Raw genomic sequence first — 52,721 nt, forward strand, 5'->3', positions numbered from 1 at the left:
AACCAGCGCAAGCTGGCCGCCGACTACCCGGTCATCCTCGGCGGCGCCGCCCTCACCCGCGCCTACGTCGAACAAGACCTCCACGAAATCTACGAGGGCGAAGTCCGCTACGCCCGCGACGCCTTCGAAGGCCTGCGCCTGATGGACGCCCTCATCGCCGTGAAGCGCGGCGTCCCCGGCGCCGCCCTCCCCGAGCTCAAGCAGCGCCGGGTCGCCAAGAGGGACACTCCCGTCCTGCAGGTCGAGGAGCAGGAGGAGCCGGGCGGCCGCTCGGACGTCTCCGTCGACAACCCGGTCCCCGCCCCGCCGTTCTGGGGCACCCGCGTGGTCAAGGGCATCCCGCTCAAGGACTACGCCTCCTGGCTGGACGAGGGCGCCCTGTTCAAGGGCCAGTGGGGCCTCAAGCAGGCCCGCGCCGGCGGGGCCACGTACGAGGAGCTCGTCGAGAGCGAGGGCCGCCCTCGCCTGCGCGGCCTCCTGGACAAGCTGCACACGGAGAACCTGCTGGAAGCGGCCGTCGTCTACGGCTACTTCCCCTGCGTCTCCAAGGGCGAGGACCTGATCATCCTCGACGAGGAGGGCAACGAGCGGACCCGCTTCACCTTCCCGCGCCAGCGTCGCGGCCGCCGCCTCTGCCTCGCCGACTTCTTCCGCCCCGAGGAATCCGGCGAGACCGACGTCGTCGGCCTCCAGGTCGTCACCGTCGGCAGCCGCATCGGCGAGGCCACCGCCAAGCTGTTCGAGTCCGACTCCTACCGCGAGTACCTGGAGCTGCACGGCCTGTCCGTCCAGCTCGCCGAGGCCATGGCCGAGTACTGGCACGCCCGCGTCCGCGCCGAACTCGGCTTCGGCGGCGAGGACCCGGACAAGGTCGAGGACATGTTCGACCTCAAGTACCGCGGGGCCCGCTTCTCCCTCGGCTACGGGGCCTGCCCCGACCTGGAGGACCGTGCCAAGATCGCCGACCTGCTCCAGCCGGAGCGGATCGGTGTCCACCTCTCGGAGGAGTTCCAGCTCCACCCCGAGCAGTCCACCGACGCCATCGTGATTCACCACCCCGAAGCGAAGTATTTCAACGCACGCTGAGGCGGACCGGCGTACACTGGTCGGTCCCATACAGGCCGGTCACCTGTTCCCGAGGGCACGTTCCCGCGGGCGGAGGTGACCGGCCTTCTCGTCCCCTGAGAAAGGCGTGCCCATGACCAGCACCGTTCCCGTCCCCGTGGTCCGTGCGGCCGACGGGCACGCCCTGCAGGCGGTGCTGCTGGACATGGACGGCACCCTCGTCGACACCGAAGGATTCTGGTGGGAGATCGAGGCCGAGATCTTCCGCGAGCTCGGGCACCGGCTGGAGGAGTCCTGGCGGGACGTGGTCGTCGGCGGCCCCATGAGCCGCAGCGCCGCCTTCCTGATCGAGGCGACCGGCGCCGCCATCGGCCTCGCCGAGCTCAGCGTGCTCCTCAACGAGCGCTTCGAGGCCCGCATCGCCGACCAGGTCCCGCTGATGCCCGGCGCCGAGCGGCTGCTGAGCGAGCTGGCCCGGCACAACGTGCCCACCGCCCTGGTCTCCGCCTCGCACCGCCGAGTCATCGACCAGGTGCTGCTCACCCTCGGCCGTGACCGCTTCACGATGACCGTCGCCGGGGACGAGGTCGTCCGCACCAAGCCGCACCCCGACCCGTACCTGCTCGCCGCCAGCACCCTCGGCGCGCACCCCGCCCGGTGTGCCGTCATCGAGGACACCGCCACCGGCGTCGCCGCCGCGGAGGCCGCCGGCTGCCGGGTCGTGGCCATTCCCTCCGTCGGGCGCATCGAGCCCGCCCCCGGCCGGACGATCGTGCGCTCGCTGGAGGACGTGGACCTGCCGTTCCTGCGGTCCCTCATCAGCCCCCTGAACTGAGCTCCTGCGCTCGGCAGCACGCACCGGTACGCCCCGCACACGCTCTGTACCGAACGGAACGGCCGCAAGACAAAGGTCCGGCGAGAGGATCTTCCGTCGGATGCCCCGGAGGCTGAAATTCCATCCCCTCCGGGGCAGTCGTCCCGGGTGACGTTGGTCACCCGTCAAGCGCCCGACGCACCTGTCCCGGCCCTCCTGCGCCTTCCCTTGTGTCCGGATTGATCAGCTCCTGACCGAATCCGGGGCGACCTCCGCATAGACAGCCAGTCCGCTCCCATCACGGTGCGAATACGCCCCAAGTCAGGCCAGTTCCAGCCATCCCGTCCCGGACCACTAGTGTCGAACCGGGCACCGCGCCGCACCTCAGCCGTCACCGACACACACCCCTGTGCCGGGACCGCGTGGACCGATCGTCACTACACCGGCCCGATCGTTCCGCCCTGAACGGGCGACCGTCGCGAAGTGCCCTTTTCGCCGCTTTGAGCAAGTGCCGGTTACAGGGAGTACTTCCAGCATGAACCGCAAGACCATGGTGCTGACGGCCGCGGCCGGACTGCTCACGCCCACGCTCGCCGCATGCGGCAGCGCCAGCGGCGGAGGAGCGGGATCCGGAGCGATCGTCGTCGGGACCACCGACCGGTTCGAAGCAGCCGAATACGCCCCCGCCCCGTTCGACCCGGCCTACGCGTACGACGCCGGAGCCTGGAACGTCCTGCGCCAGACCGTCCAGACCCTGATGCACACCCCGCGCGGGGGCGGCCAGCCCGTCCCCGAAGCAGCCTCCGACTGCCGCTTCACCGACACCGGCAACCAGAGCTACCGCTGCACCCTGCGCCCCGGGCTCAAGTTCGCGAGCGGCGACCCGCTCACCGCCAAGGACGTCAAGTTCTCCATCGACCGCGTCCGCGCCATCAAGGACGAGAACGGCCCGTCCGCGCTGCTCGCCAACCTCGACACCGTCGAGGCCAAGGGCGCCGACACCGTCGTCTTCCACCTGAAGTCCCCGGACGCGACGTTCCCGTACAAGCTCTCCACTCCCGCCACCGGCATCGTCAGCGAGAAGAACTACGGCGCCAAGAAGCTCCGCGACGGCTTCGACGTCGACGGCTCCGGCCCGTACACGATGAAGGCCGAGGTCAAGGACAACCAGCTCGTCCGGGCCGTGTTCAGCAAGAACCCGCACTACAAGGGCGACCTCAAGCTCCAGAACGACAAGGTCGAACTGCGCACGTTCCCCGACTCCGCGGCCATGGGCAAGGCGCTCACCGACGGGAAGATCCACATGGTCTCCCGCACCCTGTCGCCCGCCCAGATCACCGAGTTCGCCGCCAAGCCCCCCAAGGGCGTCAAGCTCGTCCCGATGCCCGGCCTGGAGATCCGCTACCTCGGCTTCAACACCGAGGCCCCGGTCGTCAAGGACAAGGCCGTCCGCCAGGCCCTCGCCGCCGCCGTCGACCGGGGTGCCCTCATCTCCAAGGTCTACGGCAAGTCCGCGCAGCCGCTCTACTCCCTGGTCCCCAGCGCCGTGACCGGCCACGTCAACTCCTTCTACAGCAAGTACGGCGAGGCCAACACCGCCAAGGCCGCCTCCCTGCTGAAGGACGCCGGCATCAAGACCCCGGTCAAGCTGACGCTGCACTACACCAACGACCACTACGGCGACGGCACGGCGGCCGAGTTCGAGGCCCTCAAGACCCAGCTGAACTCCACCCAGCTGTTCGACATCACCGTCCAGGGCACCGACTGGGCCGACTTCCGCCCCGCCCAGAAGCAGGGCGACCACGCCGCCTACGGGCTCGGCTGGTTCCCCGACTACCCGGACGCCGAAAACTTCCTCGCCCCGTTCCTGGAGCAGGACAACTTCCTGGGCACGCCGTACTCCAACAGCGCGGTGCGCACCAGGCTCCTCCCCGAATCACGGCGTGCCGTCGACCGCAACGTCGCCGTCCCCGCGATCACGGAGATGCAGGACATCGTCGCCGAGGACGTGCCCGTCCTGCCCCTGTGGCAGGGCAAGCAGTACGTCGCCGCACGCGACGGGATCACCGGAGTGGAGTGGTCGGTCAACGCCATCTCCGACCTCCAGCTGTGGGAGCTCGGCCGCGGCGTAAGCGGCTGAGAAAGGCAACGACCGGCAGCGGGTGTCGCGGGCCGGAGCAACGAAACAGTTCGACTGTGAAGGACGTTCGCGTGAATCGACGTAACCAGTGGCTGGCGGCCCCGCTCGGCGCAGCCACCGCCGCCGCGCTGCTCAGCGGTTGCGGATCGACCGATGGCAGCTCCGACGCCGGCAACGGCAAGGGCGTGGTCATGGGCATATCCGACAAGGTGAAGTCCACCGACCCCGCGTCGGGATACGACCCCGGCTCCTGGCTGCTCTTCAACAACGTCTTCCAGTCGCTGCTGAGCTTCCCCAAGGGCGGCACGACCCCGGAGCCCGACGCCGCCCAGGCCTGCAACTTCGAGGGCAGCGACAGCAAGGTGTACAAGTGCACCCTGCGCGCCGGCCTGAAGTTCAGCAACGGCCACAGCCTGACCTCGAAGGACGTCAAGTACTCCTTCGAGCGCACGCTGAAGATCAACGACGAGAACGGCCCGGCCGTGATGCTCGCGTCGATCGCCGGCATCGACGCGCCCGACGACAAGACCGTCGTCTTCCGCCTCAAGACGTCCGACGCGACCTTCCCGAGCAAGATCGCCTCGGGTGCCGGCGCCATCGTCGACCACGCCGAGTACCCGGCCGACAAGCTCCGCACCGACAACAAGGCCGTCGGCTCCGGCGTCTACAAGCTCGACGCCTTCAACGACAAGAGCGCCAGCTTCTCGGTCAACGACTCCTACACCGGCAAGGCCAAGGCCAAGAACACCGGCGTGACCCTGAAGTTCTTCAACGGCGACCAGACCGCCCTCAAGACCGTCCTCGAAAGCGGCGACGTCGACTTCGCCTTCCGCGGCCTGGCCGCCAAGGACATCGCCGCCCTCGCCGCCGTCAAGACCGGCGACAACAAGGTCGACGTCGTCCAGGGCACCGGCGCCGAGGTCGAGCACATGGTCTTCAACATGTCCGACCCCGTCGTCGGCAAGCTCCCCGTCCGCAAGGCCATCGCCTACCTCGTGGACCGCGAAGCCCTCGTCAAGGACGTGTACGCGGGCACCGCCACCCCGCTCTACTCGATCGTCCCCGCCGGCATCGCCGGACACACCACCCCCTTCTTCGACCGCTACGGCGGCAGCCCGCAGGTGGAGAAGGCCAAGGCCGTCCTCAAGGCCGCCGGCATCAACGGCAAGATCAAGCTCACCCTGTACTCCACGCCGTCCCGCTACGGCCCCTCCACCGACCAGCAGTTCCAGGTCATCGCCAAGCAGCTCAACGACAGCGGCCTCTTCGAGGCCGACATGAAGTCCGTCGAGTACGACCAGTACGAGAAGGACATCCAGGACGGCAAGTACGGCGTCTACGTGAAGGGCTGGGTGCCGGACTACCCGGACGCCGACAACTTCACCCAGCCGTTCTTCGGCCCGGAGAGCGTCCTGAACAACAACTACGACAACAAGGAGATCACCGGGACGATCATCCCGTCGACCTCCGCGAAGTCCGACCGCACCGCGGCCAACACGGACTACAACCGGCTCCAGGAGATCGTCGCCGAGGAGATCCCGATCCTCCCGCTCTGGCAGGGCAAGCAGTACGCCGTCTCCCGCACGAACGTGACCGGCCTGCAGTGGTCCCTCGACGCCTCGACCGTCTTCCGCTTCTGGGAGATCAGCAAGGGCTGACCCACCCCGCACAACAACGGGCCGGCAACCGCGTCACGCGGCTGCCGGCCCGTTCCCGTACGCCCCCTCGGGCCGCCCTACTGGGCGCCCGGCCGCACCAGCCCGCTCTCGTACGCGTACACCGCCGCCTGCACCCGGTCACGCAGACCCAGCTTCGTCAGCACGTGCCCCACATGCGTCTTCACCGTCGTCTCGCTCACGAACAGGTCCGCCGCGATCTCCGCGTTCGACAGACCCCGGGCCACCAGCTTCAACACCTCGACCTCACGCTCCGTCAGCGTCCCCAGCGTGTCCGGCACACTGTCCTCACCCGACGGCAGATGCCCCGCGTACTTGTCCAGCAGCCGCCGCGTGATGCTCGGCGCGAGCATCGCCTCACCCGCCGCCACCACCCGGATCGCCTGCACCAGCTCATTGGCAGGCGCATCCTTCAGCAGGAAACCGCTCGCCCCCGCCCGCAGCGCCTCCACCACGTACTCGTCCAGATCGAACGTCGTCAGCACGAGCACCTTCGCCGGACCGTCCCGGCCCGGACCCGTGATCTGCCGCGTGGCCTCCACCCCGTCCATCCGCGGCATCCGGATGTCCATCAGCACCACATCCGGCTGCAGCGCACGCACCTGGTCCAGCGCCTGCAGGCCGTCCCCGGCCTCGCCGACCACGGCCAGATCCCCCTCCGCCTCCAGGATCATCCGGAAACCGGTGCGCAGCAGCGGCTGGTCGTCGACCAGCAGGACGCGGATCGCCACGGAACTACCTCGTATTCATCGGACGTCTTCGGCGGGCCCGCCCATTCTGCCCTGACCCGACGATCAGGAATCCGCCGGGCCGACCGCCCCGGCCCGCGGCAGAACCGACAGCGGATACACCGGCGGGGTCCCGCCGAACTCCGGACACACCGCCCGGTGATCACACCAACCGCACAGCTTCGTCGGCCGCGGCCGCCACTCACCCGTCGCCGTCGCCTCCGAGATCGCCTCCCACAGCGCGAGAAGCTTGCGCTCCACCCGCTCCAGATCCGCCACCACCGGGTCGTACGTCAGCACGTCCCCGCTGCCCAGATACACCAGCTGCAGCCGCCGCGGCACCACCTGCTTCAGCCGCCACACCACCAGCGCGTAGAACTTCATCTGGAACAACGCACCCTCGGCGTACTCCGGCCGCGGCGCCTTCCCCGTCTTGTAGTCGACGATCCGCACCTCACCCGTCGGCGCGACATCCACCCGGTCGATGATCCCGCGCAGCCGCAGCCCCGACTCCAGTTCCGTCTCCACGAAGAACTCCCGCTCCACCGGCTCCAGCCGCGTCGGGTCCTCCAACGTGAACCACCGCTCCACCAACGCCTCGGCCTCCGTCAGCCACCGCGCCAGCTCCGCCCCCTCGTCACCCTCCGGGAACAGCTCCGTCAGCTCCGGCTTCGCCTCCAGCAGCCGGTCCCACTGCCCCGGGATCAACGCCTTCGCCCGCGGCGCCGTCCGCTCCTCGGCCGGATGGTCGAAAAGCCGCTCCAGCACCGCATGCACCAGCGTCCCGCGGGTAGCCGCGGCACTGGGCTTCTCCGGCAGCCTGTCGATCACCCGGAACCGGTACAGCAACGGGCACTGCATGAAATCACTCGCCCGCGAAGGGGAAAGCGAGGAAGGCGCCACGGCACTGGGCACCACGTCTGCCGGACCGTTACCGGGGCTCGTCGTCATGCGTAAAACCCTACGACCCGCGACCGACAGCACGCGCATACCATCGACGCAAAGGCACCTCGCACTGCATGATCGGTACATCACACCCCGCTACGCCACCATTACGACGCACGCACCACAAACCCCCGGACCCCCACCCCGGGAACCCCCCAGAACGAAGGAAAGCCGTGGCAGACACCGACGAAACCGGCGAGCGCGGAGACCGGCGCTCCGGCCCGGGCGGCGGACTCCTCATGGGCCGCCCCTTCGGCGTACCCGTCTACGTCTCGCCCAGCTGGTTCCTCGTCGCCGCCCTCATCACCTGGGTCTTCGGCGACCAGCTCGACCGCGTCCTTCCGGACCTCGGCCCCGCCCGATACCTCGTCTCCCTCTTCTTCGCCATCGCCTTCTACGCCTCCGTACTCGTCCACGAACTCGCGCACACCGTCGCCGCCCTCCGCTTCAAACTCCCCGTGCGCCGCATCCAGCTCCAGTTCTTCGGCGGAGTCTCCGAGATCGAGAAGGAATCCGAGACCCCCGGCCGTGAATTCGTCCTCGCCTTCGTCGGCCCCCTCCTCTCCCTCCTCCTCGCCGGAGCCTTCTACCTCGGCATGAAGGCCGTCGACCCCGCCACCGTCCCCGGCGTCCTCCTCGCCGGCCTGATGATCTCCAACCTGCTCGTCGCCGCCTTCAACCTGCTCCCCGGCCTCCCCCTCGACGGCGGCCGCATGCTCCGCGCCGTCATCTGGGGCATCACCGGCAAACCCATGACCGGCACCATCGCCGCCGCCTGGATCGGCCGCGGCCTCGCCGTCGCCGTCCTCCTCGGCCTGCCGCTCCTCACCCACACCGGAGCCATCGGCAACCGCACCACCGACATCGGCGGCATGGACACCGTCATGGACGCCCTGCTCGCCGCCATCCTCGCCGCGATCATCTGGACCGGCGCCGGCAACAGCCTGCGCCTGGCCCGCCTGCGCGAACACCTCCCCGAACTCAAGGCCCGCACCCTCACCCGGCGCGCCGTCCCCGTCGAGAACACCACCCCCCTCTCCGAAGCCCTGCGCCGCGCAGGCGAAGCCGGCGCCCGCGCCATCGTGATCGTCGACGGCCACGGAGACCCCACCGCCATCGTCCGCGAAACCTCCATCGTCGAAGTCCCCGAACACCGCCGCCCCTGGGTCGCCGTCAGCACCCTCGCCCGCGACCTCACCGACGGCATGAAGGTTTCAGCGGACCTCACCGGCGAAGCACTCCTCGACCACCTCCGCACCACCCCCGCCACCGAGTACCTCGTCCTCGAACCCACCGGCGAGATCTACGGAGTCCTCTCCACCGCAGACGTCGAAAGGGCCTTCGTGAAGGCCATGGCGCGGCCCCAGTCCTGAAGCCAATACACTGGTCACATGTCCGAACCGACCGGTGCCGCCCGCCGACGCGGGCCCTTCGAGGTCGGGGACCAGGTTCAGCTCACCGACCCCAAGGGCCGCCACTACACGTTCACGCTCGAAGCCGGGAAGAATTTCCACACCCACAAGGGTTCCTTCCCGCACGACGAGCTGATCGGTGCTCCCGAGGGCAGTGTTGTCCGCACCACGGGCAACGTCGCGTACCTCGCGCTGCGCCCCCTGCTCCCCGACTATGTCCTGTCCATGCCCCGCGGTGCCGCCGTGGTCTACCCCAAGGACGCAGGCCAGATCCTGGCCTTCGCCGACATCTTCCCCGGCGCCCGCGTCGTCGAGGCAGGCGTCGGATCCGGCTCCCTGAGCAGCTTCCTGCTGCGCGCCATCGGCGACCAGGGCATGCTCCACAGCTACGAGCGCCGCGCGGACTTCGCCGAGATCGCCACCGCCAACGTCGAGCGCTACTTCGGCGGCCCGCACCCCGCGTGGCAGCTGACCGTCGGAGACCTCCAGGACAACCTGTCCGACACCGACGTCGACCGCGTGATCCTCGACATGCTCGCCCCCTGGGAATGCCTGGAGGCCGTCTCCAAGGCCCTCGTCCCCGGCGGCATCCTCTGCTGCTACGTGGCCACCACCACCCAGCTCGCCCGGACCGTCGAATCCATCCGCGAGTTCGGCTGCTACGCCGAACCGCAGCCCTGGGAATCGATGATCCGGAACTGGCACGTCGAGGGCCTGGCAGTCCGCCCCGACCACCGGATGATCGGCCACACCGGCTTCCTCGTCACCGCCCGCCGCCTCGCGGACGGCGTCGAGCCCCCGCTGCGCCGCCGCCGCCCCTCCAAGGGCGCCTACGGCGAGGACTACGAAGGCCCCGGCAGCGACCGCTCCGCGTAGCCACCCGCCGGACCCACCCAACACGAAGGCGCTGTGGCGCAGTTCCCCGGACAAACCGGGAACTGCGCCACAGCGCCTTTTCGTTGTCGCCGTAACAGCCGAGCTCCAGCCCCGCTGTCGGCGCGTCCCATCCGGCCGCCCCGGACCCGGTCGTTCCACCTCCGTGTGAGGTGTGGCACGATGCTGGCTCCCCGTCACCCTTCGCACAGGAGACACCCCGCGTGCCGCACAGCCCCGCCGAGCTCGCGCCGAATGTGGACACCCTGGCGCACAGCCACGCCACGCCCCTCCACTGGCTCGCCACGGCCACCGCCATGGCCGCCGTCATAGCCACCGCGGGACTCGTCCAGCCGGCCACCGGAACCCCCGTGGACACGGCGAGCCCCGCCGCGAACGGCCCGCAGGCCACCGCCCCCGACGCCGCGGCGGTCACCTACCCGCTCGACTGCAAAGGCGCCCCGCAGGCCGTCACCGCCACCGCCCAGGGCGACCTCGACGGCGACCGCCGCCCCGAGACCGTGGCCGCCGTCCGCTGCGACGCAGGCTCCGGCACCCCGCCCCACGCGATCTACGTACTCACCCAGGACCGGGCCGAAGGCGCCCGCCCCCGCGTCGTCGCCACCCTGCTCGACACCCCCCAGCGGCAGACCGCCACCGATCTCACCGTGAGCGACGGGACCGTCACCGCAACCCTCCTCGGCTACTCCTCACCGGAGATCCCGCGCTACAGCCCGGACGTGAAGAAGCTCGCCAAGTGGCGCTGGAGCGGCGGAAAATTCCGCCAGGAGCTGACGGACTCGACCGCCAGGAGTGTTTGAAGCGTCACTCGGCGTCCGGGCCGAAGACCTCCACCCCGTCCGAGACGCGCCTCACGTGGATGCAGTCACCCGGACATTCCTTCGCCGAGTCCACCACGTCCTGGAGCAGCGTCAGCGGAACCGGAGTGGTCGCCCCCGCCGCCTGCAGCAGCTCGTCGTCGGCGCTCTTCACATACGCCAGACCATCGATGTCCAGCTCGAACACCTCCGGCGCGTACTGCGCGCAGATCCCGTCGCCGGTGCAGAGGTCCTGGTCGATCCAGACCTCAAGCGGCTCGCCGGCCCCACCGACACCGTCAGTCCGGTCGGCGGTTGCCTCCTGCTGCACGCTCATATCTCCTGCCGTTCCCTGCGCTGAGTGATCCATCCCGATCAGCTCTCGCAGCAAGTCGCGCGAGCTCTGACGGGTGTTGAACACTTCGACCTTACAACCGCCCGCTTTCAGATGTTGATGGGTGGGTATTTCCTTGGCGTGAGGGAGTACGCAAGGGTGAAGATCGGACACACCTCTACCGTCTTTGTGATCTAGGGGTTTCAATCACCACCAGCCCAGGTAGGGTCAGGAAGCGTCCAGCTCCCCTTGGAGGAGGTGAGGACCGTGGCAGCCCACGACGACGACATCAACCGCGGCATCCGGCCCGGGCGAGGGTCTGAGGACCCCGCCGGCCAGGTTGCCTATCTCGAGCAGGAAATCGCCGTCCTGCGACGTAAGCTCGCCGACTCTCCGCGACACACGAGGATTCTCGAAGAGCGGATCGTCGAGTTGCAGACAAATCTTGCCGGCGTCTCCGCACAGAACGAACGACTCGCGAATACCCTCCGTGAGGCCCGCGACCAGATCGTCGCCCTCAAGGAAGAAGTCGACCGGCTCGCACAGCCGCCGGCCGGATTCGGTGTCTTCCTGCAGTCCAACGAGGACGGCACCGTCGACATCTTCACCGGAGGCCGAAAGCTCCGCGTGAACGTGAGCCCCAGCGTCGAGCCGGAAGACCTCCGGCGCGGCCAGGAGGTCATGCTCAACGAGGCCCTCAACGTGGTCGAGGCCATGGAATTCGAGCGGGCCGGGGACATCGTCACCCTCAAGGAGATCCTCGAGGACGGCGAGCGCGCCCTGGTCGTCGGGCACACCGACGAGGAGAGGGTGGTGAGGCTCGCCGAGCCGCTCCTGGACATCACCATCCGCCCCGGCGACGCCCTCCTGCTCGAACCCCGCTCCGGCTACGTCTACGAAGTCGTCCCCAAGAGCGAGGTCGAGGAACTCGTCCTCGAAGAGGTCCCGGACATCGACTACGACAAGATCGGCGGCCTGGGCGACCAGATCGAGCTGATCCGCGACGCGGTCGAGCTCCCCTACCTCTACCCGGACCTGTTCAAGGAACACGAACTGCGCCCGCCGAAGGGCATCCTGCTCTACGGCCCCCCCGGCTGCGGCAAGACGCTCATCGCCAAGGCCGTCGCCAACTCCCTTGCCAAGAAGGTCGCAGAGGTCACCGGCCAGCCCGCCGGAAAGTCCTACTTCCTGAACATCAAGGGCCCCGAACTCCTCAACAAGTACGTCGGCGAGACCGAGCGGCACATCCGCCTCGTCTTCCAGCGTGCCCGCGAGAAGGCCAGCGAGGGCACCCCCGTCATCGTCTTCTTCGACGAGATGGAGTCCCTCTTCCGCACCCGCGGATCCGGCGTCAGCTCGGACGTGGAGAACACCATCGTCCCCCAGCTGCTCGCCGAGATCGACGGCGTGGAAGGCCTGGAGAACGTCATCGTCATCGGCGCCTCCAACCGCGAGGACATGATCGACCCGGCCATCCTGCGCCCCGGCCGCCTCGACGTGAAGATCAAGATCGAGCGCCCGGACGCCGAGGCCGCGAAGGACATCTTCGCGAAGTACCTGAAGGCCTCGCTGCCCCTGCACACGGACGACCTGTCCGAACACCAGGGATCCTCGGACGGCACCGTCCACAGCATGATCCAGACCGTCGTCGAGCAGATGTACGCCGAAACCGAGGAAAACCGCTTCCTCGAGGTCACGTACGCCAACGGCGACAAGGAAGTCCTCTACTTCAAGGACTTCAACTCGGGCGCGATGATCCAGAACATCGTGGACCGTGCGAAGAAGATGGCGATCAAGGCCTTCCTCGAGCACAACCAGAAGGGCCTGCGCGTCTCCCACCTCCTCCAGGCCTGCGTGGACGAGTTCAAGGAGAACGAGGACCTGCCCAACACCACCAACCCGGACGACTGGGCCCGAATCTCCGGAAAGAAGGGCGAGCGGATCGTATTCATCCGTACCCTTGTCACCGGAAAGCAGGGCGCCGACACCGGACGTTCCATCGACACGGTGGCAAACACCGGTCAGTACCTCTGACGAAGCGGAGCGGCTGCGGATGCCCTCCCAGGGCATCCGCAGCCGACTGCTTTACCGGACTCCCTGACTCCTTATACCGACTGCTTTTCAGCCGGTGACAGGGCAGATTCAATGACGGAAATGATCTCCCCACGAGCGCGCAGTGGTTCTAGGCTCTTCCGTACCGCCGGACGCGCAGTGCGGGGACGGGCACCGCACAGGCACACGCACCGGAGCAACAGCGGTACTTGAGCGCCGCTCCCGAAGGGGAGCGCCGCCGGGCAAGGAGGGCCGCATGACCGTACGGCGAGTAATGGGGATCGAGACGGAGTACGGGATCTCCGTCCCGGGGCACCCGAACGCCAATGCCATGCTCACCTCGTCCCAGATCGTCAACGCCTACGCGGCGGCGATGCACCGGGCGCGACGCGCCCGCTGGGACTTCGAGGAGGAGAATCCGCTGCGGGACGCCCGCGGCTTCGACCTCGCCCGCGAGGCCGCCGACAACAGCCAGCTGACCGACGAGGACATCGGCCTCGCCAACGTCATCCTCACGAACGGTGCACGGCTCTACGTCGACCACGCCCACCCCGAGTACAGCTCGCCGGAGGTCACCAATCCGCTCGACGCCGTGCTCTGGGACAAGGCCGGCGAGCGGATCATGGCCGAGGCGGCGGTCCGGGCGGCCCAGCTCCCCGGCGCCCAGCCGATCCACCTCTACAAGAACAACACCGACAACAAGGGCGCCTCCTACGGCACGCACGAGAACTACCTGATGAAGCGGGAGACCCCCTTCTCGGACATCGTGCGCCACCTGACCCCCTTCTTCGTCTCGCGCCAGGTCGTCACCGGCGCGGGCCGCGTGGGCATCGGCCAGGACGGCCGCGAGCACGGCTTCCAGATCAGCCAGCGGGCGGACTACTTCGAGGTCGAGGTCGGCCTGGAGACCACCCTGAAGCGGCCCATCATCAACACCCGGGACGAGCCCCACTCGGACGCCGAGAAGTACCGCCGCCTGCACGTGATCATCGGCGACGCCAACCTGTCCGAGATCTCCACGTACCTCAAGCTGGGCACGACGGCACTGGTCCTGTCCATGATCGAGGACGGGTTCATCAACGTCGACCTGGCCGTCGACCAGCCGGTGCGCACGCTGCACCAGGTCTCCCACGACCCGGACCTGCAGCACCTGATCACGCTGCGCAGCGGCCGGACACTGACGGCCGTGCAACTTCAGATGGAGTACTTCGAGCTCGCCAGGAAGTACGTGGAAGAGCGTTTCGGCTCCGACGCGGACGAGCAGACAACCGATGTGCTGGCCCGCTGGGAGGACGTGCTGGGCCGGCTGGAGAGCGACCCGATGAGCCTGTCGGGGGAGCTGGACTGGATCGCCAAGCGGGAGATCCTGGAGGGCTACCGGCGCCGGGACGGGCTGGGCTGGGACGCGGCGCGACTGCACCTGGTGGACCTCCAGTACTCGGACGTACGGCCGGAGAAGGGCCTGTACAACCGCCTGGTGGCCCGCGGCAAGATGCAGAAGCTGGTGGAGGAGCCGGCGGTGGAGCGGGCGGCGAGCAAGCCGCCGGAGGACACCCGGGCGTACTTCCGCGGCCGGTGCCTGGAGCAGTACGCGGACGACGTGGCCGCGGCCTCCTGGGACTCGGTGATCTTCGACCTCCCGGGCCACGACTCGCTCCAGCGGGTCCCGACGCTGGAGCCGCTGCGCGGCACGCGGGCGCACGTCAAGGAGCTCCTGGACCGCTGCCGCACGGCGGAGGACCTGGTGCGGGTGCTTTCGGGGCGGTGAGCGGTGCTTTCGGGGCCTGAAAGGGCCCTGGTCCGGGAATCATGAGAAAGACCGGACGTTATGAAAGTGCGGGGACGAATGTCGGACCCTCCTAGTAGGGTCCGGCGTAGGGTCTGATCTTGAGAGATCCCGAATCCCGGGGTCTCTCGACATGAGCGTGCGAACCGAGCGGGGTGAGGTAGACATGGCGACCAAGGACACCGGCGGCGGACAGCAGAAGGCGACGCGCTCGACCGAGGAGGTCGAGGAGGCGGCGGTCGAGGAATCGACCGACCTCAAGGAGCGCCAGGAAAAGCTCTCCGACGACGTCGACTCCGTACTTGACGAGATTGACGATGTACTCGAGGAGAACGCCGAGGACTTCGTGCGGTCCTTCGTTCAAAAAGGTGGCCAGTAAGGCCATTTGACCTTCGGATCGAAGGTTATGGCGGGATGTAAGCAAGACCGGCCGAGGGCGGAATATGAGAGCAACCGCTCGACGCCAGACGGTTTACAGGCCGCCTGTTGCCGCACGTGCTCGGCGGAGTAGTGCAACCCGCGCCGAGAGGCGAAGGGGCGGACGGTGCGGGTGAAGGTGGTCGCGCCGTCCGCCCGACCGGTGACCTCGGTGCGAGGGACCGAGGCTCAGCGCGACGAGATGATCGCCGCTCAGAGTGGGGTCTGCGTGATCTGTCAGTTGGCTCCGGCAGAGCATGTGGATCACGATCATCAGACGGGTAAGGTCCGAGGCGTACTGTGCTTCAGCTGTAACGCAGCCTTGGGGCAGTTCAAGGATCGGCCGGACGTCATACGGCGTGCAGCCGCTTACGTGGAAGGAAACCTGTGGAACCCAACACTCGTAGCACAGGGCGTCTACCGGCAGCCTTCCTGACGCCGGGGTCGTCGTCCTTCATGGACTTCCTGGGCGCGCACTCGCCCGAGATGCTGCCCGGCAACCGCAAGCTGCCGGAAGGCGTGGTCGAGGCGCCGCACGGGACGACCATCGTGGCCGCCACCTTCCCCGGCGGGGTCGTGCTCGCCGGGGACCGGCGGGCGACCATGGGGAACATGATCGCGCAGCGGGACATCGAGAAGGTGTTCCCGGCCGACGAGTACTCCGCGGTGGGCATCGCCGGTACGGCCGGCCTGGCCGTGGAGATGGTGAAGCTGTTCCAGCTGGAGCTGGAGCACTTCGAGAAGGTGGAGGGGACGACCCTCTCCCTCGAGGGCAAGGCGAACCGTCTGTCCACCATGATCCGGAGCAATCTGGGCATGGCGATGCAGGGGCTGGCCGTCGTACCGCTCTTCGCCGGGTACGACGAGGCCAAGGAGAAGGGCCGGATCTTCTCCTACGACGTGACCGGCGGCCGGTCCGAGGAGCACGGGTACGCCGCCACCGGATCGGGCTCGATCTTCGCCAGGGGATCGATGAAGAAGCTCTTCCGGCCCGATCTGACGGAGGAGCAGGCCACCACACTGGTCGTGCAGGCGCTGTACGACGCCGCCGACGACGACTCGGCGACCGGTGGGCCGGACCTGTACCGCCACATCTATCCGATCGTCACCGTCATCACGGACGAGGGATTCCGCAGGCTGACGGACGACCAGTCGCAGGAACTCGCCCGTACGGTCACCAATCGTCGGCTGGAGCAGCCCGACGGCCCGCGCGCCGCCCTGCTCTGACCATCCGTCGCCCCTCAGGAGCCCAGAAGAAAGGGACGGACAGCCGGTGTCGACTCCGTTCTATGTGTCACCCCAGCAGGCCATGGCCGACCGGGCGGAATACGCCCGGAAGGGCATCGCCCGCGGTCGCAGCCTTGTCGTGCTGCAGTACGCCGACGGCATCGTGTTCGTCGGTGAGAACCCGTCGCGTGCCCTGCACAAGTTCAGCGAGATCTACGACCGGATCGGCTTCGCGGCCGCCGGCAAGTACAACGAGTACGAGAACCTGCGGATCGGCGGTGTGCGCTACGCGGATCTGCGGGGGTACACCTACGACCGCGATGACGTGACGGCCCGCGGGCTGGCGAACGTGTACGCGCAGACGCTGGGCACGATCTTTTCGAGTGCCGGTGAGAAGCCGTACGAGGTGGAGCTGGTCGTCGCCGAGGTCGGTGCGACGGCCGCCGGGGACCAGATCTACCGGTTGCCGCACGACGGGTCGATCGTGGACGAGCACGGCTCGGTCGCGGTCGGCGGCAACGCGGAGCAGATCAGCACCTTCCTGGATCAGCGGCACCAGGACGGGATGACCCTGTCGGAGGCGCTGAAGCTGGCGGTGCAGGCGCTGTCCAGCCAGGCGAACAGTGCGGACAAGGCGATTCCGGCCGAGCGGTTGGAGGTGGCGGTCCTGGACCGGACGCGGGCGCAGCAGCGGAAGTTCAAGCGGATCCGTGGCCGGCAGCTGGCGCGGTTGCTGGAGGCGGATGTGCCGGCGGCGGCTCAGGCGGATGCCGTGTCGAACGACGAGGCGCCGGAGGACGACGCCGAGTAGGGCCGGTAGTGGTGCGTGGCCCCGGTCTGCCCGTGAGGGCGGGCCGGGGCTTCGTCGTGTTCAGGGGGTGGGGGCGGGGCCCGAGGAGGCGCGGACGACGAGTTGGACGGGAACGTCGGGGGCGGTCCAGGGGGCGTTGTCGAGGACGGCGAGGAGGGCGGTCATGCCCTGTTCGCCGACGCGTTCGGCGGGGAGGCGGACGGTGGTGAGTTCGGGATCGACGGCGGTGGCCAGGGCGAGGTCGTCGAAGCCGGTGACGGAGAGGTCGTCGGGGATGCGCAGGCCCAGGCGGCGGGCGGCCTTGCAGGCTCCGGCGGCGAGGATGTCGTCGTCGCAGATGACGGCGGTGGGTGGGGCTCCGGGTGCCGTCAGGGCGGTCTCAGTGGCCGTACGGGCGTCTTCCACGTTGAGGGGGGCCCGTACGGTGCGCAGCTCGGTTCCGGGCCCCAGGAGGGCGGCGAGGGCCTCGGCGCGGACCTGGAAGGTCCAGGTGTCGACGGCGGAGGCGAGGTGGAGGAAGCGGTGGTGGCCGAGGGCGAGGAGGTGTTCGGTGACCTGGCGCATGCCGTCGGCGATGGCGAGGTTGACGTGGGCGGCGGCGCTTCCGGCGGTGGGGTCGCTGTCGAGCATGATGAGGGGGAGGCCGTCGCCGCCGAGGGCGTCGAGTGCGTCGGCGGCCATGGAAGAGGCGATGACTCCGTCGAGGGCGGCGCGGGCGGAGGCGAAGGGGTCGCGGGCGGGGCCGGTGCCGTCGGGGGAGGGGTAGAGGACGACGCCGAAGCCGTGTTCCGCGGCGATGCGGGCGGCGCCGGTGTAGACGCGGGCGAAGAACTCGTTGGTGAGGGCGGGGACGACGAGGAGGGCGGTGCGGGTGGTGCCGAGGCGGAGGTTGCGGGCGGCGAGGTTGGGCCGGTAGCCGAGGTGGGCGGCGGTTTCGCGGACGTGGGTGGCGGTGCGTTCGGAGACGCGGCCGCGCCATTTGTCGCCGAGGACGAGGGAGACGGTGGCCTGGGAGACCCCTGCGGCGGCGGCCACGTCGCGGCTGGTGGGTCTCGTCACACGGGGCTCCTGAAGTGCGAGGTCGGAGGGGGTTGGTGCGGTCCGGTGGGTGGACCCGTCAACTGTCGCCATGGTACGTATGACGAGTCACGTTATACGTATTACCCCGGCTGGGTCCGGGCAGAAAGGGGGCGGACATGGCCGCGGGGTACGCGGAGCTGCTCAGGACCCGGCACGCCGCGAGGCTGCTGGCGGGCACGCTCATAGGCCGGCTGCCCAATGCCACGGCGCCGATCGCGATCGTGCTGTTCACGCGGGCCGAGGGCGGCAGCTACAGCCTCGCGGGCGCGCTGGCCGCCGCGTACGGGCTGGCGAACGCGGTGGGCCAGCCGTTGCTGGGCCGGGCGGTGGACCTGTACGGGCAGCCCCGGGTGCAGTTGCCGGCCGCGGTGGTCTCCGCGCTGGGCATGGTGTGGCTGGCGGTGTCCGGGACCGGGGCGGCGGTCGCCGCGTATGCCGCGGTGGTGGTCGGGGGGCTCTTCACGCCGCCGCTGGAGGGCGGGCTGCGGGCGCTGTGGCCGGGCGTGCTGGGCGGCAAGGAGGAGCGGGTGCACGCCGCGTACGCGATGGACGCGGTGGCCCAGGAGGTCATGTTCACGGTGGGTCCGCTGCTCGTGACGCTGTTCGTGGCGCTGTGGTCGCCGGCCGGGGCGCTGCTGGCGCTCAACGCGATCGGTGTGCTGGGTGCGCTGTCCGTCGTGGTCAGTGAGCCCTCCCGGCGGTGGCGGTCGGCGCCGCGTGAGGCGCACTGGCTGGGCGCGCTGCGTTCGCCGGGTCTGCTGGCGCTGCTCGGCGCGTTCTTCTTCGTGGGGACGGCGCTGGGTTCGATCACGGTGGCGGGGGTGGCGTACGCGGACGATCACGGGAACCAGGCGGTGTACGGCTGGCTGATGGCGGCGCTGGGGCTGGGCGCGCTGATCGGCGGGGTGTTCTACGGTGCCCGGCGGTGGGCGGGTGCGCCGGAGCGGCGGCTGCGGATGCTGGTGGCGCTGCTGGCGGTCTGCTACTTGCCGTTGATGCTGACGCCGGGGCCGGTGGCGATGACGGCGCTGGCGGCGCTTTCCGGGGTGTTCCTGGCGCCCGCGCTCGCGTGTGCGTTCATCGTCGTGGACCGGCACGCTCCGGCGGGCACGGTGACGGAGGCGTTCTCCTGGCTGGTGACGTTCTTCGGGGTGGGTGCGGCGATCGGTACGGCGGTCGCGGGGCCGGCGGTGGAGCTGGGCGGTACGGCTGCGAGCTTCGGCGTGGCGAGTGCGGCCGGGGGTGCGGCGCTGTTGGTTCTGACGGTCACTCAGCGGGTGCTGGCAACTGCGGGCCACAGTCGCGCGGTGGCGGGTTCGGCTGAGGGGTCGTCGGACGGGGTCGGTGAGGTGTCGTCCGGGGTCCGGTCGGAGGGCTGATCGCGGCCGGTGCGTGGGCCGATCGGCGGACCTGTCGATGGGCTGATCGGTGAGTTCGCCGGGCCGCTGTCGGACGGGTGATCGGAAACTGATCGAAACGGCGCTCTCGAACCCGGTTTCAGAAGAGGGCAGAAGGCGTAATGTTCAGTCATGGACCGCCGCATTTTCGGGCTGGAGAACGAGTACGGCGTCACGTGCACGTTCAGGGGACAGCGCCGACTGTCACCTGACGAAGTGGCGCGCTACCTCTTCCGCCGTGTTGTGTCATGGGGCCGCAGCAGCAATGTCTTCCTGCGGAACGGCGCCCGCCTCTACCTCGACGTGGGTTCGCATCCGGAATATGCAACTCCCGAATGCGACAACGTGACCGAACTGGTCACGCACGACAAGGCGGGCGAGCGCATTCTCGAAGGACTGCTCGTCGACGCCGAACGCCGCCTGCACGAGGAGGGAATCGCGGGCGACGTCTATCTCTTCAAGAACAACACCGACTCGGCGGGCAACTCGTACGGCTGCCACGAGAACTACCTGGTGGCCCGGCACGGGGAATTCTCCCGCCTGGCGGACATTCTCATTCCCTTCCTCGTCACGCGGCAGCTGATCTGCGGTGCGGGCAAGGTGCTCCAGACCCCCCGGGGTGCGGTCTACTGCGTGAGTCAGCGGGCCGAGCACATCTGGGAGGGCGTCAGCTCCGCGACGACCCGCTCGCGGCCGATCATCAACACGCGGGACGAGCCGCACGCGGACGCCGAGCGCTACCGTCGGCTGCACGTGATCGTCGGTGACTCGAACATGTCCGAGACGACCATGCTGCTCAAGGTCGGCGCCACCGACCTGGTGCTGCGCATGATCGAGGCGGGCACGGTGATGCGGGACCTGACCCTGGAGAACCCGATCCGGGCGATCCGTGAGGTCAGCCACGACATCACGGGGCAGCGCAAGGTGCGTCTGGCGAGTGGCCGGGAGGCTTCGGCGCTGGAGATCCAGCGGGAGTACTACGACAAGGCGGTGGACTTCGCCGAGCGCCGGGGCATCCGTACCGGTGTGGTGGACCAGGTGCTGGAGCTGTGGGGCCGGACCCTCGACGCGATCGAGGCGGAGGACCTGGACCGGATCGGGACCGAGATCGACTGGGTCATGAAGTACCAGCTGATCGAGCGGTACCGGGGCAAGCACAACATGACCATGTCGAATCCGCGGGTGGCTCAGATAGACCTCGCCTACCACGACATCCACCGTCGGCGCGGGCTGTACTACCTGCTGGAGCGCAAGGGGCAGGCGGCGCGGATCTGCAACGACCTGAAGATCTTCGAGGGCAAGTCGGTGCCTCCGCAGACGACGAGGGCGCGGCTGCGCGGCGATTTCATTCGCCGGGCGCAGGAGCAGCGGCGGGACTTCACGGTGGACTGGGTGCACCTCAAGTTGAACGACCAGGCGCAGCGGACCGTGCTGTGCAAGGACCCGTTCCGGTCGGTGGACGACCGGGTCGAGAAGCTGATCGCCGGAATGTGAGCCGGCGCGGCACCGGTGTGCCACCGGCAACGCATGTGGGCAGTGTGACATCGCGCTGATCTTGGGCAGGGCCCCCTACGGATCTCGTACGGGGCCCTGCCCACGGCTTAGAGTGGCGGGCGACCGCCTTGCCGTCTGAGATCTGAGGAACCCGTGCGCCGACTTGCCGGCTTGCTTGTCGTACCCCTTCTGCTGCTGTCGACAGCGGCCTGTGGCGACGACAGCGGCTCCGACTCCGCCCAGATGAAGAACGGGGCGCCCGCGATCACCAAGGGTGCCAAGTTCGGGGAGACGCCCACCCTGTCGAAGGGGAAGGGCGAGCCGCCGAAGGAACTGAAGGTGGTGACCATCAGCGAGGGCGACGGCCCGGCGCTGAAGAAGGGCGACATCGCCCAGGTCAACTACCTCGGCCAGGTGTGGGACGGCAAGGCGCCGTTCGACGCCAGCTTCGGCAAGGGCAAGCCCTTCGACGTCACCATCGGCGCGGGCATGGTCATCAAGGGCTGGGACCAGGGCCTGGAGGGCCAGAAGGTCGGCAGCCGCGTCGAGCTCGTGATCCCGCCGGCCCTCGGCTACGGCGAGCAGGGCTCGGGCGACAAGATCAAGCCGAACGCCACGCTGGTCTTCGTCGTGGACATCGTCAAGGGCACCTCCGTCCCGGCCTCGGCCACGGGCAAGGAGGTCGCGCAGGACAACAAGGACCTGCCGAAGGTCGGTACGAACACGGACGGCAAGGAAGTCGCCGTGACCGTCCCGAAGGACACCGCCGCGCCGGCCAAGCTGGTCTCGAACTACATCCTGGAGGCCGACGGCGCCGCGGTGAAGGACACCGACAGCGTCGTCGTCAAGTTCCACGGCAAGACGTGGAAGGACGACAAGACCTTCGAGAGCACGTACACCAGCGACACGACGGTCACCTGGCCGATGGAGCAGCTCTCGGTCAAGGGTCTGAAGGAAGGCCTGCTCGGCAAGAAGGTCGGCAGCCGGATCCTGCTGGTCATCCCGCCGGACATGGCCTTCGGTGACAAGGAGCAGGGGACGATCCCGGCGAATTCGACGCTGGTGTTCAGCCTCGACATCCTCGCGGTGATGTAAGACTGTTCCGGTTGACCAGTTCGTACCTATGAGGAGCAGTTCCGTGAGCAACGAGCTCAGCAAGCCCGAGATCGACTTCCCCGAGGGCGAGGCCCCCAAGGTCCTCGTCAAGGAGGACATCTGGGAGGGCGACGGTGCCGAGGCCAAGGCCGGCGACCAGGTCTCCGTCCACTACGTGGGCGTGGCCTTCTCCACCGGCGAGGAGTTCGACGCCTCCTGGAACCGTGGCTCCGCGCTCCAGTTCCGGCTCGGTGTCGGCCAGGTCATCGCCGGCTGGGACCAGGGTGTCCAGGGCATGAAGGTCGGCGGCCGCCGCAAGCTCGTGATCCCCGCGGACCTCGCCTACGGCGACCGCGGCGCGGGCGGCGCGATCGCCCCGGGCGAGACCCTGATCTTCGTCTGCGACCTGATGAAGGTCGGCTGATCCGGGTATCCGCGATCAGTGGAGGGGCCCCCGCCGTCCGGCGGGGGCCCCTCGCTTTTGTCCGGGCCCGCCGGGGCGGTACGGTCAACGGTCACGAGTGTGTGTGTCGAGAGCGGGGGAACGGCGTCGATGGCGATTGCCAAGGCCGAGCGGCTGATGAATCTGGCGCTGTGTCTGCTGGGGACCCGCCGGCCGCTCAGCAAGCGCGAGTTGCGCGGTTCCATCGAGGCCTACATGGAAGCCGGCAACGACGAGTCCTTCAACCGCATGTTCGAGCGGGACAAGGACGATCTGCGTGAACTCGGCCTGGTCATCGAGACGGTGGAGAACCTGGAGGGCGAAACCGGCTACCTGGCCCGCCGGGACAGCAACCGGCTGCCGCCCGTCTCCCTGGACGCCGAGGAGGCCGCGGCCCTGGGGCTCGCCGCCAAGGTCTGGCAGCAGGCCCGCCTCGCGGGCGCGGCCAGCGGCGCCCTGCAGAAGCTGCGCGCCGGCGGGATGCCGGAGGCGGGTGACCCGTACGAGGGCCAGCACAGTGCCATCGAGCCGCGCATCCCGGTCCACGAGGCGGCCTTCGAGCCGCTGATGCTGGCCTGCCGGGACCGCCGGCCGGTGGTCTTCGACTACCGCAAGTCCACGGCCGCCCGGCCCGAGACCCGGCAGGTGGAGCCGTGGGCGCTGGAGTGCTGGCGCGGTCACTGGTACCTGGCCGGCTTCGACCGCGACCGCGGGGCGGAGCGGGTGTTCCGGCTGTCGCGGATCACCGGCAAGGTGCGCTCGCGCGCCGCCAAGTACACCGCCGAGGTGCCGGACGTGGTGACCGTGCGGGAGACCGTGGCGAGCTGGGCCGGGGAGAGCGCGGACCGCTCCGCGCGCATCCGGCTGCGGGCCGGCGCCGGCTACCCGCTGCGGGCCAAGGCCACCGCCGTGCGCGAGGGCGGCGACGGCTGGGACGAGCTGGAGATCCCGTACGGGCACGGGCTGGACGCCTGGCTGGTGGAGTTCGGCCCGGACGTCGTGGTTCTGGAGCCGGCCGACCTGCGGGCGGACGTGGTGGACCGGCTGCGCGCCGTCGCCAAGGGCTGACCCGCAGATCAGCGGCCCTGGACATCAGCGGCCCGGAACATCAGTAGCAACGCCCTGAGGGGGAGACGTACCAGCATGGCTGCCAACGCCATCGACCAGACCCGCCGGATGCTGTCCCTGGTCACGTACCTGCGCGAGCGCCCGGGCGCGCACGTCGCCGACGTCGCGCGCGCCTTCGGGATCACCGAGGACGAGCTGATCTCGGACCTCGACGTGCTGCCCATGTGCGGGACCAGCTTCCGGGGCGGGGACCTGCTCGACATCGACACCGACGGGGAGCGCATCTGGTGGCGCAACCCCGACGCCTCGGGGGAGTCCACCGCGGAGCCGCTGCGGCTCGCCGCCGACGAGGCGACCGCGCTGCTCGTCGCCGCCCGCGCGGTGGCGACCCTGCCCGGGCTGCGCGAGAGCGACCGGGACGCCCTGCTGCGGGCGACCGCCAAGCTGGAGGCCGCGGCGGGCGAGGCCGCGGGGGCCAGCTCCCGGCTGTCGGTGACCTTCGAATCCGAGGGCGGGGTCTTCGCGGACGTCGACCGGGCCATCGCGGAGCGCCGCCGGCTGTGGGTGCGCTACTACTCGCCCGCGCGGGACGAGCTCACCGAGCGCAAGGTCGACCCGATCCGGCTCTTCGCGGTGGGGCACACGTACATGGAGGGGTGGTGCCACCTCTCCGAGGCGCGGCGCACCTTCCGTCTGGACCGGGTGGCGGAGATCCGGCTGCTGGACGAGCGGGCCGAGCCGCCCGCCATCGAGCCGCGCGACCTGTCCGAGGGTCTGGTCCAGCCGGCCGCCGAGGATCCGGAGGTCGTGGTCGAGGTGGGTCCCGGCGGGCGCTGGGTCGCCGAGTACTACCCGCACGACAGGGCCGAGGAACTGGCCGAGGGGGGCTTGCGGATCACACTGCGCAGCCCGGACCCGGCCTCGCTGCGCCGGCTCGCGCTGCGGCTGGGCCGCGAGGGGCGGATCGTGGCTCCCGTGGAGCTGGCGGACAGTGCGCGCGGCGCGGCCCGGGAGGCACTCGCGGGGTACGGGGAACAGGTCTGAGGGGAGCAGCGGTCGATGTCGCCTACGCACGGGTCCGTCGCCTTCAAGGCGGCCTGTCCCGACTGCCACGCCCGCTTCGAGCTGGACGCGGGCGCCCTGCGGCTGGTCATCGGCGGCAGCCGGCGGACCACCTTCTACTCCTTCACCTGCCCCCGGTGCGGGGCGGCGGTACGCAAACCGGCGGGCGAGCGCATCGTGGAACTGCTGACCGGCGGAGGCGTGAGCACCCTGCGCAGCGTGTGAGCCGGTCGGTGGCCTAGGCTCTTCCCATGCTGTGGCCGATGTTCGCAATTGCCCTGGGCTTCCTCGGGATCGCCGTCCTCGCCGCGGCGGCGGTACGCGTCTACGTGGAGGTCCGCAGGCTCTCCGGGCAGGTCGCGCTGGCCAGCCGCCGGATCACCGCCGCCTCGGAGGATCTTGAGCGGGCCGCGGTCGATCTGGCCCGGGCTGGGCGGGGCGTGCGACCGTAAAGCGGGACGAACTGGTGCGATCGGGGCGTGAACAGCCGGTCCGCGCGCAAGCGGGGGTACCCCGGGGGATTGCCGGGCGTTAACCCCAGGGGGTTACGATCCTTGCCTGAGCGGTCACCGGAATCACGTCCGGGCCGACCAGAGCCACCACAACCAGCCGTTTCGGTGAGAAGGAAGACACACATGATCGGCAATCTGAAGCCCCTTGAGATCCTTCTGATCATCGCTGTGATCGTGCTGCTGTTCGGTGCCAAGAAGCTCCCCGAGATGGCCCGTTCGCTCGGCAAGTCGGCCCGCATCCTCAAGAGCGAGGCCAAGGCCATGAAGAAGGACGGCGAGGCGGAGGACGCGGCCACGGCGGCCACGGTCGCCGACCAGGCCCCGCAGCAGCCCGTCGCCCCGCGCACCATCCAGGCCGCGCCCGGTGACGTGACCAGCTCCCGGCCCGTCAGTGAGGCGAACCGCACCACCCAGGGCTGAGACCAGCCGGACAAGCCAGTCATCTGCAACGAGCCAAGGGACGTGGGTTGCTCAAGTCTGCCCGCAAGCAGGAGAAAGCGGACAAGGACGCCGAAGGGCGGATGCCTCTTGTCGAGCACCTGCGTGAGCTGAGAAACCGTCTGCTGAAGTCGGTCCTGGCGATCATCGTGATCACCGTCGTGGCGGCCTTCTTCTACAAGGACCTCATCGACTTCATGCTGAAGCCGATGCTGGACTCCGTCGGCTGCACCGACGGCGTGGTCTCGCAGCGCAACGGCCGGCCCTGCGCCGACATGACCGTGAACGGCCTGATCGCGCCGTTCTCGATCGCCCTGAAGGTCTCGCTCACCGCCGGTGTGGTGCTCTCCGCGCCGGTGTGGCTCTACCAGCTGTGGGCGTTCACCGCCCCGGGCCTGCACAGCCACGAGAAGAGGTACGCGACGAGCTTCGTCGCGGTCGGCGCTCCGCTGTTCGCCGCCGGCGCGGTACTCGCGTACAAGATCCTTCCGCAGACCGCGACGATCCTCCTCGAATTCACCCCCGAGAACGCGCGCAACCTGCTCCCGGTCGACGACTACCTCGACCTGGTCACGCGCATGGTCATCGTCTTCGGCCTCGCCTTCGAGCTGCCGCTGCTGCTGATCCTCCTCAACTTCACCGGGGTGCTCACCGCGAAGCGTCTGGCGAGCTGGTGGCGCGCCATGGTGCTGGGCATCACGATCTTCTCCGCGTTCGCGACGCCCACCGGTGACCCGCTCACCATGCTGTCGCTGGCCGCCCCGATCGTGGCCCTGTACTTCATCGCACTGGCCATCTGCCTGGTCAACGACCGCAGGCGCAAGCGCAACGACCCCGACGCGGGCCTCGACGACGACGAGGCCGCCGACCTGGACCTCACACCGGCGCCGATCGGCGCGATGGAGCCGGTCCAGGCTCCCGCCGAGCTGCCCGGCCAGGACGACGGCGGACGCCGGCGGATCAACGGTTACGACGACGCGACCTGACAGGTACATTCCGGTGCGTGAGCTCTGAGATCACCCTCTTCGTCAATCCCACCGCGGGGCGCGGCCGGGGCGCGCACGCCGCGCAGCCGGCCGCTTCCGCTTTGCGGGCCGCGGGCTTCTCGGTCCGGACCGTCGTCGGTTCGGACGGGCCGGACGCGCTGGCCCGGCTGCGCACCGCCGTCCGCGAGGGCACCGGCGCGGTGATCGCGGTGGGCGGCGACGGCATGGTCTCGCTCGCGCTCCAGGCCCTGGCGGGGACGCTCGTACCGCTCGGGGTGGTCGCGGTGGGCACCGGGAACGACTTCGCGCGGGCGATGGGGCTGCCCGTACGGGAGCCCGCGCGGGCCGGACGGCTGGCCGCCGAGGCCCTCAAGGAGGGGCGGCTGCGGGAGATCGACCTGGGGCGCGTGTGGGAGTCGCCGCGGACGGAGCCCGGGGGAGGCAGCTGGTACGGGACCGTGCTGTGCTCCGGCTTCGATTCGAAGGTCAACGACCGCGGCAACCGGATGCGGCTGCCGGCGGGCCGGTTCAAGTACGACCTGGCGATGATCGCGGAGCTGGCGGCCTTCCGTCCCTTCCCGTACCGGATCACCCTCGACGACGGCCCGGCGGTCGAGACCGAGGCCACGCTGGTGGCCGTCGGCAACGGATCCTCCTACGGCGGCGGCATGCGCATCTGCGCGGACGCCGTCCCCGACGACGGACTCTTCGACATCACGGTGGTCGGCGACTGCAGCCGGGCCACCCTGCTCAAGGTCTTCCCGCAGGTCTACAAGGGGACCCACCTCAGCCACCCGAAGGTGACCGTCCACCGGGCACGGAAGGTCACCCTGGAGGCGGCCGGGATCACCGCCTACGCCGACGGGGAGCCGCTGGGACCGCTGCCGGTGACCGCCGAGTGCGTTCCCGGGGCGGTCCGGATCGTGGGGTAGCCCGTATCTCGCAGCCGGTTTAAATGATCGCGACTGTTGTCAGAGGTGGCGGGTAGGCTCGATCTCAAGATGACCGAAGAACTCTCACCCGCCGAGCGGTACGCCGCTGCCCGGATCCGCGCCGCCGAAGAAGCCAGTGCCCTGGCCCCCTTCCGCGAGATGTACGAATTCGACCTGGATCCGTACCAGGTCGAGGCCTGCAAGGCACTGGAGGCGGGCAAGGGCGTCCTCGTGGCCGCCCCGACCGGCTCGGGCAAGACGATCGTCGGCGAGTTCGCCGTGCACCTGGCCCTCCAGCAGGGCCGCAAGTGCTTCTACACGACGCCCATCAAGGCCCTGTCGAACCAGAAGTACGCCGATCTCGTCAAGCGCTACGGCGCCGACAAGGTGGGCCTGCTGACCGGCGACAACAGCGTCAACTCCGAGGCGCCGGTGGTCGTGATGACCACCGAGGTGCTCCGCAACATGCTGTATGCGGGCTCGCAGTCGCTGCGAGGCCTCGGCCACGTCGTGATGGACGAGGTGCACTACCTCTCCGACCGGTTCCGCGGAGCCGTCTGGGAGGAAGTGATCATCCACCTCCCCGAGTCGGTCACCCTGGTCTCCCTGTCGGCCACCGTGTCCAACGCCGAGGAGTTCGGCGACTGGCTCGACACGGTACGGGGCGACACCGAGGTGATCGTCTCCGAGGAGCGGCCCGTCCCGCTGTGGCAGCACGTCATGGCCGGCCGGAGGATCTACGACCTGTTCGAGGAGGAGTCCGACCACGGCGGCCGCGGCTCCGCGCGCCGGGAGGTCAATCCCGACCTGCTGCGCATGGCGCGCGAGGAGAACAGCCGTACGTACAGTCCGAAGGACCGGCGGCGCGGCAAGATGGTCCGCGAGGCGGACCGCGAGCGCGAGCGGCGCTCCCGTGGCCGGATCTGGACCCCGTCCCGGCCCGAGGTGATCGCCCGCCTCGACAACGACGGGCTGCTGCCCGCGATCAACTTCATCTTCAGCCGGGCCGGTTGCGAGGCCGCCGTCCAGCAGTGCCTGTATGCGGGCCTGCGGCTCAACGACGACTCCGCCCGCCTCAGGGTCCGGGAGATCGTCGAGGAGCGGACGGCCTCCATCCCCACCGAGGACCTCCACGTCCTCGGGTACTACGAGTGGCTCGAAGGCCTGGAGCGGGGCATCGCCGCGCACCACGCGGGCATGCTGCCCACCTTCAAGGAGGTCGTCGAGGAGCTCTTCGTACGGGGCCTGGTCAAGGCCGTCTTCGCCACCGAGACCCTGGCGCTGGGCATCAACATGCCCGCGCGCACGGTGATCCTGGAGAAGCTGGTCAAGTGGAACGGCGAGCAGCACGCCGACATCACCCCCGGCGAGTACACGCAGCTGACCGGCCGGGCCGGGCGGCGCGGCATCGACGTCGAGGGCCACGCGGTGGTGCTCTGGCAGCGGGCCATGGACCCGGCGGCGCTCGCCGGGCTCGCGGGTACCCGTACGTATCCGCTGCGCTCCAGCTTCAAGCCCTCGTACAACATGGCCGTGAACCTGGTCAGCCAGTTCGGGCGGCACCGCTCGCGCGAGCTGCTGGAGACCTCCTTCGCGCAGTTCCAGGCCGACCGCTCGGTCGTCGGGATCTCCCGGCAGGTCCAGCGCAACGAGGAGGGCCTGGAGGGCTACCGGGAGGGCATGACCTGCCACCTGGGCGACTTCGGGGAGTACGCGCAGCTGCGCCGTGACCTCAAGGACCGCGAGACGGACCTGGCCAAGCAGGGCGCGGCCCAGCGGCGGGTGCAGGCGGCCAGTTCGCTGGAGAAGCTCAAGCCGGGCGACATCATCCACGTGCCGACGGGCAAGTTCGCCGGGCTCGCGCTGGTCCTGGACCCGGGCATGCCGGCCGGGCGGGTCAACGGGCACCGCGGGTACGAGTACGCGGAGGGCCCGCGCCCGCTGGTGCTCACCGCCGAGCGGCAGGTCAAGCGGCTCGCCGCGATCGACTTCCCGGTCCCGGTGGAGGCCCTCGACCGGATGCGGATCCCCAAGTCCTTCAACGCGCGCTCGCCGCAGTCCCGCCGGGACCTGGCGTCCCAGCTGCGGACCAAGGCCGGGCACATCACGCCGGAGCGGCGGGCCCGCGGCCGGGCCGCGGCGGCCGACGACCGCGAGATCACCCGGCTGCGGGCCGCACTGCGGGCGCACCCGTGCCACGGCTGCGACGAGCGCGAGGACCACGCCCGCTGGGCGGAGCGCTACCACCGGCTCAAGCGGGACACGGTGCAGCTGGAGCGGCGGATCGAGGGCCGGACGAACACGATCGCCCGCACCTTCGACCGGATCCACGCGCTCCTCACCGAGCTGGACTACCTGCGCGAGGACCAGGTCACCGTGCACGGCAAGCGGCTCGCCCGGCTGTACGGGGAGCTGGACCTGCTGGCCTCCGAGTGCCTGCGCGCGGGCATCTGGGAGGGCCTGAGCCCGGCCGAACTGGCGGCCTGCGTCTCGGCGCTGGTCTTCGAGGCGCGGCAGTCCGACGACGCGGTCGCGCCGAAGGTGCCGGGCGGCGCGGCGAAGGCCGCGCTGGGCGAGATGGTCCACATCTGGGGCCAGCTCGACGCACTGGAGGAGGAGTACCGCATCAACCAGGCCGAGGGCGTGGGCCAGCGCGAGCCCGACCTGGGCTTCGCGTGGGCGGCGTACCAGTGGGCCTCCGACAAGAGCCTGGACGAGGTGCTGCGCGAGGCGGAGATGCCGGCCGGTGACTTCGTGCGCTGGTGCAAGCAGGTCATCGACGTGCTGGGGCAGATCGCGGCGGCGGCGCCTTCGTCCTCCGGTGAGAGCGGGAGCACGGTGGCCCGGAACGCCCGTAAGGCCGTCGACGCGCTGTTGCGGGGTGTAGTGGCCTACAGCTCGGTCGGCTAGGCCCTTTTGGGGCTTCCTCCGAGAGCGGGGCTGGCCTGATCTGATCTCTTGCCATGATCGAATTCCCGTGCTGTGTGGGACGATCGAGCCATGAGCGGGGGAGCAGACGAAGGGCCGAGAGGCGTCGGTCGGCCACGCGTCGGTCGGCCACGCGCCGACCGGCTGAGGCCGCTGAGCGGTCGGCCGCCGCGCGAGGAACTCCTCTGCGCGGCGGCCCAGTTGTTCACGGTCCAGGGGTACGCGGCCACCACCACGCGGGCGGTGGCCGAGCGGGCCGGAATGCGCCAGGCCACGATGTACCACTATTTCGGCGGCAAGGAGGACCTCCTCGCCGAGCTGCTGGAGTCCACGGTCGCGCCTTCGCTGGCGCAGGCCCGGCGGCTGCTCGCGGATACCGGGCGGTCCGCCGCGCGGCGGCTGTGGGAGCTGTGCCGCTCCGATGTGCTGCTGCTGTGCGGGGGCCCCTACAACCTGGGGGCGCTCTATCTGCTGCCCGAGGTGGGGGGCGCGCGTTTCGCGCAGTTCCGCCGGATGCGCGGTGAACTCAAGGACGCCTACCGGGTGTTGCTGGCCGGGACCTGCGTGGGCACCGAACTGGCCCGGGACGGGGCGGCCCTGTCGCTCCGCAACGACCTGGTCTTCGGACTGATCGAGGGCGTCATGCTGATCCACCGCGCCGATCCGGCCCGGCCGGTTACGGCCTTCGCGCAGGCCACCGCCGACGCCGCGCTGCGGATCGCGGGCGTCGGCGTCGCACCCCGGGAGAAGTCCTAGGACGCCTGGCGCCGCACCTCGCTGCGTTGTCGGAGTCGCCCAAGTACGTCCAGTAATCGGGCGATCCTCCGCCTTGCGATGCCCGGCACCAGAGGCCGCGGGCCGCGCCCTTCGGGCGCCCGGCGCTACCTTCGAAACACGCCCTAGCCGCCCGTCCCGGCCTCCCAGCCGGCCCGGTCGTGCCAGGCCTGGAGGGTGCGGGCGCTCTCGAAGCGGTGGGCGGCCCCGGTGACCGGGTCGGTGAACTCCAGTACCCGGGCCAGGAGTTGCAGTGGCCGCCGGTAGTCGTCCGGAGCGGGGTCGGTGACCTGCGGATACACCGGATCGCCGAGTATGGGCAGGCCCAGGCCGTTCATGTGCACCCGCAGTTGGTGGGTGCGGCCGGTGTGCGGGGTCAGCCGGTAGCGGCCCAGCCCGCCCTGGACTCCGGTCAGTTCGACGAGGCTCTCCGCGTTGGGCTCCCCGGGGACCTCGGCCGCCGCGATGACACCGCGGGTCTTCTCGATGCGGCTGCGGACGGTGCGCGGGAGCGCGAGCGAGGGGTCGTGCGCCGCGAGGGCCTCGTACTCCTTGTGCACCCGGCGCTGCTGGAAGAGGAGCTGGTACGCCCCGCGGTCCTCGGGCCGGATGCTGAACATCACCAGTCCCGCGGTCAGCCGGTCCAGCCGGTGCGCCGGGCTGAGGGCGGGCAGGTCCAGCTCCTCGCGGAGCCTGGCCAGGGCGGTCTGGGTGACGTGGCTGCCCCGCGGGGTGGTCGCCAGGAAGTGCGGCTTGTCCACGACCAGGAGGTGCGGGTCGCGGTACAGGACGGGGACCGGGAAGGGCACCGGCGGCTCCGCCGCGAGGTCCCGGTGGAACCACAGGTAGGCGCCCGGCTCGTACGGGTCCCGCGCGCGCAGGACGCGCCCGCCGGGGCCGAGCACCCGCCCGGCGGCCAGCAGACGGGCGATGACCTCGGCGCCGGGGCCGCCCGCGTAGTGCGCGGCGAGGTAGCCGCCGAGGTCCGGCCACTTCCCGTCGGGGTCGGGGGGCAGCCGCAGCCGGACCGGGTCGATGCCGGCGCGCTGGGGGAGCGGCGATGGGGGTGGCTGGGCTCTGCGTCTCATCGGGGGACAGGCTATGCGGCTACTGCCGGGTGAAGGTGCCCAGGTGGTTGGCATCCAGGTACTCGACGCGGACCGTGCCGTCGGCGAAGGTCACCCCGGTGCGGCCGACCGCGTTCTCGCCCGCCGTCTCGAAGCTGAAGGTGTCCCCGTCGTAGTGCGCGAGCGGGAAGCGCAGGGGTTTGGGGCCGAGGGCCAGCGTGAGCGCGCCCTCGTCGTCCGCAGTCACGGTGAGCTTGCCGTAGTAGGGGTTGTCGTAGGTGCCGGCGTAGGCGGCGCTGTCCTTGGCGGGCTTCGCGGTGGTGGGCGGGTGGGCGTAGTCGGTGGGGGAGCGGCCCGCGTCCATCTGCTCGTACAGCCCGCCGGCCAGGGTCAGCCAGTCGGCGGTGACCTTGCCGTGCTCGGCGAAGTCGAAGAAGTCGAGGGCGACGGCGTCGGCCAGGCCGACGGGGGCGCCGTTGGTGAGGACGACGATGCCGAGCTGCTCCAGGGGGAGCATGGTGACGTTGGCGTTGGCGCCGAGGGCGAAGGCTCCCGAGTGGCTCAGGCGCAGCCGGCCGGCGTCGTCGTAGGAGACGTTCCAGCCGAGGCCGTAGAAGCCCGTGCGGCCGGAAGGGGTGGCGGGCGGCTGCGAGACGACCTCGGGGAGGTGCGTGCGGGCCAGGGTGTCTGCCGGGACGATCCGCTTCCCGTCGAGGGTGCCGCCGGCGAGCTGGAGGCGCAGCCAGCGGGACATGTCGCGGGCGGTGGAGCTGACCCCGCCCGCCGGGGCCTGGGCGTCGGGGTTGCGGACGAAGCGGGGGCTCCAGGTGCCGTCCGCGTTCTTGACGTGCGTGGCGGCGTGGTCGGGGGAGTTAGCGAAGGCGGTGAACTCGGTGCTCGTGTGCGTCATGCCGGCGGGCTTGAAGAGGGTGTCCGCGCTGAGCTTCTGCCAGCTGACGCCCTTGGCGCGGGCGACGGCCTCGGCGGCGGCCGTGAGGCCGAAGTTGGTGTACGCGTAGCTCGCCCGGAAGGGGGTGAGGGGTTCCAGGCGCAGGTGGTCGAGGATGTACGACTGGTCGTACCCGAGGTCTTCGAGCAGGTCGCCGGCGTGGTCGGGGAGGCCGCTGCGGTGGGAGAACAGGTCGGCGGTCGTGACGTGGCCGGTGACCCAGGGGTCCTTGAGGGAGAACCCGGGCAGGGCCGTGTGGCGGTCCCACTCGCCGGGGTCGGTGAGGGCGCCGGCCACGACGGTGGAGGAGACGGGCTTGGAGAGGGAGGCGATCTGGAAGACCGTGTCGGGGCCGACCTTCGCCGTGTCACCGGTCTCGCGGAGCCCGAAGCCCGCCAGGTGGACGACCGCGTCGTCGTGGACGACGGCCACGGAGACGCCGGGGACCCCGGTGCGGCGCATCATGTCCCGGACCGTCCCGTCGAGGCGGGCGACGGCCTTGTCGACCGCCTCGTCGCTGATCGAGGGCTTCGGCTCGGGCGGGGGGCCGGACGCGGCCGTTGCCGTCGGGGCGGCCAGGAGGATCGCGGCCCCGGCCGCCGCTGCGACTGCGCGGAGCGTGGGCATGCGCCTATTGTCCCGCCGGACGGGTGACTGCGCGCGGGGGCCGTGCGGCGCCGCTGCCGGGGGCTCTGCCCGCGGACCCCCGGCCCCCGGCGCCTCGGGCTGATGTCGTCCGCCCGGGACGACCCACTACGCGGCGGCGGCGTGGTCCTGTTCGGCCTCGACCGCGGCGTTCCAGTCGCGCTTGATCGCGCGCCAGCCCTCGTCCGTCTCGCCCAGGCGCCAGTAGCCCGAGATCGACAGGCGTTCGCGCGGGATGCCGCGTTCCAGGCGGAGGTGGCGGCGGAGGTCCTTCACGAAGCCCGCCTCGCCGTGGACGAAGGCGTGCACGTCCGTGGACGGGAACTCCAGGGAGGTGACCGCCTCCACCAGGGCCTCGCCGATCGGGCGGTCGCCGCGGTGCAGCCAGACCGGCACGACCCCGTCCGGGGTGGCGACCTTCTGCTCGCCCTGCGGACCCTCGACCTCCACGAAGGCGTGGACCCGCGCACCCATCGGCATCCGCTCCATCGCCGCGGCGATCGCCGGCAGCGCGCTCTCGTCGCCCACCAGCAGGTGCCAGCCGGCCGCCGGGTCCGGGGCGTAGGCGCCGCCCGGACCGAGGAAGCGTACGAGCTCACCCGGCTGGACCCGCGCGGCCCAGGGGCCGGCCACACCCTCGTCGCCGTGGACGACGAAGTCGAGGGTCAGTTCCATGTGCGCCGGGTCCCAGCCCCGTACGGTGTACGCGCGCTGGCGCGGCCACTGTGCCCGGGGGAAGTCGGCGCGGATCCGGTCGAGGTCCCACGGCGCGGGGTAGGTGACACCCTCCGGGGGGAAGAGGATCTTGATGTAGTGGTCGGTGAACTCACCCGCGCCGAATCCGGCCAGGCCGTCCCCGCCCAGCACGAGCCGCACCATGTGCGGTGTCAGCCGCTCGGTGCGTACGACGACGGCGGTGCCGACGGTGCGGGCGCGTCCTTCTGCCACGGTGTCTCCCCTGACTCCCCAGAAACTTAGCCTTACCTAAGTTAGCACCTCAATGGGCGAGCGCAGTGCTCAGCCGGGACACTGCGCCACCCAGACCCCACCGATGGGCTAGCGCGTCGACCAGTTCCGGCTGCGCCGGGACCGTGGGAAGGGCCGGATCGAACGGGGGCAGCGGGACGTCGGAGGCCACCTGGACCACCTTCGGGGCCACGGCCAGATAAGGACGGGACTCGTCCAGGCGCTTGCGCTGGGTCGGGGTCAGCTTCGACTTCGGGTCGTCGATCGCCGCGATGATCCCGGCGAGGTTCCCGTAGGCGTCGAGAAGCTTCGCCGCGGTCTTCTCGCCGATGCCGGGGACGCCCGGCAGGCCGTCGCTCGGGTCCCCGCGCAGCAGCGCCAGGTCCGCGTAGCCCGGGCCGTCCACCCCGTACTTCTCGCGCAGCCACGCCTCGTCCGTCACCTGGAGCGAGCCCACGCCCTTGAGGGGGTAGAGCACGCGGCGCTGCCTGGCGTCGTCGACCAGCTGGTACAGGTCCCGGTCGCCCGTGACGATGTCCACCGGGCCCGTCGCGCGGGTGGTGAGCGTACCGATCACGTCGTCCGCCTCGTAGCCGGCGACGCCCACGCGGGCGATGCCGAAGGCGTCGAGCGCCGTCTCGATGATCGGCACCTGCGGGGCGAGCGTGTCCGGGGTCTCCTCCACGTCCGGGCCGCTCGCAGTCTCCTGTGCGACCCGGTGGGCCTTGTAGGAGGGGATCAGGTCCACCCGCCAGTGCGGCCGCCAGTCGGCGTCCATGCAGGCCACCAGGTCGTCCGGGCGGTGGTCCTGGACCAGCCGTCCGATGAAGTCCAGCAGTCCGCGCACGGCGTTGACCGGAGTGCCGTCCGGAGCCTTCACGGAGTCCGGCACACCGAAGTAGGCGCGGAAGTAGAGGGATGCGGTGTCCAGGAGCATCAGGCGTCGTGTCGTCACGCAGACGATGATGCCGCAACGCGCCGACACGGCCGACGGAGGTGGCAACGGACAGTGAGCGGGCCGGTACGGGAAAAGCCGTGCACGCGAAACCGGAGGCGGTTGCTGCGTAAGGTGCTTACAGCACACCCATGTGCAACGGACAAGGGGAGGGCAGCCCCGAAATGAACGACAAGGACGACAAGGACGACAAGGGCAAGGACAAGGACGGCAAGGAACCGCTCCGAGTGGGCGTGGCCGTGCGCAAGCGGCGCCGCGCGCTCCACCTGACCCTTGCCGCCGTGTCGGCGCGCAGCGGCCTGTCGGTCCCCTTCCTGAGCCAGATAGAGAACGAGCGGGCCCGGCCCAGCATGCGGTCCCTGGAGCGGGTCGCGGACGCGCTGGAGACCACGGCCGTCGAGCTGCTGGCCGCCTCCGACACCGCGCGCACGGTGGACCTCGTACGGGCCGGCGACGAATCCGGGCTCACCCCGGTCCCCGGCGTGCGGCCCCTCGTACGCGGGCACCACCAGCTGCACGCGCTGGAGTTCACCGGGGACCAGGACGCCGGGCGGGAGTACCAGCACCGCAACGACGAGCTGATGTACGTGGTCGCCGGCGCCTGCCAGGTGGAGGCGGAGGGGCGCGCCTACCGGCTGGAGAGCGGCGACGCGCTGTTCCTGTCGGGCGGCGTACGCCACCGCTGGCGGGCCGTCACCGAGGACACCCGGCTCCTGGTGGTCGCGGTGGGCGAGCACATCCACGCGACGTCCGAGCCGCCGTCCCCCGGGCATTGAGCGGCGTGCGGCGGGTCGTCTCGCTGGTGCCTTCGCTGACCGAGGCGGTGGCTGTGAGCGCGCCCGGGCTGCTGGCCGGGGTCACGGACTGGTGCACCCACCCGGCGGACCTGGGGGGCGCGGTGCGGATCGGGGGGACGAAGAACCCCGACGTACGCGGGATCGTCGAGCTGCGCCCGGACCTGGTGATCGCCAACGAGGAGGAGAACCGGGCCCCGGACCTGGAGGCCCTGCGGGCGGCCGGGGTGGAGGTGCTGGTCACCGAGATCCGGGACCTGCCCCAGGCGCTGCGTGAGCTGGACCGGGTACTGGTGGGGGCACTGGGGCTGACGAGGCCCGGGTGGCTCTCGGACGCGGAGAACGCGTGGGCGCGGGTGGAACCGGTCGGCCCGCTCCGGGCCTTCGTACCCGTGTGGCGGCGGCCGTGGATGGTGCTGGGCCGGGACACCTTCGCGGGTGACCTGCTGGCACGCCTGGGCGTACGCAACGTCTACGCCGGGCACGGGGAGCGGTATCCGCGGATCCCGGTGGAGGAGCTCGCCGCGGCCGCCTGCGATCTGGTGGTGCTCCCGGACGAGCCGTACCGCTTCACCGCCGACGACGGCCCGGAGGCGTTCCCGAACCTGCCCGCCGCGCTGGTCAGCGGCCGCCACCTCACCTGGTACGGGCCCTCGCTGGCCGAGGCCCCGGCCGTCCTGGCCGGGGCCCTGCGCGCGGCGCGCTGACCTGGCCCTCGCATCCTGCCGCGATGCGTACCGGAAGATCTTCTGGCCTCGCCGCCGGAGCGGCGCTGCTGGCGGCCGCCTGCACCGCGCCCGCCTCGTCCCCGTCGGCTGCCCCGGCCGGGGCCGGGCCGTCGTCACCGGCCTCCTCCGCCCCGGCGGCGGCCGGGCGGCTCGGTGGCGCCGAACCCCGTGGTGGAACTGGGCCGCCTCCAGCCCGTCGCGCTCCAATCCGGTGAAGGACCCGGACGGTACGTTCTGCGCCGAGAACCAGCCCGGCGACGTCTGGTTCCTCGCCGGCAGCTTCGGTGAGGAGCGTCGGCGCACCTGCTCGGTGCCCGCCGGGCGGCCGGTGGCCTTTCCCCTGGTCAACCTGGTCGCCGGCGCATCCGGTTGCGCGAGCTGGATGAAGGGGGCGAAGGGCGCCGCGGTGCTTGACGGCAAGCCGCTGACGGTGGAGCGGTACGAGGCTCCGCGATCCGGCTGACGGGCGTCGGGGGGAATCCAGTGACGGACGGGGCGGGCACCTTCGAGGCACTGGCCTGCGGCCTGTGGGTGCAGCTCGACCCTCTGTCGCCCGGTCCCCACACCCTGCGGATCGCGGGTTCCTCCGGCTCCTTCAAACTCTCCGTGGGGTACGAGCTCCAGGTCGGCTAGCCGACGAGGAGGCGGCCGGCGGCCAGGCCGCGCAGGGTGTGGGCGGCGGCCAGGAGCCAGGCGGTCAGCAGGGCCAGGAAGAGCGCCGAGGCGAGCCAGGCGAAGGCGGTCAGGCCGGTGTGGCGGGCCAGGCCGGCGGCGCCGGTGACACAGGTGCCGACGGGGAAGGTCAGGGCCCACCAGGTCATCGCGAAGCCCATGCCGTTGCGGGCGGCCCGGATCAGCATGGCCGTGGCCAGGGCCAGCCACAGCAGGGCGAAGCCCATCACGGGGACCCCGTAGACGACGGCGAAGGCGCCGAGCGCACCGGCGTAGGGGGCGCCGATCGACCCGGGGGCCATGTCGGCGAGCTGGTTGACGGCGGTGGTGGACTGGCCGAGGGGGCCGAGGACCAGGAAGAGGGTCGGGGTGAGGGCCAGGGGGAGCGGGCCGCCGACGATCAGCCGGCCGAAGACCAGGGGGAGCATCAGCAAGGTGGCGAACAGGCTGATGCCGAACATGGCGTAGCACGCGAGCAGCACGGCCTCGCGGGGCTGTCCGGCCGGCAGGTGGGGTATCAGCAGCGGGCCGAGCGCGGCGGAGACCATGGGGGCGACCAGGGGAAGCAGCCAGACGGGGGTGGCCTGCTTCGCCTCGACCTTGTGGCGGACCACCATCAGGTAGGGCACCGCCACCGCCATGACCAGGCCGATCGCGGTACCGGCGGTGAACAGCACGGCGTCCACGGCGACGGCGGCGCCCGTCCCGATCAGGTCCTTGCCGACGATCAGGGTGGCGCCGCCGACGGCCAGCAGTGCCATCGAGAGGCAGCCGTAGAAGGGGGCGACGGCGGGGTCGAGGAGGTGGGCGCGGGCCTGGTCGCGGTGGTGGATCCAGTGCCCGGCGCGCGCGGTGAGCAGCGCGGCGAGGGCGACTGCGGACAGCGCCCAGACGATCTGGCAGACCACGCGCTGGCCGGGGAGCTGGTACGGGAGGATCGCGCCGGCGTTGGCGACGATCGCCGTGCCCATGACGGAGGCGTACCAGTTGGGGCCGAGGTGCCGCAGGGCCTTGTGGGCCCGGGGAGCGGTCTCGGGGGTGGAGGTGGTGGTGCGGGGTCGCACGATGGTGGTGGCCATGGGCACAGCGTGCAGCCGCGGCGAGTCGGGCGGCAGAGGGCATCTTCCTATGAGGCCATAAACTGATGTTATGGGTGATGAGGAGTGGGTGCCGCTGGCACACCGGGTGCCGGACCTGGGCGCGCTGGAACTGCTGCTCGCGGTCGCGCGCGTCGGCAGCCTGAGCGGCGCGGCCCGGCGGCTGGGAATCACCCAGCCCGCGGCGAGCAGCCGGATCCGGGCGATGGAGGCGCGGCTGGGGGTGGCGCTGGTGGACCGCTCGCCGCGGGGTTCGACGCTGACGGCGGAAGGCGCGCTGGTCACCGACTGGGCCCGGCGGGTGGTGGAGGCGGCCGAGGCGTTCGACGCGGGGGCGCAGGCGCTGCGCGGGCGGCGCGACTCGCGGCTGCGGGTGGCCGCCAGCATGACCATCGCGGAGTACCTGATGCCGGGGTGGCTGATCGCGCTGCGCGGGCAGCGGCCGGACACGGCGGTGTCGCTGCACGCCGGGAACTCGGCGCTGGTCGCGCAGCGGGTCCTCGTGCACGAGGCGGACCTCGGCTTCGTGGAGGGGCTGACGGTTGCGGAGGGGCTCGACTCGGCGGTGATCGCGCAGGACCGCCTCGTGGTGGCGGTGGCGCCGGGCCACCCGTGGGCGCGGCGTTCGCGGGGTGTGGAGGTGGCTGAGCTGGCGTCCGCGCCGCTGATCCTGCGGGAGCGGGGGTCGGGAACGCGGCAGGTGCTGGACGCCGCGCTGGCGGGGAGCGGGGGGCTGGCGGCGCCGCTGCTGGAACTGGCTTCGACCACCGCCGTGAAGGCGGCGGCGCTGAGCGGCGCGGGGCCGTGCGTGCTCTCGGAGCTGGCGGTGGTGGACGAGCTGGCGGCGCGCCGGCTGGTGGAGGTGCCGGTTTCGGACGCCGTCCTCGGGCGGGCCCTGCGGGCGGTCTGGCCGGCGGGCTCCCGGCCGGCGGGCCCGGCCCGTGACCTGCTGTCGCTGACCCGGGGCAAGGCCTAGCAGCGGCGCCGTTGCCGGGGCTCCGCCCGGACCCCGCGCTTCAAACGCCGGCGGGGCTGGATTTGGCCGCCCGGCGTTTGAAGGCGTACCCGCGTAGCGGTTACGGCGCCGGGGCCGCCGCGCGGGCGGCGGCGGCTTCGATCAGGGACGCCAGGACGCGGGTGTCCTTGTCGCGCTCCGGGTGCCACTGGACGCCCAGCACCCACCGCTTCGGGTCGGGGAGTTCGATCGCCTCCACCGTGCCGTCGACCGCGTGGGCCGAGACCACCAGGCCGCTGCCCAGGCGTTCGACGGCCTGGTGGTGGTAGGTCGGGACGTCCGCCTCCTCCGGGACCAGGGCCGCGTACCGGGTGCCCGGGACCGGGCGGACGGGGTGCCAGGAAAAGGTGCCCGGCGTCTCGAAGTGGCCGTCGATGTGCTGGACCAGCGTGCCGCCCAGGGCCACGTTCAGCGCCTGCATGCCCCGGCAGATGCCGAGCAGCGGCATGTCCGCCTCCAGCGCGGCCGAGATCAGGGCCAGTTCCCACTCGTCGCGGACCGTCGCGGGGGGACCCGTACGGGAGTCACGGGCGGCGCCGTAGAGGGCCGGGTCCATGTCCGGGCCGCCCGCGACGACCAGGCCGTCCAGTCGGCTCAGCACCTCCGCCGCCGCCCCTGGTCCGTCCGGCGGGAGCAGCACGGCCGCACCGCCCGCCGCCTGGACGAGTTCGTAGTACCCGGTGGGTACGAGCGCCGTGTCGAGGTCCCACACGCGGTAGCGGGTGGATTCCTCCACGTAGGTGGTGATGCCGATGAGCGGCCGTGGCACGGTCTTTACCTCCAGGGGCAAGGTAGGGGTCGAGGTCTGAGCCGGGGTCTGAGCCGGGGTCAGGATTTCAGTCGCGGGCCAGCTCCGCCTCGGCTTCCGCCAAGGCCGCGAACTCCTCCTCCGGGGCCGAGGCCACGAGGTGGTGCCGACTGTAGATCGCGAAGTAGGCGAGGGCGACGGCGTACACGGCCAGGGCGATGAATGCCGCGTCCTTGTCCACCAGGAAGGTGGCGACGAGGGCCGACAGGGCGAGTACGAAGGCCACCGAGGAGGTCAGGATTCCGCCGGGGGTGCGGTACGGGCGGTCCAGGCCCGGCTCCCGGCGGCGCAGCACCATGTGCGAGAGGGCCATCAGGGCGTAGGAGATGGTCGCGCCGAACACCGCGATGTTCAGCATCCGCGCGCCGTCGCCCGTGGCGGCGGCGAGCGCGAAGCCGATCGCGCCGGGGATGACCAGGCCCAGGTACGGGGCCTTGCGCTTGGAGGTCAGGGAGAGGAACCGGGGCAGGTAGCCGGCCCGGGAGAGGGCGAAGAGCTGGCGCGAGCCCGCGTAGATGAGGGAGAAGAACGAGGCCACCAGTCCGGCGAGGCCCGCGTAGTTGACGAAGCGGCTGAGCGCGGTCGGGCCGCCGTCCCCCTCCAGCGCCACGACCAGCGGGTTGCCCGCCGACTTGACGGCGTCCGCGCCCTGCGCGCCCGTCGCCGCGAAGAAGGTGATCAGCGCCAGCAGGGCGAGGATGCCCATGGAGATGGACAGCGCCTTCGGCATGGAGCGGACCGGGTCCTTGGCCTCCTCGGCCGCCAGCGGTACGCCCTCCACGCCCAGGAAGAACCACATGCCGAAGGGGAACGCGGCCCAGATGCCCAGCACGCCCAGCGGCAGCCAGGAGTTCGAGCCGAAGGCGTTCGCGTCGACAGGGATGTCGTTCAGGCCGTCGGCGCTGAACTCGGTGAAGGCGCCCACCGCGAAGATCAGCAGTGCGGCGACGGCGACGGCGGTCACGACGAGGCTGAAGCGCAGGGCCTCGCCGACGCCCCAGAGGTGGACCCCGATGAAGACGACGAAGCAGCCGAGGTAGACGGGCCAGCTGGAGGTGAGGCCGAAGAGGCCGAGGGACTCGACGTAGTCGCCGATGAAGATGACGATCGCGGCCGGGGCCAGGATGTACTCGATGAGGATCGCGGTACCGGTGAGGAAGCCGCCCCAGGGGCCCAGCGCGCGGCGGGCGAAGCCGTAACCCCCGCCCGCCGTCGGCAGGATGGTGGACAGCTCCGCCAGGGAGAAGACCAGGCACGCGTACATCGCGCCCATGAGCACGGTGGCGATGGCGAGGCCGCCGAAGCCGCCCTTGTCGAGGCCGACGTTCCAGCCGGAGAAGTCCCCGGAGACGACGTACGCGACGCCCAGGCCGGTGAGCAGAAGCCAGCCGGCGCTGCCGCGGCGCAGCGTGCGACGCTCCAGATAGTCGGCGGACGTGTCGCCGCCCTCGGGGGTCGTGGGGGGTGCGGGTACGGCTGTCAGCCGTGCCTCGATGTCGTCGGCCATCGTGCGCTCCTGCCTCGGGGCAATGGTTGTGGGGCGTACCTTTGCCGCATTGCAGTGGAGTGCGCAAGACCTCTGCGTTAAACGGAGGTTACGAAACCCTCCCGATGTTCAGGTCAGGAAGCCCCGCAGCAGCGCCGCCGTGCCGCAGCAGTGCTCGCGCATCGTCTCGCGCGCCCCGGCCGCGTCCCGCTCCAGCACGGACTCCACCAGCGAGGTGTGCTGCTGCTGCGAGTGCTCCAGGTTGCGCACCAGCAGCGGGATGCAGTCCAGCAGGTCGTTGACCGTGGCCCGGACCGCCGCGTACTGGGCCGTCAGGGTGGCGGAGCCGGCCAGTTCGCACAGGGTCAGGTGGAAGAGCGTGTCCTGGCGGCGGTAGTCGGCGAGCGGGGCGTCGTGGGTGGCGGTCAGGGCGGCGAGCAGCCGTTCGGTGCCCTCCTCGGTCAGCCCCTGGGAGGCGCACAGGCCGGCCGCTCCCACCTCCAGGACCTCGCGGAACCGCAGGGCGTCCTCGATGTCCACGCCCGCGACCCGCCGGCGCAGCTCCTCCTCGACGATGCCCGCCGGGGTGTCGGGCCGGGGCAGCACGAACGTTCCGCCGTACCGTCCGCGCCGCGCCTCCACCAGCCCCTGGTCCTGCAGTACCTTCAGCACCTCGCGCAGCGTGACCCGGCTGATCCCCATCCGCTCGGCCAACTCGCGCTCGGGCGGTAGCCGTTCGCCGGCCGGCACCAGGCCCAACCGGACCACCTGGAGGATCTGTTCGAGCGCCTCCTCGAAACCGTTGCCCGCCCGCACCTGCCGCAGTACGGGATTCAGCCGCGCGATCGCGCCGCCCTCGCTCGCCGTGTCGGTCATCTCGGCTCATCCCCTTCCCAAGCAATGGTTCTATTCAATACCTTAGGCCCACTCGGCTCACCGAAGGAGAGATTCCAGTGGTAGACCGCAAGCCCCCGCTCGCGACCGAGGAGCTCCGCTCCCTGGTTGCCAGTGGTGAGATCGACACAGTCGTCCTGGCCTTCCCCGACATGCAGGGACGCCTCCAGGGCAAGCGGTTCGCCGCACAGTTCTTCCTCGACGAGGTCCTCGCCCACGGCACGGAGGGCTGCAACTACCTCCTCGCCGTCGACACCGACATGAACACCGTCGACGGATACGAGATGTCCTCCTGGGACCGGGGCTACGGCGACTTCGCCATGCACCCCGACCCCGCCACCCTGCGCCGCATCCCCTGGAACCCCGGCAGTGCCTTCATCCTCGCCGACCTGGCCTGGAACGACGGCTCTCCGGTCGTCGCGGCGCCCCGGCAGATCCTGCGCCGCCAGCTGGAGCGCCTCGCCGAGCACGGCTACACCGCGATGGTCGGCACCGAGCTGGAGTTCATGGTCTTCCAGGACACCTACGAGCAGGCCTGGAACGCGGGCTACCGCGGCCTGACACCCGCCAACCAGTACAACATCGACTACTCCGTCCTCGGGACCGGGCGCATCGAACCCCTGTTGCGCCGCATCCGCAACGAGATGCAGGCCGCGGGCCTGATCGTCGAGTCGGCGAAGGGGGAGTGCAACCTCGGACAGCACGAGATCGCCTTCCGCTACGACGAGGCGCTCACCACCTGCGACCAGCACTCCGTGTACAAGACGGGGGCCAAGGAGATCGCCGCGCAGGAGGGCGTCTCGCTCACCTTCATGGCCAAGTACGACGAACGGGAGGGCAACTCCTGTCACATCCACCTCTCGCTGAACGACGCCGACGGACGCAACGCGATGGCCGGGGACGGACCGGGCGGCATGTCACCGGTGATGCGACACTTCCTGGCCGGCCAGCTGGCCGCACTGCGCGACTTCTCCCTTCTCTACGCCCCGAACATCAATTCGTACAAGCGTTTCCGGCCGGGATCCTTCGCACCGACCGCCGTCGCCTGGGGCGTGGACAACCGGACCTGCGCCCTGCGGGTCGTCGGCCACGGCCGCTCCATGCGCTTCGAGAACCGCCTTCCCGGCGGTGACGTCAACCCCTACCTCGCCGTCGCCGGTCTGGTCGCGGCCGGGCTCTACGGCATCGAGAACCGCCTGGAACTGCCCGAGGCCTGCGGCGGGAACGCGTACACCGCCGACTACGCGCACGTCCCCGCGACCCTGCGAGAGGCCGCCGAGCTCTGGGAGAACAGCGAGATCGCCAAGGCCGCGTTCGGCCCCGAGGTGGTCGCCCACTACCGGAACATGGCCCGCGTCGAACTCGACGCCTACGACTCCGCCGTAACGGACTGGGAGCTGCGCCGCTCCTTCGAACGCCTGTAACCGTCCACCGAAAGTCTGAGAGGCACCACGTGACCGATGCGCTGGCCCCACTCGATCTGAGAGTGCTGAATCCGGCCACCGAGGAAACCGTCGCCATCGTCCCGGCCGCCACACGGGACGATGTCGACGCCGCCGTCGCCCGAGCCGCCGCCGCCCAGCGCGGCTGGGCGGCGGCGGCACCCGCCGACCGCGCCCGGCTGCTGCGCCGCTTCGCCGCGGTCGTCGACGGGCACATCGAGGAGCTGGCCCAGCTGGAGGTCCGCGAAGCCGGACACACCGTCGGCAACGCCCGCTGGGAAGCGGGCAACGTCCGCGACCTGCTCGAATTCGCCGCCGGGGGAGTGGAACGGCTCTCCGGCCGCCAGATCCCCGTCGCCGGCGGCATCGACGTCACCTTCCTCGAACCCCTCGGCGTCATCGGCGTGATCGCCCCCTGGAACTTCCCCATGCCGATCGCGGCCTGGGGCCTGGCCCCGGCCCTCGCCGCGGGCAACGCCGTCATCCTCAAGCCCGCCGAGACCACACCGCTGACCGCGCTGCGCCTCGCCGAACTCGCCCTCGAAGCCGGGATCCCCGAACACCTCTTCCAGGTGCTCCCCGGCCACGGGGCGGTCGCGGGCGACGCGCTCGTCGAGCACCCCGGCGTCGCGAAGATCGTCTTCACCGGCTCCACCCGCGTCGGCAAGCAGATCATGGCCAAGTGCGCCGACCGGGTGAAGCGCGTCACCCTCGAACTCGGAGGCAAGAGCCCGAACATCGTCTTCGCGGACGCGGACCTCGAAGCCGCCGCGGCCGCCGCCCCCATGGCCTTCCTCGACAACACCGGCCAGGACTGCTGCGCCCGCACCCGGATCCTCGTACAGCGCTCCGCGTACGACCGCTTCCTGGAGCTGGTCGCCCCCGGCATCGAATCGGTGCGGGTCGGCGACCCGTCCGACGAGAAGACCCAGATGGGCCCGCTGATCTCCCGGCCGCAGCTGGAGCGCGTACGGTCCTACGTCACCGACGACCTCACCGCGATCCGCGGCACCGCCCCCGACGGACCCGGTTTCTGGTACCCGCCGACCCTCGTCACGGACGTTGCCCCCACGGCGCCCGTGGCCGCCGAGGAGGTCTTCGGCCCGGTCGCCGTCGTCCTGCCCTTCGAGGACGAGGACGACGCCGTCCGCCTGGCCAACGCGACCGAGTACGGCCTCTCCGGTTCCCTGTGGACCCGCGACATCGGCCGTGCGCTGCGCGTCTCGCGCGCCGTCGCCGCCGGCAACCTGTCCGTCAACTCCCACAGCAGCGTCCGCTACTGGACCCCCTTCGGCGGCTACAAGCAGTCCGGCCTCGGCCGCGAGCTCGGACCCGACGCCCTCACCGCTTTCACCGAGACCAAGAACGTCTTCATCAGCACGGAGGCCTGAAAACCATGTCCAGTCAGACCACTGAAGAGATCATCTGCCGCCGACTGGTCGGCCGCACCGCCGTCATCACCGGCGCCGGCAGCGGCATCGGTCTCGCCACCGCCCGCCGCCTGGCCTCCGAGGGCGCCAACATCGTCTGCGGCGACATCGACGAGACGGCCGGCAAGGCCGCGGCGGAGGAGGTCGGCGGCACCTTCGTGAAGGTCGACGTCACCAGCCCCGAGGAGGTCGAGGCCCTGTTCAAGACCGCCTTCGACACCTACGGCTCCGTCGACATCGCCTTCAACAACGCGGGCATCTCGCCCCCGGACGACGACTCCATCCTCACCACCGGCCTGGAGGCCTGGAAGCGCGTCCAGGACGTCAACCTCACCTCCGTCTACCTCTGCTGCAAGGCCGCACTCCCCTACATGCAGCGCCAGGGCCGAGGCTCGATCATCAACACCGCCTCGTTCGTGGCCATCATGGGCGCCGCCACCTCGCAGATCTCCTACACCGCCTCCAAGGGCGGCGTCCTGGCCATGTCCCGCGAACTCGGCGTCCAGTTCGCCCGCGAGGGCATCCGCGTCAACGCCCTGTGCCCGGGACCGGTCAACACCCCGCTCCTCCAGGAGCTCTTCGCCAAGGACCCGGAGCGCGCCGCCCGCCGCCTCGTGCACATCCCGCTGGGCCGCTTCGCCGAGCCCACCGAGATCGCCGCCGCCGTCGCCTTCCTCGCCAGCGACGACTCCTCCTTCATCAACGCCACCGACTTCCTCGTCGACGGCGGCATCTCGGGCGCCTACGTCACCCCTCTGTAGGCCCTCCCCGTCCACATCCACACCAGCCGGGCGCCGCGAGGCGCCCGGCTGTCCCCTTTCCGATTCCCCGAGGAGCAGCATGCAGAGAAAGTGGGCGGCCCCCCTCGCCCTCATGGCGGTCACCGGCTCCGGCCTCCTCCTGGCACCGCCGGCCCAGGCGGGCCAGACCCCCTGCCCCCGGCCGGCCGTCGGGGCCGGCTGGTACGGGGACAACCAGGCCCGTCTCCAGCAGCTCATCGACCGGTACGGCAGCTGCGACCCGTACCGGCCGAGCCGGACCAAGCCCGTCGCCGTCTTCGACTGGGACAACACCGTCGTCAAGAACGACGTCGGCGACGCCACCATGTTCTGGCTGCTGCGCAACGGAAGGATCCGCCAGCCCGCCCGCGGGGACTGGTCCACCACCAGCCGCCACCTCACACCCGCCGCCGCCACCGCGCTGGCCGACGCCTGCGGCACGCTCGCCAGCCCCGGCGCCCCGCTGCCGACCGGAACACCGGAAGGCACCCGCTGCGCCGACGAGATCAACGCCGTCTACGGAACCGCCGCGACCAAGGCCGGCGCCGCCGCCTTCGCCGGCTGGGACCGCCGTACGACCGAACCCGCCTACGCCTGGCTCCCCCAGCTCATGCAGGGCTGGACCGCCCACGAGATCCGCGGCTTCGCCGCCGCCGCCCGCACCGAGAACCTCGCCGCGCCCATAGGCACCGCGCAGCAGGTCGGCAGCACCGCCGTCACCGGGTGGGTCCGCTACTACGACCAGCAGAAGGACTTGATCTCCGCCCTGCGGAAGGCCGGCTTCGACGTCTGGATCAGCTCGGCCTCGCCGCAGCCGGTCGTCGAGGTGTGGGCCAAGGGCGTGGGCATCGACGCGCAGCACGTCATCGGCATCCGCAACACCACCACGCACGGCGGGAAGTTCACCCCCCACCTCCAGGGCTGCGGATCCGTCGGGGACGGCGCCGACACGATGATCACGTACATCGACGGCAAGCGCTGCTGGATCAACAAGGAGATCTTCGGCGTGCGCGGCGCGGCGGCCGAGAAGGTCCAGCCGGCCGCCCGCCGCCAGGTGTTCGCCGCGGGCGACTCCGACACCGACGTCTCGTTCCTGCGCGACGCGACCGCCCTGCGCCTCGTCGTGAACCGCAACAAGAACGAGCTGATGTGCCGGGCGTACGACAACAGCGACGGCCGGTGGATCGTCAACCCGATGTTCATCGAGCCCAAGAAGCAGAAGACCGGACCCTACCCGTGCGCCACGACGGGCTACGTCGACCACGACGGCACCAAGGGCCCGGTCCTGCGCGGTGACTTGAGCGTCATCCCGGACCAGACGGACTCGGTGCACTAGAGGAACGTGCGGCCCTCGCCCCGGTACGTCGGGGCGGTGGCCGTCACCCGGTCGCCCTCCACCAGGTGCAAGGTGTCGAACCGCTCGCACAGTTCGCCCGCCTTCGCGTGCCGGAACCACACCCGGTCGCCGATCAGCAGATCGTCGGCCGGGCTGCCGAGCAGCGGGGTCTGCACCTCGCCCGCGCCCTCTTGCGGGTCGTAGCGCAGGCCCTCCGGCAGGTACGGGACCGGCAGCCGGTCCGCGCCGGGCGCACCGGAGGCGGGATACCCGCCGCCCAGCACGGTCACCACACCCACACCGGGCCTGCGTACGACCGGCTGCGCGAAGAGCGCGGCCGGACGCCCGCTGAACGAGGTGTAGTTGTCGAACAGCCGGGGCACGTACAGCCCCGAACCGGCGGCGATCTCCGTCACCGCGTCCTCCGCGGCGGTCTGCTGCACGCTGCCGGTCCCGCCCCCGTTGACGAACTCCAGGTCGGGCACCACCGCGCGCACGGCCCGCACCACCTCGGCCCGACGTGCCGCCAGCTCCCTGCGCGCCGCGCTCTGCATGAACCGGATCGCGCGGGACCGCAGCGGCCGGCCCGCCAGCGCGTCCCCGACCCCGGCGACGTGCCCCTCGTAGGCCATCAGCCCGACCACCCGGAACCCGGGCCGGGCAGCGACCGCACGGGCCAGCTCGGCCAGCTCACCCGGCTCCCGCAGGGGCGACCTCCGCGCCCCGACCCGCACCCTCCCGCCCAGCAGGTGCAGGGCGGTGTCCAGCTCCAGACAGACCCGGACCTCCTCGGCGCCACCGCCCCGCGACCGCTCGATGATGTCGAGCTGCGCGAGATCGTCCACCATGACGGTGACCGCGGCGGCCAGCTTGGGATCGGCGGCCAGCTCGGCGAACGCACCCCGGTCGGCGGACGGATAGGCGAGCAGCACGTCCTCGAACCCCGAACGGGCCAGCCACAGCGACTCGGCGAGCGTGTACGACATGATCCCGGCGAACCCGGGCCGGGCCAGGACCCGTTCGAGGAGCGCACGGCAGCGGACGGACTTGCTGGCGACGCGCACCGGCTTCCCGCCCGCCCTGCGCACCAGGTCGTCGGCATTGGCGTCGAACGCGTCGAGATCCACGATGGCCAGCGGCGCGTCCAGGTGCGCGGTCGCCCGGTCGTACCGGGCGCGATCGGCGGCGGCGGAGTTCATGGCGGGAGCTTGCCAGAGGTCTCTACCGATGGGTAGGGCACGGGGGCTCCCCCTTGGCCCCGGCTCCCGCCGAGCCCCCGCAGGGGACCGCCGAGCCGCTGCCCCGCGACCCCGTAGAGTACGGGCAGGCAGCCGTACGGAACGGGGGGCGGAGCCGCCGGATGACCACGTCGACACCGCGGACCGCGGTCCTGGGCGAGCCCGATCCGCCCCCGACCCCCGCCCCGCCGCCCTCGCCCGCACCGCCCCGCCGCCCCGGACGGGTCCTGGCCGCCGCGCTCTGCGCCCTGCTCGGCATCGGCCTCCTCGGCGGCGCCGGAGCCGACACCTGGCTCGAACACCGCGCCGCGCACCGCCCCTTGCCCGCCGGCGCCGCCTACCGCAAGGCCGAGTCGCTCTGGCGGTCCGCCCCCGTGGACGACCTCTTCCCGCCCGTCCTCGCGGGCCCCACGGCCGGTCCCGGCGGCTCGGACCGCACCTGGACCCGCATCGCGCTCGCCCCGGACGCCGACTGCCCCGCCGCGCTCGCCCCCGACTGGCAGCGCCTGCTGGCCGCCACCGGCTGCACCCGCGTGCTGCGCGCCACCTACACGGATGCCACACGAAGCTTCCTCGTCACCGTCGGCATGGTCTTCACACCCGCCGACGCCCCCGCGATGAAAGCCCTGACCGGCCGGTTCACCGCTCCGCCCGCGTACGGATTCGCCGACACCCAGCGCGCCGCCTGGACCGCGTCCGTACAGGGCCAGGCCCCGGCCGTCGTCTACACGGTCTCCGCCTTCGCCGACGGCCGGGTCCTGGACGCGCCCCGCCCGGCGGAGGACGCGATGAGGAAGGACGCCACGGGAGCCGTCGCCCAGGCAGGCCTCGGCCACGAGGCCAAGGCCGTCGCCGACCGCATCGGAGACGGGCTGTCCGTCCTCGCCGCCCCGCCCGCCACCCCCGCACCGGAGGCCCGATGACGCCCCGACGGGCCCCGGGCCGCGACGCCGCGCGTACCGGCCTTTGCACCCCCGCGCCCGTCCGGGCCGCCGTCACCCGCGTCGCCGCCACCCTGGCCTTCGCCGCCGTCCTCACGGCGGCCACCGCGTCCCCGGCCGCCGCCGACGTCATCCGCGACCGCCAGTGGGGCCTGCTGGCCCTGCGCGCAGAAGAGGCCTGGGGCACCACCCGCGGCGACGGCGTCACCGTCGCCGTCCTCGACACCGGCGTGGACGACTCCCACCCCGACCTCGCCGGCCAGGTCCTCGGCGGCACCGACCTCATCGGCATGGGCGCCGGCCGCGGCGACCGGTCCTGGGCCCGGCACGGAACCGCCATGGCGAGCATCATCGCCGGGCACGGCCACGGCTCCGGTCACGGCCAAGGCGTCCTCGGCATCGCCCCGCAGGCCAAGATCCTGCCGGTCCGGGTGATCCTGGAGGAGGGCGACCCGGGCCGCGCCCAGGCCCGCGACAGCAAGGGCGGCGCCCTCGCCGACGGCATCCGCTGGGCCGCCGACAACGGGGCCGACGTGATCAACCTGTCCCTCGGCGACGACAGCGACTCCGCCCACCACGAGGCGGGGGAGGACGAGGCCGTCCAGTACGCGCTCGCCAAGGGCGTGATCGTCGTCGCCTCCGCGGGCAACGGCGGCGAGAGCGGCGACCGCGTCTCCTACCCGGCCGCCTACCCGGGGGTCATAGCCGTCACGGCCGTCGACCGCCGCGGCAGGAAGGCCAAGTTCTCCACCCGCAACTGGTACGCCACCGTCAGCGCCCCCGGCGTCGACGTCGTCATCGCCGACCCCGACCGCTCGTACTACGAGGGCTGGGGCACCAGTGCCGCGGCCGCCTTCGTCTCCGGCGCCGCGGCCCTCGTCAAGGCCGCCCACCCGGACCTGTCGCCCGCCCAGGTCAAGAAGCTGCTGGAGGACACCGCCTCCGACAGCCCGGCCGGCGGCCGCGACGACGCCCGCGGCCACGGGATGGTGGACCCCGTCGCCGCCCTCCAGGTCGCGGAGGCGATACGGCCGCAGGCGCCGGTACCGGCGCCCGCCGCGGCCGGGCGCCGGTACTTCGGCCCCGGCCCCGACCCGGCCCGCCCGCGAGAGCGGGACGCCCGGCTGGGCGCCCCCGAGGCCGCGGCCGCCGGGGCGGCGCTGCTCGCGCTGGCCGCCGTGCTGGCCAGGCGCCCGCGGCGGGGCACCCGTGGCCGTCCGCTCCTCACGGCACAGTAGGGTCGGGTAACTGTGGCGAACATGGCGAACAAGAACATTCCCGACCCGGGCTTCTCCGACGACGACGGCTCGGCCGACCCCCGGCTGAGCGCGGCCCTGGCCGCGTGGGCCGCGGACCGTAGGTACGAACCGCAGGTACTGGCTGCCCTGAAGGACGCCCGCCTGCTGGTCCCGGTCGTCGCCGTCCTCGGCGAGGTGGAGACGGACCCCGAGACCGGCCTGAAGCGCGAGAAGACCAGCGACATGGCCGTCCCGACGCTCCGGGCGGGCGACCGGCGGGCGCTGCCCGCCTTCACCTCCATCGCCTCGCTCGCCCTCTGGGACCCGGCCGCCCGGCCGGTGGCGGTCCCGCTGCACCAGGCCCTGGCGGCCGCCGCGCACGAGAAGGCCGACACCGTGGTCCTCGACCTGGCCGGCCCGGTCACCTACCAGCTGACCGGCTCCGCGCTGCTCGCGCTGGCCGAGGGCCGCACGGACGCGGACCCGCTCGCCGATCCGGCCGTACGGGAGGCCGTACGGGCCGTCGTGGCGGCGGAGGCGACCGTACTGCGCGCCTACCTGGGCCCGGGCTCCGCGGACTCCGACGGCACCCTCGCGATCGTGCTGACCCCGGACGGCCAGGCCGCGACGGCGGCCCGCCGGGTCGCCGAGGCCCTGGCGGCGGACGCGACGCTGCGGGGTCGGCTGGTGCGCGGGCTGGACTTGGCGCTGCTGCCCGCGGACGCTCCGGCGCCGCCCGGCGAGGCGCTGTTCAGCCGCTGACCACGGCCGGGTCCGTGGCCGCGGCCCGCGCAATCCCGCTCACATGACGACGGCCGGGGGGGCCCCCGCCCGGGGGCCCCCCCCCGCGGGGGGGCGGGGGGGGGGGGCGGTCAACCCGAGAACCGGGCGGGGGTGATATGGCCCGGCCCCCCGCCCCGCCGCTGCCGGGCGCA

The 52,721-nt window shown here is 71.2% G+C and carries 51 protein-coding genes; 38 read left to right on the forward strand and 13 right to left on the reverse strand.

Going from position 1 to position 52,721, the window contains the following annotated elements:
• The 4 genes from ACFYOB_RS28330 to ACFYOB_RS28345 all read left to right on the forward strand — a co-directional run.
• Window positions 1–1,086: vitamin B12 dependent-methionine synthase activation domain-containing protein (locus ACFYOB_RS28330; protein WP_388564139.1), on the forward strand; the 1,086-nt coding region annotated here is incomplete at its 5' end.
• A gap of 112 nt (window positions 1,087–1,198) precedes the next feature.
• Window positions 1,199–1,900 carry an HAD family hydrolase gene (locus tag ACFYOB_RS28335; protein WP_388564141.1) on the forward strand — a complete coding sequence of 234 codons (702 nt, stop codon included), beginning with the start codon at window positions 1,199–1,201 and terminating at the stop codon, window positions 1,898–1,900.
• 514 nt (window positions 1,901–2,414) lie between these two features.
• Window positions 2,415–4,019: an ABC transporter substrate-binding protein gene (locus ACFYOB_RS28340; protein ID WP_388564143.1), complete on the forward strand. Its 1,605-nt coding sequence runs from the start codon at window positions 2,415–2,417 to the stop codon at window positions 4,017–4,019.
• Between the two features lie 71 nt (window positions 4,020–4,090).
• The gene (locus ACFYOB_RS28345; protein WP_388564145.1) at window positions 4,091–5,677 is read left to right on the forward strand and encodes an ABC transporter substrate-binding protein; all 1,587 of its coding nucleotides are present in this window, start codon (window positions 4,091–4,093) and stop codon (window positions 5,675–5,677) included.
• A 77-nt stretch (window positions 5,678–5,754) separates the two neighbouring features.
• On the opposite strand, the gene ACFYOB_RS28350 is transcribed toward ACFYOB_RS28345, so the two are convergent.
• Together ACFYOB_RS28350 and ACFYOB_RS28355 are read right to left on the reverse strand one after the other, a co-directional pair.
• Window positions 5,755–6,426: a response regulator gene (locus tag ACFYOB_RS28350; RefSeq protein WP_388564147.1), complete on the reverse strand. Its 672-nt coding sequence runs from the start codon at window positions 6,424–6,426 to the stop codon at window positions 5,755–5,757.
• A 63-nt stretch (window positions 6,427–6,489) separates the two neighbouring features.
• Entirely contained in the window at window positions 6,490–7,374 is an 885-nt protein-coding gene (locus ACFYOB_RS28355; protein ID WP_388564149.1) for a RecB family exonuclease, read from the reverse strand.
• 167 nt (window positions 7,375–7,541) lie between these two features.
• Between ACFYOB_RS28355 and ACFYOB_RS28360 the strand changes: the two genes are divergently transcribed.
• From ACFYOB_RS28360 to ACFYOB_RS28370, 3 genes are all read left to right on the forward strand, one after another.
• Complete coding sequence (locus ACFYOB_RS28360) at window positions 7,542–8,741, forward strand: site-2 protease family protein (protein WP_388564151.1); 1,200 nt, start codon at window positions 7,542–7,544, stop codon at window positions 8,739–8,741.
• 18 nt (window positions 8,742–8,759) lie between these two features.
• Entirely contained in the window at window positions 8,760–9,656 is an 897-nt protein-coding gene (locus ACFYOB_RS28365; protein ID WP_388564153.1) for a tRNA (adenine-N1)-methyltransferase, read from the forward strand.
• 221 nt (window positions 9,657–9,877) lie between these two features.
• Entirely contained in the window at window positions 9,878–10,474 is a 597-nt protein-coding gene (locus ACFYOB_RS28370) for a hypothetical protein (RefSeq protein WP_388564155.1), read from the forward strand.
• Window positions 10,475–10,478: 4 nt separating this feature from the next.
• Here the strand turns inward: ACFYOB_RS28370 and ACFYOB_RS28375 are convergent, their stop codons facing one another.
• Complete coding sequence (locus tag ACFYOB_RS28375) at window positions 10,479–10,808, reverse strand: ferredoxin (protein ID WP_388564157.1); 330 nt, start codon at window positions 10,806–10,808, stop codon at window positions 10,479–10,481.
• Window positions 10,809–11,072: 264 nt separating this feature from the next.
• Here ACFYOB_RS28375 and arc point away from each other — a divergent pair, with 264 nt between their 5' ends.
• The 6 genes from arc to prcA all read left to right on the forward strand — a co-directional run bounded on the left by arc (window position 11,073) and on the right by prcA (window position 17,098).
• Entirely contained in the window at window positions 11,073–12,839 is a 1,767-nt protein-coding gene (arc, locus tag ACFYOB_RS28380) for a proteasome ATPase (RefSeq protein WP_328924849.1), read from the forward strand.
• Between the two features lie 274 nt (window positions 12,840–13,113).
• Window positions 13,114–14,625 (forward strand): depupylase/deamidase Dop, encoded by a 1,512-nt coding sequence (gene dop, locus ACFYOB_RS28385; RefSeq protein WP_388564160.1) that lies wholly within the window; start codon window positions 13,114–13,116, stop codon window positions 14,623–14,625.
• Between the two features lie 184 nt (window positions 14,626–14,809).
• Complete coding sequence (locus ACFYOB_RS28390; protein WP_030016348.1) at window positions 14,810–15,022, forward strand: ubiquitin-like protein Pup; 213 nt, start codon at window positions 14,810–14,812, stop codon at window positions 15,020–15,022.
• 210 nt (window positions 15,023–15,232) lie between these two features.
• Window positions 15,233–15,496: an endonuclease VII domain-containing protein gene (locus ACFYOB_RS28395; RefSeq protein ID WP_388564496.1), complete on the forward strand. Its 264-nt coding sequence runs from the start codon at window positions 15,233–15,235 to the stop codon at window positions 15,494–15,496.
• Window positions 15,448–16,287: a proteasome subunit beta gene (gene prcB / locus ACFYOB_RS28400; protein ID WP_388564163.1), complete on the forward strand. Its 840-nt coding sequence runs from the start codon at window positions 15,448–15,450 to the stop codon at window positions 16,285–16,287. The genes ACFYOB_RS28395 and prcB overlap by 49 nt, the downstream gene beginning before the upstream one ends.
• Before the next feature lie 46 nt (window positions 16,288–16,333).
• The gene (prcA, locus tag ACFYOB_RS28405; protein WP_388564166.1) at window positions 16,334–17,098 is read left to right on the forward strand and encodes a proteasome subunit alpha; all 765 of its coding nucleotides are present in this window, start codon (window positions 16,334–16,336) and stop codon (window positions 17,096–17,098) included.
• Window positions 17,099–17,158: 60 nt separating this feature from the next.
• On the opposite strand, the gene ACFYOB_RS28410 is transcribed toward prcA, so the two are convergent.
• Window positions 17,159–18,229, reverse strand: coding sequence for a LacI family DNA-binding transcriptional regulator (locus ACFYOB_RS28410; protein WP_388564169.1), 1,071 nt, complete (start codon window positions 18,227–18,229; stop codon window positions 17,159–17,161).
• Between the two features lie 65 nt (window positions 18,230–18,294).
• Here ACFYOB_RS28410 and ACFYOB_RS28415 point away from each other — a divergent pair, with 65 nt between their 5' ends.
• The 13 genes from ACFYOB_RS28415 to ACFYOB_RS28475 all read left to right on the forward strand — a co-directional run bounded on the left by ACFYOB_RS28415 (window position 18,295) and on the right by ACFYOB_RS28475 (window position 31,288).
• Complete coding sequence (locus tag ACFYOB_RS28415; RefSeq protein ID WP_388564171.1) at window positions 18,295–19,557, forward strand: MFS transporter; 1,263 nt, start codon at window positions 18,295–18,297, stop codon at window positions 19,555–19,557.
• Between the two features lie 150 nt (window positions 19,558–19,707).
• Window positions 19,708–21,069, forward strand: a complete 1,362-nt coding sequence (gene pafA / locus ACFYOB_RS28420; protein WP_030655944.1) for a Pup--protein ligase — start codon at window positions 19,708–19,710, stop codon at window positions 21,067–21,069.
• A gap of 153 nt (window positions 21,070–21,222) precedes the next feature.
• The gene (locus ACFYOB_RS28425; protein ID WP_388564175.1) at window positions 21,223–22,164 is read left to right on the forward strand and encodes an FKBP-type peptidyl-prolyl cis-trans isomerase; all 942 of its coding nucleotides are present in this window, start codon (window positions 21,223–21,225) and stop codon (window positions 22,162–22,164) included.
• Window positions 22,165–22,192: 28 nt separating this feature from the next.
• Complete coding sequence (locus tag ACFYOB_RS28430) at window positions 22,193–22,588, forward strand: FKBP-type peptidyl-prolyl cis-trans isomerase (protein WP_388564178.1); 396 nt, start codon at window positions 22,193–22,195, stop codon at window positions 22,586–22,588.
• A gap of 129 nt (window positions 22,589–22,717) precedes the next feature.
• A complete protein-coding gene (locus ACFYOB_RS28435) occupies window positions 22,718–23,674 on the forward strand; it encodes a helix-turn-helix transcriptional regulator (RefSeq protein ID WP_388564180.1) in 957 nt (318 codons plus the stop codon).
• A 75-nt stretch (window positions 23,675–23,749) separates the two neighbouring features.
• Window positions 23,750–24,718, forward strand: coding sequence for a helix-turn-helix transcriptional regulator (locus tag ACFYOB_RS28440; protein ID WP_388564182.1), 969 nt, complete (start codon window positions 23,750–23,752; stop codon window positions 24,716–24,718).
• A gap of 15 nt (window positions 24,719–24,733) precedes the next feature.
• Window positions 24,734–24,961 (forward strand): hypothetical protein, encoded by a 228-nt coding sequence (locus tag ACFYOB_RS28445; RefSeq protein WP_388564185.1) that lies wholly within the window; start codon window positions 24,734–24,736, stop codon window positions 24,959–24,961.
• Window positions 24,962–24,987: 26 nt separating this feature from the next.
• Entirely contained in the window at window positions 24,988–25,188 is a 201-nt protein-coding gene (locus ACFYOB_RS28450; protein ID WP_388564188.1) for a hypothetical protein, read from the forward strand.
• 183 nt (window positions 25,189–25,371) lie between these two features.
• Window positions 25,372–25,668 carry a Sec-independent protein translocase subunit TatA gene (gene tatA, locus ACFYOB_RS28455; RefSeq protein ID WP_328924837.1) on the forward strand — a complete coding sequence of 99 codons (297 nt, stop codon included), beginning with the start codon at window positions 25,372–25,374 and terminating at the stop codon, window positions 25,666–25,668.
• A 47-nt stretch (window positions 25,669–25,715) separates the two neighbouring features.
• Window positions 25,716–26,672 (forward strand): twin-arginine translocase subunit TatC, encoded by a 957-nt coding sequence (gene tatC / locus ACFYOB_RS28460; protein ID WP_388564190.1) that lies wholly within the window; start codon window positions 25,716–25,718, stop codon window positions 26,670–26,672.
• A 17-nt stretch (window positions 26,673–26,689) separates the two neighbouring features.
• Entirely contained in the window at window positions 26,690–27,604 is a 915-nt protein-coding gene (locus ACFYOB_RS28465) for a diacylglycerol kinase (RefSeq protein ID WP_388564193.1), read from the forward strand.
• A gap of 69 nt (window positions 27,605–27,673) precedes the next feature.
• Window positions 27,674–30,514, forward strand: coding sequence for a DEAD/DEAH box helicase (locus ACFYOB_RS28470; RefSeq protein WP_388564196.1), 2,841 nt, complete (start codon window positions 27,674–27,676; stop codon window positions 30,512–30,514).
• Window positions 30,515–30,604: 90 nt separating this feature from the next.
• A complete protein-coding gene (locus tag ACFYOB_RS28475; protein ID WP_388564198.1) occupies window positions 30,605–31,288 on the forward strand; it encodes a TetR/AcrR family transcriptional regulator in 684 nt (227 codons plus the stop codon).
• A 143-nt stretch (window positions 31,289–31,431) separates the two neighbouring features.
• Here the strand turns inward: ACFYOB_RS28475 and ACFYOB_RS28480 are convergent, their stop codons facing one another.
• From ACFYOB_RS28480 to ACFYOB_RS28495, 4 genes are all read right to left on the reverse strand, one after another.
• A complete protein-coding gene (locus ACFYOB_RS28480; protein WP_388564201.1) occupies window positions 31,432–32,394 on the reverse strand; it encodes a pseudouridine synthase in 963 nt (320 codons plus the stop codon).
• Between the two features lie 19 nt (window positions 32,395–32,413).
• On the reverse strand, window positions 32,414–33,949 hold the full coding sequence (locus ACFYOB_RS28485; RefSeq protein WP_388564203.1) for a serine hydrolase: 1,536 nt from the start codon (window positions 33,947–33,949) through the stop codon (window positions 32,414–32,416).
• A 126-nt stretch (window positions 33,950–34,075) separates the two neighbouring features.
• Complete coding sequence (locus ACFYOB_RS28490) at window positions 34,076–34,915, reverse strand: siderophore-interacting protein (RefSeq protein WP_388564207.1); 840 nt, start codon at window positions 34,913–34,915, stop codon at window positions 34,076–34,078.
• A gap of 49 nt (window positions 34,916–34,964) precedes the next feature.
• A complete protein-coding gene (locus tag ACFYOB_RS28495) occupies window positions 34,965–35,870 on the reverse strand; it encodes a 5'-3' exonuclease H3TH domain-containing protein (protein ID WP_388564498.1) in 906 nt (301 codons plus the stop codon).
• A 182-nt stretch (window positions 35,871–36,052) separates the two neighbouring features.
• Between ACFYOB_RS28495 and ACFYOB_RS28500 the strand changes: the two genes are divergently transcribed.
• The 4 genes from ACFYOB_RS28500 to ACFYOB_RS28515 all read left to right on the forward strand — a co-directional run bounded on the left by ACFYOB_RS28500 (window position 36,053) and on the right by ACFYOB_RS28515 (window position 38,043).
• Window positions 36,053–36,664 (forward strand): helix-turn-helix domain-containing protein, encoded by a 612-nt coding sequence (locus ACFYOB_RS28500; protein ID WP_388564210.1) that lies wholly within the window; start codon window positions 36,053–36,055, stop codon window positions 36,662–36,664.
• 5 nt (window positions 36,665–36,669) lie between these two features.
• On the forward strand, window positions 36,670–37,389 hold the full coding sequence (locus ACFYOB_RS28505) for a helical backbone metal receptor (protein ID WP_388564212.1): 720 nt from the start codon (window positions 36,670–36,672) through the stop codon (window positions 37,387–37,389).
• A gap of 232 nt (window positions 37,390–37,621) precedes the next feature.
• Complete coding sequence (locus tag ACFYOB_RS28510; RefSeq protein ID WP_388564215.1) at window positions 37,622–37,873, forward strand: hypothetical protein; 252 nt, start codon at window positions 37,622–37,624, stop codon at window positions 37,871–37,873.
• A gap of 20 nt (window positions 37,874–37,893) precedes the next feature.
• Window positions 37,894–38,043: a hypothetical protein gene (locus ACFYOB_RS28515; RefSeq protein ID WP_388564218.1), complete on the forward strand. Its 150-nt coding sequence runs from the start codon at window positions 37,894–37,896 to the stop codon at window positions 38,041–38,043.
• Here the strand turns inward: ACFYOB_RS28515 and ACFYOB_RS28520 are convergent.
• Entirely contained in the window at window positions 38,040–39,161 is a 1,122-nt protein-coding gene (locus tag ACFYOB_RS28520) for a TDT family transporter (RefSeq protein WP_388564220.1), read from the reverse strand. The two genes, ACFYOB_RS28515 and ACFYOB_RS28520, sit on opposite strands and share 4 nt — an antisense overlap.
• A gap of 70 nt (window positions 39,162–39,231) precedes the next feature.
• Between ACFYOB_RS28520 and ACFYOB_RS28525 the strand changes: the two genes are divergently transcribed.
• Window positions 39,232–40,155 carry a LysR family transcriptional regulator gene (locus tag ACFYOB_RS28525; RefSeq protein ID WP_388564223.1) on the forward strand — a complete coding sequence of 308 codons (924 nt, stop codon included), beginning with the start codon at window positions 39,232–39,234 and terminating at the stop codon, window positions 40,153–40,155.
• 100 nt (window positions 40,156–40,255) lie between these two features.
• Here the strand turns inward: ACFYOB_RS28525 and ACFYOB_RS28530 are convergent, their stop codons facing one another.
• From ACFYOB_RS28530 to ACFYOB_RS28540, 3 genes are all read right to left on the reverse strand, one after another.
• Window positions 40,256–40,963 (reverse strand): gamma-glutamyl-gamma-aminobutyrate hydrolase family protein, encoded by a 708-nt coding sequence (locus ACFYOB_RS28530; RefSeq protein WP_388564226.1) that lies wholly within the window; start codon window positions 40,961–40,963, stop codon window positions 40,256–40,258.
• Between the two features lie 67 nt (window positions 40,964–41,030).
• Window positions 41,031–42,509 (reverse strand): ethanolamine permease, encoded by a 1,479-nt coding sequence (gene eat, locus ACFYOB_RS28535; protein ID WP_388564229.1) that lies wholly within the window; start codon window positions 42,507–42,509, stop codon window positions 41,031–41,033.
• Between the two features lie 108 nt (window positions 42,510–42,617).
• Window positions 42,618–43,364 carry a FadR/GntR family transcriptional regulator gene (locus ACFYOB_RS28540; RefSeq protein ID WP_388564232.1) on the reverse strand — a complete coding sequence of 249 codons (747 nt, stop codon included), beginning with the start codon at window positions 43,362–43,364 and terminating at the stop codon, window positions 42,618–42,620.
• A 77-nt stretch (window positions 43,365–43,441) separates the two neighbouring features.
• Between ACFYOB_RS28540 and ACFYOB_RS28545 the strand changes: the two genes are divergently transcribed.
• From ACFYOB_RS28545 to ACFYOB_RS28560, 4 genes are all read left to right on the forward strand, one after another.
• Window positions 43,442–44,806 carry a glutamine synthetase family protein gene (locus ACFYOB_RS28545; RefSeq protein ID WP_388564235.1) on the forward strand — a complete coding sequence of 455 codons (1,365 nt, stop codon included), beginning with the start codon at window positions 43,442–43,444 and terminating at the stop codon, window positions 44,804–44,806.
• A gap of 29 nt (window positions 44,807–44,835) precedes the next feature.
• A complete protein-coding gene (locus tag ACFYOB_RS28550; RefSeq protein WP_388564238.1) occupies window positions 44,836–46,215 on the forward strand; it encodes an aldehyde dehydrogenase family protein in 1,380 nt (459 codons plus the stop codon).
• Window positions 46,216–46,220: 5 nt separating this feature from the next.
• The gene (locus ACFYOB_RS28555) at window positions 46,221–47,015 is read left to right on the forward strand and encodes a 3-oxoacyl-ACP reductase (protein ID WP_328924820.1); all 795 of its coding nucleotides are present in this window, start codon (window positions 46,221–46,223) and stop codon (window positions 47,013–47,015) included.
• 79 nt (window positions 47,016–47,094) lie between these two features.
• A complete protein-coding gene (locus ACFYOB_RS28560; RefSeq protein ID WP_388564242.1) occupies window positions 47,095–48,369 on the forward strand; it encodes a haloacid dehalogenase-like hydrolase in 1,275 nt (424 codons plus the stop codon).
• Here ACFYOB_RS28560 and ACFYOB_RS28565 read toward each other — a convergent pair.
• Window positions 48,366–49,568, reverse strand: coding sequence for an amino acid deaminase/aldolase (locus tag ACFYOB_RS28565; RefSeq protein ID WP_388564245.1), 1,203 nt, complete (start codon window positions 49,566–49,568; stop codon window positions 48,366–48,368). The genes ACFYOB_RS28560 and ACFYOB_RS28565 overlap by 4 nt on opposite strands.
• A 161-nt stretch (window positions 49,569–49,729) precedes the next feature.
• Here ACFYOB_RS28565 and ACFYOB_RS28570 point away from each other — a divergent pair, with 161 nt between their 5' ends.
• Genes ACFYOB_RS28570 through ACFYOB_RS28580 form a run of 3 tightly spaced genes read left to right on the forward strand, consistent with a single transcriptional unit; the run spans window position 49,730 to window position 52,548 of the window.
• Window positions 49,730–50,530 carry a hypothetical protein gene (locus ACFYOB_RS28570; RefSeq protein WP_388564248.1) on the forward strand — a complete coding sequence of 267 codons (801 nt, stop codon included), beginning with the start codon at window positions 49,730–49,732 and terminating at the stop codon, window positions 50,528–50,530.
• On the forward strand, window positions 50,527–51,786 hold the full coding sequence (mycP, locus tag ACFYOB_RS28575) for a type VII secretion-associated serine protease mycosin (RefSeq protein ID WP_388564251.1): 1,260 nt from the start codon (window positions 50,527–50,529) through the stop codon (window positions 51,784–51,786). The genes ACFYOB_RS28570 and mycP overlap by 4 nt, the downstream gene beginning before the upstream one ends.
• Window positions 51,787–51,807: 21 nt before the next feature.
• Entirely contained in the window at window positions 51,808–52,548 is a 741-nt protein-coding gene (locus ACFYOB_RS28580) for an SseB family protein (protein ID WP_388564254.1), read from the forward strand.
• Window positions 52,549–52,721: the final 173 nt, after the last annotated feature.

The organism is Streptomyces sp. NPDC006463 (assembly GCF_042870715.1).
Taxonomy (GTDB): Bacteria; Actinomycetota; Actinomycetes; order Streptomycetales; family Streptomycetaceae; genus Streptomyces.

Excerpts from the sequence above, each read along its gene's own strand:
- ACFYOB_RS28375 (WP_388564157.1), bottom strand. The coding sequence starts at position 10,808 with ATGAGCGTGCAGCAGGAGGCAACCGCCGACCGGACTGACGGTGTCGGT.
- ACFYOB_RS28390 (WP_030016348.1), top strand. The coding sequence starts at position 14,810 with ATGGCGACCAAGGACACCGGCGGCGGACAGCAGAAGGCGACGCGCTCG.
- ACFYOB_RS28485 (WP_388564203.1), bottom strand. The coding sequence starts at position 33,949 with ATGCCCACGCTCCGCGCAGTCGCAGCGGCGGCCGGGGCCGCGATCCTC.
- ACFYOB_RS28500 (WP_388564210.1), top strand. The coding sequence starts at position 36,053 with ATGAACGACAAGGACGACAAGGACGACAAGGGCAAGGACAAGGACGGC.
- ACFYOB_RS28355 (WP_388564149.1), bottom strand. The coding sequence starts at position 7,374 with ATGACGACGAGCCCCGGTAACGGTCCGGCAGACGTGGTGCCCAGTGCC.
- pafA (WP_030655944.1), top strand. The coding sequence starts at position 19,708 with ATGGACCGCCGCATTTTCGGGCTGGAGAACGAGTACGGCGTCACGTGC.
- ACFYOB_RS28560 (WP_388564242.1), top strand. The coding sequence starts at position 47,095 with ATGCAGAGAAAGTGGGCGGCCCCCCTCGCCCTCATGGCGGTCACCGGC.
- ACFYOB_RS28520 (WP_388564220.1), bottom strand. The coding sequence starts at position 39,161 with ATGGCCACCACCATCGTGCGACCCCGCACCACCACCTCCACCCCCGAG.
- ACFYOB_RS28570 (WP_388564248.1), top strand. The coding sequence starts at position 49,730 with ATGACCACGTCGACACCGCGGACCGCGGTCCTGGGCGAGCCCGATCCG.
- ACFYOB_RS28525 (WP_388564223.1), top strand. The coding sequence starts at position 39,232 with ATGGGTGATGAGGAGTGGGTGCCGCTGGCACACCGGGTGCCGGACCTG.
- ACFYOB_RS28565 (WP_388564245.1), bottom strand. The coding sequence starts at position 49,568 with ATGAACTCCGCCGCCGCCGATCGCGCCCGGTACGACCGGGCGACCGCG.
- ACFYOB_RS28365 (WP_388564153.1), top strand. The coding sequence starts at position 8,760 with ATGTCCGAACCGACCGGTGCCGCCCGCCGACGCGGGCCCTTCGAGGTC.
- dop (WP_388564160.1), top strand. The coding sequence starts at position 13,114 with ATGACCGTACGGCGAGTAATGGGGATCGAGACGGAGTACGGGATCTCC.
- eat (WP_388564229.1), bottom strand. The coding sequence starts at position 42,509 with ATGGCCGACGACATCGAGGCACGGCTGACAGCCGTACCCGCACCCCCC.
- ACFYOB_RS28480 (WP_388564201.1), bottom strand. The coding sequence starts at position 32,394 with ATGAGACGCAGAGCCCAGCCACCCCCATCGCCGCTCCCCCAGCGCGCC.
- ACFYOB_RS28495 (WP_388564498.1), bottom strand. The coding sequence starts at position 35,870 with ATGCTCCTGGACACCGCATCCCTCTACTTCCGCGCCTACTTCGGTGTG.
- ACFYOB_RS28415 (WP_388564171.1), top strand. The coding sequence starts at position 18,295 with ATGGCCGCGGGGTACGCGGAGCTGCTCAGGACCCGGCACGCCGCGAGG.
- ACFYOB_RS28340 (WP_388564143.1), top strand. The coding sequence starts at position 2,415 with ATGAACCGCAAGACCATGGTGCTGACGGCCGCGGCCGGACTGCTCACG.
- mycP (WP_388564251.1), top strand. The coding sequence starts at position 50,527 with ATGACGCCCCGACGGGCCCCGGGCCGCGACGCCGCGCGTACCGGCCTT.
- ACFYOB_RS28470 (WP_388564196.1), top strand. The coding sequence starts at position 27,674 with ATGACCGAAGAACTCTCACCCGCCGAGCGGTACGCCGCTGCCCGGATC.
- ACFYOB_RS28335 (WP_388564141.1), top strand. The coding sequence starts at position 1,199 with ATGACCAGCACCGTTCCCGTCCCCGTGGTCCGTGCGGCCGACGGGCAC.
- ACFYOB_RS28540 (WP_388564232.1), bottom strand. The coding sequence starts at position 43,364 with ATGACCGACACGGCGAGCGAGGGCGGCGCGATCGCGCGGCTGAATCCC.
- ACFYOB_RS28450 (WP_388564188.1), top strand. The coding sequence starts at position 24,988 with ATGCTGTGGCCGATGTTCGCAATTGCCCTGGGCTTCCTCGGGATCGCC.
- ACFYOB_RS28580 (WP_388564254.1), top strand. The coding sequence starts at position 51,808 with ATGGCGAACAAGAACATTCCCGACCCGGGCTTCTCCGACGACGACGGC.
- ACFYOB_RS28475 (WP_388564198.1), top strand. The coding sequence starts at position 30,605 with ATGAGCGGGGGAGCAGACGAAGGGCCGAGAGGCGTCGGTCGGCCACGC.
- ACFYOB_RS28445 (WP_388564185.1), top strand. The coding sequence starts at position 24,734 with ATGTCGCCTACGCACGGGTCCGTCGCCTTCAAGGCGGCCTGTCCCGAC.
- ACFYOB_RS28435 (WP_388564180.1), top strand. The coding sequence starts at position 22,718 with ATGGCGATTGCCAAGGCCGAGCGGCTGATGAATCTGGCGCTGTGTCTG.
- ACFYOB_RS28555 (WP_328924820.1), top strand. The coding sequence starts at position 46,221 with ATGTCCAGTCAGACCACTGAAGAGATCATCTGCCGCCGACTGGTCGGC.
- ACFYOB_RS28410 (WP_388564169.1), bottom strand. The coding sequence starts at position 18,229 with ATGGCGACAGTTGACGGGTCCACCCACCGGACCGCACCAACCCCCTCC.
- ACFYOB_RS28440 (WP_388564182.1), top strand. The coding sequence starts at position 23,750 with ATGGCTGCCAACGCCATCGACCAGACCCGCCGGATGCTGTCCCTGGTC.
- ACFYOB_RS28430 (WP_388564178.1), top strand. The coding sequence starts at position 22,193 with ATGAGGAGCAGTTCCGTGAGCAACGAGCTCAGCAAGCCCGAGATCGAC.
- tatA (WP_328924837.1), top strand. The coding sequence starts at position 25,372 with ATGATCGGCAATCTGAAGCCCCTTGAGATCCTTCTGATCATCGCTGTG.